This window comes from Paenarthrobacter aurescens, assembly GCF_041549525.1.
In the GTDB taxonomy this organism is placed as follows: Bacteria; Actinomycetota; Actinomycetes; order Actinomycetales; family Micrococcaceae; genus Arthrobacter; species Arthrobacter aurescens.
The window spans coordinates 1,196,776-1,253,635 of the sequence record NZ_CP157456.1; the positions used below are offsets into that span (position 1 = coordinate 1,196,776).

The 56,860-nt window shown below is 62.8% G+C and carries 52 protein-coding genes and 3 pseudogenes (2 of these 55 running past the window's edge); 28 read left to right on the plus strand and 27 right to left on the minus strand.

Annotation, left to right across the window (positions count from 1 at the left end):
* A protein-coding gene (locus tag ABI796_RS05695) for a serine protease (protein WP_373092448.1) crosses the window boundary here: on the minus strand, positions 1 to 1,032 show its 5' portion. The gene continues 78 nt to the left of window position 1, outside the view; the window shows 1,032 of its 1,110 coding nt (coding positions 1-1,032); the start codon lies at positions 1,030 to 1,032; its stop codon lies beyond the left edge, outside the window.
* A gap of 236 nt (positions 1,033 to 1,268) precedes the next feature.
* On the opposite strand from ABI796_RS05695, the gene ABI796_RS05700 reads away from it, so the two are divergent.
* Positions 1,269 to 3,491, plus strand: coding sequence for an NADP-dependent isocitrate dehydrogenase (locus ABI796_RS05700; RefSeq protein ID WP_141283116.1), 2,223 nt, complete (start codon positions 1,269 to 1,271; stop codon positions 3,489 to 3,491).
* Between the two features lie 70 nt (positions 3,492 to 3,561).
* Here ABI796_RS05700 and ABI796_RS05705 read toward each other — a convergent pair whose 3' ends face one another.
* The 5 genes from ABI796_RS05705 to ABI796_RS05725 form a co-directional block, all read right to left on the minus strand.
* Positions 3,562 to 4,671 (minus strand): FAD-dependent oxidoreductase, encoded by a 1,110-nt coding sequence (locus ABI796_RS05705; protein ID WP_141283115.1) that lies wholly within the window; start codon positions 4,669 to 4,671, stop codon positions 3,562 to 3,564.
* A gap of 152 nt (positions 4,672 to 4,823) precedes the next feature.
* On the minus strand, positions 4,824 to 5,678 hold the full coding sequence (gene phnE, locus ABI796_RS05710) for a phosphonate ABC transporter, permease protein PhnE (RefSeq protein ID WP_141283114.1): 855 nt from the start codon (positions 5,676 to 5,678) through the stop codon (positions 4,824 to 4,826).
* Positions 5,675 to 6,481, minus strand: a complete 807-nt coding sequence (locus ABI796_RS05715; RefSeq protein WP_141283113.1) for a phosphonate ABC transporter ATP-binding protein — start codon at positions 6,479 to 6,481, stop codon at positions 5,675 to 5,677. The genes phnE and ABI796_RS05715 overlap by 4 nt, the downstream gene beginning before the upstream one ends.
* Entirely contained in the window at positions 6,481 to 7,395 is a 915-nt protein-coding gene (gene phnD / locus ABI796_RS05720; RefSeq protein WP_141283112.1) for a phosphate/phosphite/phosphonate ABC transporter substrate-binding protein, read from the minus strand. Before phnD ends, ABI796_RS05715 begins: the two co-directional genes overlap by 1 nt.
* 38 nt (positions 7,396 to 7,433) lie before the next feature.
* A complete protein-coding gene (locus ABI796_RS05725) occupies positions 7,434 to 8,645 on the minus strand; it encodes a TIGR03364 family FAD-dependent oxidoreductase (RefSeq protein ID WP_141283111.1) in 1,212 nt (403 codons plus the stop codon).
* 163 nt (positions 8,646 to 8,808) lie between these two features.
* Here ABI796_RS05725 and ABI796_RS05730 point away from each other — a divergent pair, with 163 nt between their 5' ends.
* The 3 genes from ABI796_RS05730 to ABI796_RS05740 are packed head-to-tail and all read left to right on the plus strand — an operon-like array spanning position 8,809 to position 10,746.
* On the plus strand, positions 8,809 to 9,591 hold the full coding sequence (locus tag ABI796_RS05730; protein WP_141283110.1) for a GntR family transcriptional regulator: 783 nt from the start codon (positions 8,809 to 8,811) through the stop codon (positions 9,589 to 9,591).
* Positions 9,588 to 10,259: a phosphonatase-like hydrolase gene (locus ABI796_RS05735; RefSeq protein WP_141283109.1), complete on the plus strand. Its 672-nt coding sequence runs from the start codon at positions 9,588 to 9,590 to the stop codon at positions 10,257 to 10,259. Before ABI796_RS05730 ends, ABI796_RS05735 begins: the two co-directional genes overlap by 4 nt.
* 46 nt (positions 10,260 to 10,305) lie before the next feature.
* A complete protein-coding gene (locus ABI796_RS05740) occupies positions 10,306 to 10,746 on the plus strand; it encodes a DoxX family protein (protein WP_141283108.1) in 441 nt (146 codons plus the stop codon).
* A 48-nt stretch (positions 10,747 to 10,794) separates the two neighbouring features.
* Here the strand turns inward: ABI796_RS05740 and ABI796_RS05745 are convergent, their stop codons facing one another.
* From ABI796_RS05745 to ABI796_RS05775, 7 genes are all read right to left on the minus strand, one after another.
* Positions 10,795 to 11,865 carry a Gfo/Idh/MocA family protein gene (locus tag ABI796_RS05745; RefSeq protein WP_141283107.1) on the minus strand — a complete coding sequence of 357 codons (1,071 nt, stop codon included), beginning with the start codon at positions 11,863 to 11,865 and terminating at the stop codon, positions 10,795 to 10,797.
* Positions 11,866 to 12,030: 165 nt separating this feature from the next.
* The gene (locus ABI796_RS05750) at positions 12,031 to 12,723 is read right to left on the minus strand and encodes an ABC transporter ATP-binding protein (protein WP_141283106.1); all 693 of its coding nucleotides are present in this window, start codon (positions 12,721 to 12,723) and stop codon (positions 12,031 to 12,033) included.
* 2 nt (positions 12,724 to 12,725) lie between these two features.
* On the minus strand, positions 12,726 to 14,189 hold the full coding sequence (locus ABI796_RS05755) for an ABC transporter permease (protein WP_141283105.1): 1,464 nt from the start codon (positions 14,187 to 14,189) through the stop codon (positions 12,726 to 12,728).
* A gap of 208 nt (positions 14,190 to 14,397) precedes the next feature.
* Positions 14,398 to 15,495: a sugar-binding protein gene (locus ABI796_RS05760; RefSeq protein ID WP_141283104.1), complete on the minus strand. Its 1,098-nt coding sequence runs from the start codon at positions 15,493 to 15,495 to the stop codon at positions 14,398 to 14,400.
* 54 nt (positions 15,496 to 15,549) lie between these two features.
* Entirely contained in the window at positions 15,550 to 16,818 is a 1,269-nt protein-coding gene (gene mmsB / locus ABI796_RS05765; protein ID WP_141283103.1) for a multiple monosaccharide ABC transporter permease, read from the minus strand.
* 44 nt (positions 16,819 to 16,862) lie between these two features.
* Complete coding sequence (mmsA, locus tag ABI796_RS05770; RefSeq protein WP_141283102.1) at positions 16,863 to 18,419, minus strand: multiple monosaccharide ABC transporter ATP-binding protein; 1,557 nt, start codon at positions 18,417 to 18,419, stop codon at positions 16,863 to 16,865.
* Between the two features lie 129 nt (positions 18,420 to 18,548).
* Complete coding sequence (locus ABI796_RS05775; RefSeq protein ID WP_141283101.1) at positions 18,549 to 19,739, minus strand: ROK family transcriptional regulator; 1,191 nt, start codon at positions 19,737 to 19,739, stop codon at positions 18,549 to 18,551.
* A 322-nt stretch (positions 19,740 to 20,061) separates the two neighbouring features.
* On the opposite strand from ABI796_RS05775, the gene ABI796_RS05780 reads away from it, so the two are divergent.
* The gene (locus tag ABI796_RS05780) at positions 20,062 to 20,895 is read left to right on the plus strand and encodes a carbon-nitrogen hydrolase family protein (protein WP_141283100.1); all 834 of its coding nucleotides are present in this window, start codon (positions 20,062 to 20,064) and stop codon (positions 20,893 to 20,895) included.
* Here the strand turns inward: ABI796_RS05780 and ABI796_RS05785 are convergent.
* Complete coding sequence (locus tag ABI796_RS05785) at positions 20,892 to 22,562, minus strand: PucR family transcriptional regulator (protein ID WP_141283099.1); 1,671 nt, start codon at positions 22,560 to 22,562, stop codon at positions 20,892 to 20,894. The two genes, ABI796_RS05780 and ABI796_RS05785, sit on opposite strands and share 4 nt — an antisense overlap.
* Positions 22,552 to 23,799 (minus strand): alanine racemase, encoded by a 1,248-nt coding sequence (gene alr / locus ABI796_RS05790; RefSeq protein ID WP_246095745.1) that lies wholly within the window; start codon positions 23,797 to 23,799, stop codon positions 22,552 to 22,554. Before alr ends, ABI796_RS05785 begins: the two co-directional genes overlap by 11 nt.
* A 194-nt stretch (positions 23,800 to 23,993) precedes the next feature.
* Between alr and ABI796_RS05795 the strand changes: the two genes are divergently transcribed.
* On the plus strand, positions 23,994 to 25,424 hold the full coding sequence (locus ABI796_RS05795) for an amino acid permease (protein WP_246095752.1): 1,431 nt from the start codon (positions 23,994 to 23,996) through the stop codon (positions 25,422 to 25,424).
* Positions 25,421 to 27,127: an NAD(P)/FAD-dependent oxidoreductase gene (locus ABI796_RS05800; RefSeq protein WP_174754502.1), complete on the plus strand. Its 1,707-nt coding sequence runs from the start codon at positions 25,421 to 25,423 to the stop codon at positions 27,125 to 27,127. Before ABI796_RS05795 ends, ABI796_RS05800 begins: the two co-directional genes overlap by 4 nt.
* A 114-nt stretch (positions 27,128 to 27,241) precedes the next feature.
* Here ABI796_RS05800 and ABI796_RS05805 read toward each other — a convergent pair whose 3' ends face one another.
* The 3 genes from ABI796_RS05805 to purU are packed head-to-tail and all read right to left on the minus strand — an operon-like array spanning position 27,242 to position 29,309.
* On the minus strand, positions 27,242 to 27,760 hold the full coding sequence (locus tag ABI796_RS05805; protein WP_141283097.1) for a gamma carbonic anhydrase family protein: 519 nt from the start codon (positions 27,758 to 27,760) through the stop codon (positions 27,242 to 27,244).
* Between the two features lie 10 nt (positions 27,761 to 27,770).
* The gene (locus ABI796_RS05810; RefSeq protein WP_141283096.1) at positions 27,771 to 28,436 is read right to left on the minus strand and encodes a class I SAM-dependent methyltransferase; all 666 of its coding nucleotides are present in this window, start codon (positions 28,434 to 28,436) and stop codon (positions 27,771 to 27,773) included.
* 21 nt (positions 28,437 to 28,457) lie between these two features.
* Positions 28,458 to 29,309 (minus strand): formyltetrahydrofolate deformylase, encoded by an 852-nt coding sequence (gene purU, locus ABI796_RS05815; protein ID WP_141283095.1) that lies wholly within the window; start codon positions 29,307 to 29,309, stop codon positions 28,458 to 28,460.
* Between the two features lie 237 nt (positions 29,310 to 29,546).
* Between purU and glyA the strand changes: the two genes are divergently transcribed.
* The 8 genes from glyA to ABI796_RS05855 all read left to right on the plus strand — a co-directional run bounded on the left by glyA (position 29,547) and on the right by ABI796_RS05855 (position 37,122).
* On the plus strand, positions 29,547 to 30,842 hold the full coding sequence (glyA, locus tag ABI796_RS05820; RefSeq protein ID WP_141283094.1) for a serine hydroxymethyltransferase: 1,296 nt from the start codon (positions 29,547 to 29,549) through the stop codon (positions 30,840 to 30,842).
* A gap of 132 nt (positions 30,843 to 30,974) precedes the next feature.
* Complete coding sequence (locus ABI796_RS05825) at positions 30,975 to 31,868, plus strand: bifunctional methylenetetrahydrofolate dehydrogenase/methenyltetrahydrofolate cyclohydrolase (protein WP_141283093.1); 894 nt, start codon at positions 30,975 to 30,977, stop codon at positions 31,866 to 31,868.
* A gap of 172 nt (positions 31,869 to 32,040) precedes the next feature.
* Positions 32,041 to 33,219, plus strand: a complete 1,179-nt coding sequence (locus ABI796_RS05830; RefSeq protein ID WP_141283092.1) for a sensor histidine kinase — start codon at positions 32,041 to 32,043, stop codon at positions 33,217 to 33,219.
* Positions 33,216 to 33,881: a response regulator transcription factor gene (locus ABI796_RS05835; RefSeq protein WP_141283091.1), complete on the plus strand. Its 666-nt coding sequence runs from the start codon at positions 33,216 to 33,218 to the stop codon at positions 33,879 to 33,881. Before ABI796_RS05830 ends, ABI796_RS05835 begins: the two co-directional genes overlap by 4 nt.
* A gap of 140 nt (positions 33,882 to 34,021) precedes the next feature.
* Positions 34,022 to 34,342, plus strand: coding sequence for an SHOCT domain-containing protein (locus ABI796_RS05840; RefSeq protein ID WP_246095744.1), 321 nt, complete (start codon positions 34,022 to 34,024; stop codon positions 34,340 to 34,342).
* A 149-nt stretch (positions 34,343 to 34,491) separates the two neighbouring features.
* The gene (locus ABI796_RS05845) at positions 34,492 to 35,421 is read left to right on the plus strand and encodes an ABC transporter ATP-binding protein (protein ID WP_141283160.1); all 930 of its coding nucleotides are present in this window, start codon (positions 34,492 to 34,494) and stop codon (positions 35,419 to 35,421) included.
* Positions 35,422 to 35,452: 31 nt separating this feature from the next.
* Positions 35,453 to 36,292: an ABC transporter permease gene (locus tag ABI796_RS05850; RefSeq protein ID WP_174754508.1), complete on the plus strand. Its 840-nt coding sequence runs from the start codon at positions 35,453 to 35,455 to the stop codon at positions 36,290 to 36,292.
* The gene (locus ABI796_RS05855) at positions 36,289 to 37,122 is read left to right on the plus strand and encodes an ABC transporter permease (protein ID WP_141283090.1); all 834 of its coding nucleotides are present in this window, start codon (positions 36,289 to 36,291) and stop codon (positions 37,120 to 37,122) included. The genes ABI796_RS05850 and ABI796_RS05855 overlap by 4 nt, the downstream gene beginning before the upstream one ends.
* Before the next feature lie 25 nt (positions 37,123 to 37,147).
* On the opposite strand, the gene ABI796_RS05860 is transcribed toward ABI796_RS05855, so the two are convergent.
* Together ABI796_RS05860 and ABI796_RS05865 are read right to left on the minus strand one after the other, a co-directional pair.
* Positions 37,148 to 37,633, minus strand: coding sequence for a pyridoxamine 5'-phosphate oxidase family protein (locus ABI796_RS05860; protein WP_141283089.1), 486 nt, complete (start codon positions 37,631 to 37,633; stop codon positions 37,148 to 37,150).
* A gap of 74 nt (positions 37,634 to 37,707) precedes the next feature.
* Positions 37,708 to 38,169 (minus strand): pyridoxamine 5'-phosphate oxidase family protein, encoded by a 462-nt coding sequence (locus ABI796_RS05865; RefSeq protein WP_141283088.1) that lies wholly within the window; start codon positions 38,167 to 38,169, stop codon positions 37,708 to 37,710.
* A gap of 144 nt (positions 38,170 to 38,313) precedes the next feature.
* On the opposite strand from ABI796_RS05865, the gene ABI796_RS05870 reads away from it, so the two are divergent.
* Genes ABI796_RS05870 through ABI796_RS05895 form a run of 6 tightly spaced genes read left to right on the plus strand, consistent with a single transcriptional unit; the run spans position 38,314 to position 42,739 of the window.
* Positions 38,314 to 38,880, plus strand: a complete 567-nt coding sequence (locus ABI796_RS05870; RefSeq protein WP_141283087.1) for a hypothetical protein — start codon at positions 38,314 to 38,316, stop codon at positions 38,878 to 38,880.
* Positions 38,881 to 38,890: 10 nt separating this feature from the next.
* Positions 38,891 to 39,724, plus strand: a complete 834-nt coding sequence (locus tag ABI796_RS05875) for an exodeoxyribonuclease III (protein WP_141283086.1) — start codon at positions 38,891 to 38,893, stop codon at positions 39,722 to 39,724.
* Positions 39,725 to 39,745: 21 nt separating this feature from the next.
* Complete coding sequence (gene trpS / locus ABI796_RS05880) at positions 39,746 to 40,870, plus strand: tryptophan--tRNA ligase (RefSeq protein ID WP_141283085.1); 1,125 nt, start codon at positions 39,746 to 39,748, stop codon at positions 40,868 to 40,870.
* Positions 40,871 to 40,874: 4 nt separating this feature from the next.
* Positions 40,875 to 41,552: a 2'-5' RNA ligase family protein gene (locus tag ABI796_RS05885; RefSeq protein WP_141283084.1), complete on the plus strand. Its 678-nt coding sequence runs from the start codon at positions 40,875 to 40,877 to the stop codon at positions 41,550 to 41,552.
* On the plus strand, positions 41,479 to 42,564 hold the full coding sequence (locus ABI796_RS05890; RefSeq protein ID WP_141283083.1) for a YihY/virulence factor BrkB family protein: 1,086 nt from the start codon (positions 41,479 to 41,481) through the stop codon (positions 42,562 to 42,564). The genes ABI796_RS05885 and ABI796_RS05890 overlap by 74 nt, the downstream gene beginning before the upstream one ends.
* Positions 42,565 to 42,586: 22 nt before the next feature.
* Positions 42,587 to 42,739 carry a hypothetical protein gene (locus tag ABI796_RS05895; protein WP_170224891.1) on the plus strand — a complete coding sequence of 51 codons (153 nt, stop codon included), beginning with the start codon at positions 42,587 to 42,589 and terminating at the stop codon, positions 42,737 to 42,739.
* A 16-nt stretch (positions 42,740 to 42,755) separates the two neighbouring features.
* On the opposite strand, the gene ABI796_RS05900 is transcribed toward ABI796_RS05895, so the two are convergent.
* Positions 42,756 to 44,936 carry a hypothetical protein gene (locus ABI796_RS05900; protein ID WP_373092939.1) on the minus strand — a complete coding sequence of 727 codons (2,181 nt, stop codon included), beginning with the start codon at positions 44,934 to 44,936 and terminating at the stop codon, positions 42,756 to 42,758.
* Positions 44,937 to 45,038: 102 nt separating this feature from the next.
* Positions 45,039 to 45,854 (minus strand): annotated as a pseudogene (locus ABI796_RS05905) (glycoside hydrolase family 43 protein); the annotation flags it as partial.
* Positions 45,855 to 45,965: 111 nt separating this feature from the next.
* Here ABI796_RS05905 and ABI796_RS05910 point away from each other — a divergent pair.
* Positions 45,966 to 47,262 (plus strand): annotated as a pseudogene (locus ABI796_RS05910) (ABC transporter substrate-binding protein).
* 24 nt (positions 47,263 to 47,286) lie between these two features.
* Here the strand turns inward: ABI796_RS05910 and ABI796_RS05915 are convergent.
* The 5 genes from ABI796_RS05915 to sdhC form a co-directional block, all read right to left on the minus strand.
* Positions 47,287 to 48,063: a S9 family peptidase gene (locus ABI796_RS05915; RefSeq protein ID WP_141283082.1), complete on the minus strand. Its 777-nt coding sequence runs from the start codon at positions 48,061 to 48,063 to the stop codon at positions 47,287 to 47,289.
* Positions 48,064 to 48,189: 126 nt separating this feature from the next.
* A complete protein-coding gene (locus ABI796_RS05920; RefSeq protein ID WP_011773975.1) occupies positions 48,190 to 48,972 on the minus strand; it encodes a succinate dehydrogenase iron-sulfur subunit in 783 nt (260 codons plus the stop codon).
* Positions 48,972 to 50,771, minus strand: coding sequence for a succinate dehydrogenase flavoprotein subunit (gene sdhA / locus ABI796_RS05925; RefSeq protein WP_017197834.1), 1,800 nt, complete (start codon positions 50,769 to 50,771; stop codon positions 48,972 to 48,974). Before sdhA ends, ABI796_RS05920 begins: the two co-directional genes overlap by 1 nt.
* A 100-nt stretch (positions 50,772 to 50,871) precedes the next feature.
* Positions 50,872 to 51,333, minus strand: a complete 462-nt coding sequence (locus ABI796_RS05930) for a succinate dehydrogenase hydrophobic membrane anchor subunit (RefSeq protein ID WP_017197835.1) — start codon at positions 51,331 to 51,333, stop codon at positions 50,872 to 50,874.
* Between the two features lie 3 nt (positions 51,334 to 51,336).
* Positions 51,337 to 51,717, minus strand: coding sequence for a succinate dehydrogenase, cytochrome b556 subunit (sdhC, locus tag ABI796_RS05935; protein WP_011773978.1), 381 nt, complete (start codon positions 51,715 to 51,717; stop codon positions 51,337 to 51,339).
* Between the two features lie 289 nt (positions 51,718 to 52,006).
* Between sdhC and ABI796_RS05940 the strand changes: the two genes are divergently transcribed.
* The 6 genes and pseudogenes from ABI796_RS05940 to ABI796_RS05965 all read left to right on the plus strand — a co-directional run.
* Positions 52,007 to 53,104 (plus strand): mannose-1-phosphate guanylyltransferase, encoded by a 1,098-nt coding sequence (locus ABI796_RS05940; RefSeq protein ID WP_373092941.1) that lies wholly within the window; start codon positions 52,007 to 52,009, stop codon positions 53,102 to 53,104.
* A gap of 111 nt (positions 53,105 to 53,215) precedes the next feature.
* Positions 53,216 to 54,421, plus strand: a complete 1,206-nt coding sequence (locus ABI796_RS05945) for an amidohydrolase (protein WP_141283080.1) — start codon at positions 53,216 to 53,218, stop codon at positions 54,419 to 54,421.
* A 108-nt stretch (positions 54,422 to 54,529) separates the two neighbouring features.
* Positions 54,530 to 54,964: a MarR family winged helix-turn-helix transcriptional regulator gene (locus ABI796_RS05950; protein ID WP_141283079.1), complete on the plus strand. Its 435-nt coding sequence runs from the start codon at positions 54,530 to 54,532 to the stop codon at positions 54,962 to 54,964.
* A 53-nt stretch (positions 54,965 to 55,017) separates the two neighbouring features.
* Positions 55,018 to 55,449, plus strand: a complete 432-nt coding sequence (locus ABI796_RS05955) for an organic hydroperoxide resistance protein (RefSeq protein ID WP_141283078.1) — start codon at positions 55,018 to 55,020, stop codon at positions 55,447 to 55,449.
* Positions 55,446 to 56,459: an NADP-dependent oxidoreductase gene (locus ABI796_RS05960; RefSeq protein ID WP_141283077.1), complete on the plus strand. Its 1,014-nt coding sequence runs from the start codon at positions 55,446 to 55,448 to the stop codon at positions 56,457 to 56,459. Before ABI796_RS05955 ends, ABI796_RS05960 begins: the two co-directional genes overlap by 4 nt.
* Positions 56,460 to 56,572: 113 nt before the next feature.
* Positions 56,573 to 56,860: pseudogene (locus tag ABI796_RS05965) on the plus strand (BMP family protein) (it continues 952 nt past the right edge of the window).

A 56,860-nucleotide genomic window follows, 5' to 3' on the forward strand; every position in this document is an offset into this window, starting at 1 on the left:
GCTGCCGTATCCGTAGCTGTTCACGGAGTTCTGGTAGCCGGTGGAGCTGGTGCCGATGAACCACGGACCGCCCGAGGAACCACCGGTCATGTTGCAGGGGATGCCCTGGCTGTTGAACTGCGGGTTGTAGGGATCGTTGGTGGCTTTGCCGGAGCAGCTCTTGAGCGATTCACCGTTGAAGGGCGAGCCTGCCGAGTAACCGAAAGCCTTGTAGCTCAGGCCGCGGGCGGCGTTGAACTGGACGCCTGAGGAACCCACAACGTCGGCGAGGCGCTGGCCGTTGAGGGTGTTCATGACGGCGAAGGCGGTGTCGTACTGCATGTTGCCGTTGGAGGCCCACTGGGTGGGGGCGTACAGCGCCTTTGCCGTCCACTTCCCGTAAGGTGCTGCACCGTTGAGGTAGGCGGGAACGAAGACGAAGTTGGTGGCGTAAGCGCCCGGGCCTTCGTTGAGGCAGTGCCCGGCGGTGGACACGGTGCTCTTGTTGGCGGCGGTGACGGAGTTGCCTGAGCAGACGTAGTTGGAGCCGCCCAAGGTGAAGAAGATCTTGCCAATGTGCTTGACCGGCGTCTCGCTCTGGTTCACCTTGCGGTCGATCGTCTTGGCGTCGGTTGCTGCGGGCTGGCCGGCGATGCTGCTGATGGCGCCCGGGGCTTCGGTGACCGGGGCTTTGCCGAAGTTGAGGAGTTTGCCGCGTTCGAGTGCTTTTGCGGCGAGGATTTCGCCGGACTTGGCGTTCTTCATGCGTTCGGGGGTCCAGTAGTCTGCAGCGCCGGCGTCGGACACTACATGGCTGCTGACCGCAGCGCCGCTTGAGTCTGTGGTGTTGACCGGTGCCGCGTTGGCGCTGGTGGTTCCAACCAGCGCCAGGATTGCGGCAGCGGACAGACTCAGCAGGCTTGTGGCCAAGGTCTTGGTTTTTGTCACGTTGTTCCTACCTATCGAGGGAGTGAGGCGGCCAGTGATGGCGACCGCCGACTGACGGAATCGAAGGTATCGCGCGTATGACAACTTTGTAAAGAGATGTTTCATACTTTGTGATAATTTGCTGTCACTTGCTTGTTAACTGGCAGGGTCCCTCTCGGGTGCCGTCATTCTGCCCGGCGCGACGGCGGGTGGCGGCAGCGGCCGTCAGGCCGCCGTCGGGCGTTAATCGCCGGAGAGCGGTAACGAACACGTGATCCCGGACACGAAGAGCCGTCAAAACGGTCTACTCGGGTAAGTTAGGAGATGTTGAAATCTGCAGACTTTCAGGGAGAACCCCGCCAATGGCCAAGATTATCTATACCCACACAGACGAAGCGCCGATGCTGGCAACGTACTCATTCCTGCCGATTGTTGAAGCGTATGCCTCCACCGCAGGAGTAGAGGTGGAGACCCGCGATATTTCGCTGGCCGGCCGCATCATCGCCGTCTTCGGTGATTTCCTGACTGAAGAGCAGCGCACAGGCAACGCCCTTGCTGAACTTGGTGAACTGGCAAAGCAGCCGGAAGCCAACATCATCAAGCTGCCCAACATCAGCGCTTCCGTGCCGCAGCTCAAGGCTGCCATCGCCGAGCTCCAGGCCCAGGGCTACGCCCTCCCGGACTACCCGGACAACCCCTCCTCGGACACCGAGACGGACATCCGCTCGCGCTACGACAAAATCAAGGGCTCCGCTGTGAACCCGGTGCTGCGTGAAGGCAACTCGGACCGCCGCGCACCGTTGTCGGTGAAGAACTACGCCCGCCAGAACCCGCACTCCATGGGTGCCTGGTCCGCTGATTCGAAGACCAACGTTGCCACCATGGGCGAGAACGACTTCCGCTCCAACGAGAAGTCCGTTGTACTGGAATCCGCGGATTCCCTGACCATCCAGCTGGTTCGCGAAGACGGCAGCACCAAGGTCCTCAAGAAGGATTTCCCCGTCCTTGCCGGCGAAGTTGTGGACGCTACCGTGCTCCGCGCCAACGCCCTGGATGAGTTCCTCAAGGCACAGGTTGCCCGCGCCAAGGAAGAGGGCGTCCTCTTCTCCGCACACCTGAAGGCCACCATGATGAAGGTCTCGGACCCCATCATCTTCGGCCACGTGGTCAAGGCTTACTTCTCTGAGCTGTTCGAGACCTACGGCAAGCAGCTCGCAGCCGCAGGCATCAGCCCCAACAACGGCCTCGCAGCTATCCTCAGCGGCCTCGAAGACCTGCCCGAGGACGTCCGCGAAGGCGTCAAGGCAGCCATCTCCAAGGGCCTCGAAGACGGTCCGGCGCTGGCCATGGTTGATTCGGACAAGGGCATCACCAGCCTGCACGTTCCGTCGGACATCATTGTTGACGCCTCCATGCCTGCCATGATCCGTTCCTCCGGCCACATGTGGGGCCCGGACGGCAAGGAAGCAGACACCCTGGCCGTCATCCCGGACAGCTCCTACGCCGGCATCTACCAGGTTGTGTTGGACGACTGCCGTGCCAACGGTGCTTTCGATCCCACCACCATGGGCACCGTTCCCAACGTGGGCCTCATGGCACAGGCTGCCGAAGAATACGGCAGCCACGACAAAACCTTCGAGATCCCGGCAGCCGGCACCGTCCAGCTGGTGGACAGCAAGGGCAACGTCCTCAGCGAGCACCAGGTCTTCCCGGGTGACATCTGGCGCGCATGCCAGACCAAGGACATCCCGGTCCGCGACTGGGTCAAGCTGGCCGTCACCCGTGCCCGCGCATCCCAGACCCCGGCCGTGTTCTGGCTGGATGAGACCCGCGCGCACGACGCCAACCTGATCGCCAAGGTCAACGAGTACCTCAAGGAACACGACACCGAGGGCCTGGAAATCAAGATCCTTTCCCCGGTTGAGGCCACGGCCTTCACCCTGGAGCGCATCCGCAAGGGCGAGGACACCATCTCCGTCACAGGCAACGTCCTCCGCGACTACCTCACGGACCTGTTCCCCATCCTCGAGCTCGGCACCAGCGCCAAGATGCTCTCCATCGTTCCGCTGATCAACGGCGGCGGCCTGTTCGAGACCGGTGCCGGTGGCTCCGCTCCCAAGCACGTCCAGCAGCTGGTCAAGGAAAACCACCTCCGCTGGGACAGCCTGGGCGAGTTCCTTGCCCTGGCCGTCAGCTTCGAGCACCTGGCTACCACCGAGGGCAACGCCCGCGCACAGGTCCTTGCTGACACGCTGGATCGCGCCACGGGTACGTTCCTGTTGGAGAACAAGTCCCCGCGCCGCAGCGTTGGCGAGTTGGACAACCGTGGAAGCCACTACTACCTGGCCACGTACTGGGCGCAGGAACTGGCAAAGCAGACCGAAGACGCCGAGTTGGCCAAGGACTTCGCAGCAATCGCTGAAGCCCTGACCTCCAACGAAGAAGCGATCGTTGGCGAGCTTGCCGCAGTCCAGGGCACCGGCGTCGAACTTGGCGGTTACTACCGTCCGGACGCCGCCAAGGCCGCTGAGATCATGCGGCCGTCGGCCACGTTCAACAAGGTTCTCGCGGACCTGAAGAAGTAGCCCTCCGGAGTTTTCGTACAGATAATGCCCCTAAGACCGCGTCTTGGGGGCATTATCTGTACAAAAACTCCTAGCGCTCCGCGTGGAACCGCTCCGGTGCCATGCCGCCGTCCACGATGTCTTTGAGCACCCGGCCGATAGCGGGCGTGAACTTGAAACCGTGACCCGAGAAGCCTGCGCCCACCACCAGCGGGCCGAAGTGGTCCAGCACAAAGTCCTCGTTGGGCGTGGTGGTGTAGGTGCAGCTGATGGGAACCGCGGTGGAAGGGTCGACGCCGGGAAGCCACTCTTCTGCGTACCTCACCAACGCTTCCATCTGGTGGGGGATGGGCTCGAACGTGCGCTCGTCCGGGTCCATGACCGGGCCGACCCCATGCCAGCCGGCTTTGACGCCTTCGCCGGGGGTGAGCATGCCGTAAACGGGGCTGTACCAGTACTCGTAGGCTTCGTTGTTCGGGTCTGGGTCCGGGCTGTGGTTGAAGCTGGGCCACACCAGCGTGTTGTCCCTGGGCGTGAAGTGGGCCGGTTGTTCCTGGGTGACCACCAAGGCCGGGAGCTTGACGTGCTTGCTGACTAGCTTGTTGGTCCACGCACCTGCTGCGACCACCACGCGGCTGGCCGTGTACTCCACCTCCTCGGTCACCACCACCACCGATTCTGCGCCGTCGATGCGGATGTCCAGGACCGGCGTCGAGTAGTGGAAAACGGCCCCGTGGGCTTCGGCGGATTTCCGCAGCGCCACCAGGGCGTCTGCCGAGCGGATCCGGCCGGAGCCCGGCACAAAGAGGACGTCGGTGGCGAAGTTCATGCCCAGCCACCGGTTGGCTGCCTCGTCCGGGGAGATGAAGTAGCTCTCGATGCCCCGTGCCTCGTGCGCTTCCCGGACCTCCCGAAGGCGGGGGACGTTTCCGTGATTCACGAGGCCCACCATGTCCAGCAGCGGTGCGCCGTGCTCGGCAGCGAGCTCGTCCCACAGGATCTTGGACTCGGCCAGGAGGTCCAAGTAGTCGGCCTCGGCGTAGGCGGTGTTGAAGTTGCGGGTGGCGCCGTGCGAAGCGCCGATGTGGTGGCCGGCCTCAAATTGCTCCAACAGAACCACTGAGCGACCCGCTCGGGCCAGCTGCCAGGCGGCCGCCGATCCCATGGCTCCTCCGCCAACAACTACAACGTCAACCTGCATGCCTGCTCCATCCACAATGGCCCTCTTGAAACGCGACCCCGAAACAGGGCCACTCCCATTCTGCCCCCACTGACCCAAGTAAGGAGCAGATCAGGCCGTTCCCAGCGCTGAAAACGGCGTGATCTGCTGTTTGCTTGGGTGAGCCGGGGAGGTTACGCGGCCAGGCGCCTGCGGATCCACGCGGAGAACTGGTCCACCACAATGATCAGCACCAGCACAATCAGGATGTGCGTGAGCATGGAATCGAACTGGAACGACTTGATGGACTGATTGATCAGCAGCCCGATGCCTCCAGCACCCACCAGGCCAAGCACCAGCGAGGATCGCACATTGACGTCGAAGCGGTACAGCAGCAGGCCCACGAATTGCGGCACCACCATGGGCAGCGTTGCATTGGCTACCTGCTGGATCCGGTTGGCGCCGGCGGTGCGGAGGGCTTCCTGCGGGCCGGCATCGATCTCCTCCATGGATTCCGCCCAGAGCTTCCCCATCACACCGGTGTTATGGCAGATCAGCGCGAGGACGCCCGCGAACGGCCCAAGACCCACAGCGGTGACAAAGATCAGCGCGAACACGATGTCCGGCACTGCACGGAAGAAGGACAACACCGCTCGCGCAGCTTGGTACACCAAACGGTGCGGGCTGGTGTTCTCAGCAGCCAACGCCGCCAGCAACAGGGCGAACGGCACGGAGAGTGTGGTCCCGAGCAGACCAATCCAGAGGGTGACCAGTGTGGCTTCGAGCCCGGGCTTGAGGGTCTTCTCCCAGCTGAGGTCCGGCGGGAACGCGTCACCGACGAAAGCGGCCATGCCCTTCCAACCATCCACCAGCAGTTCCGGTTTGAAGTCCGTCCCCTCGATGGCCACGGCGTGAAGTCCGACGACGGCGGCCGCCACTGCCGCCGTCGTGACCCATCGCAGCGGTTTCTTGGGGCGGACCAGTGCCACGCGGGTTTTGCTTGAGGCGTCCCGGCGGGCGACAGTCGGGGTCAGGGTATGCGGTGTCATGCTGCGGACTTCCTGTCTGAAACGTCGCGGTCTGAAACATCCCGGTCCGGGGCGTACAAGGTCTCGAGGTGATCGGCCGTGATTTCTGTGGAGGGGAGGTCGAACGTCATGGATCCCTGCAACAGCCCGATGGATCTGTCCGCATACCGCAGAGCAAGATCGGGCTGGTGCAGCACCGCGGCCACGGCCAGCCCCTCCGAGTGAGCGAGTTCGCGCAGCAGTGCCATGACCTGCTCGGCGGCATGCGGGTCCAGGGCGGACACGGGCTCGTCGGCAAGTACGACGTCGGCCCGCTGGCACAGTGCGCGGGCTACGGCCACGCGCTGCTGCTGTCCGCCGGAGAGCCGGCCAACGCGGTCGAAAGCACGGTCCGCCAGGCCAACGCGGTCCAGACAGTCGAGGGCTTCCTGTTGGACGTCGGCCGGAAACAGCAGGGGACTGAGTGAGCGGACCGTGGGAATTCGTGAGAGGGCACCGGCGCAGACGTTGTCCAAAGCGGTACGCCGGGGAAAGAGGTGGATTTTCTGGAAGATCATGGCCATGCGCTGGCGGGCCTGCTGAAGTTCACGGCCCTGGAGGGTTTCCAGCGCAACCCCATCGATGCTGATACTGCCTGAATCCGGGGCGGTGATGCCCATGACGCAGCGCAGCGTGGTGGACTTACCGGAACCGTTGGCGCCAAGGAAGGCCACCAGTTCCCCGGCAGCAACGGAGAAGTCCACGCCCTGCAAAACGGTCCGGCCGTTGAACGACTTACGCAAGCCTTGGACGGAAAGGCGTGGGCCCGGCCCGGTGGGGAGCATTACAGGTCCTTCTCGGTGAGACCCATGGTCTGGGCGAGCTCGAACAACGGCGTGTAGTTCTCCTTGGTGACCTCAAGGAGCGGGCCCGGAGGGGTGACGTCCAGGAACTCGCCCACCTTGGCAACGTCAGCGGGTTCCAAGCTCAGGAACGCGTCCTTCACGGCGGCCTTGAATGCGGGGTCGGCGTCGCCGCGGACGGTGATGGGATCGTTGGGGATGGGGTTGGACGTCCATACCTGGCGGAAGTCCTCCGGAGTGAAGGTACCGGCGGCAACGGCTGTGGCGAGCGTCTGCGAGTTGATCTGGGCTGCGTCCACTTTGCCGTTGGTCAGGGCGAGCAGCGCTTCGGGATGACCACCGGTGTAGTCCATTTTGATGTCTGCGTCGGCGATTCCAGCCTCACGGAGACCGAAGCGCGGCAGGACATCGCCGGAGGTGGAGCCCACGCTGCCCAATGCCAGGGACTTGCCCTTGAGGTCGCCAATGGCTTGGATGGGGCTGTCCTTGGGAACCCAGATCCCTGCCGTGTACGTGCTGAGTTCCTTCTCCGCAGTGCCAAAGGACACCAGCGGTTCAGCCCCGGCTTTGGCGTCAGCGAACACATAGCCCAGCGGACCGAACTGTCCAAGGTCCAGTTTGCCGTTGCGCATGGCCAGGACCTCGGCGGCGTAGTCCTCCACTACCTGGACGCTCACAGGGCATTCGAGCTTCTTGGACAGGGCTGCTGCCAGGACGTCGTAGGCCGGCTTCAACTTGGCCGGGTCTTCATACGGCTCTATCCCGAACTTGATCTCACCGTTGGGGCAGGTAGCGCTCGTGGCTTCGGGGGCGGACTGGGCCGAGCCGCCACAGGCAGTGAGCGCAAGAACAGTGGCGAGGGTAAGCGCGGAGCCAGTGAAGAGGGTGGTTTTCATGGGTGATCCTTTGATGCGAAAAGGGTGGGAGGGGAGAACTAGAGCTGCGACACGTTGCGGTGCGCCAGGCCGAAGGACAGCGTCATGCCGACGCCGGAGGTCACCGACACCACGGTGACGCCGGGGTGGATCTCGCGGATCAGGATGGGCGCTACGTCGGAGGAAGCGTAGATGCCCTGCCAGCGCTGGATAATCTCCAGTGGCTGGCCCATCCGGCCGGTGATTTCGGTGTTGAGGGTCTCGGTCACCGATTCGTCCAGGAACGGATCGGCGGTGCTGTGGTAGTGGTGCGAGTCGCCCAGAATGATGGTGCCGTCCGGGCGTTGGGTGAACATGACGTTGGCGCCGATCTCCAGCAGTTCCGGCTGCTTCTCCAACACTTCGGAGTGGAGAGCGGCAGCAGCGGGCATGTCCGTGAAAGCCGGGTAGCGCAGCATGGACGTGGCGGTGAGGACTGCTGGCGCGAATTCCACACCCGACGGTTTGGCCGCTAACGACATCTGCAGTGCGCACCGCTGGATCCGGTGCTCCTCGGCGAGCTCCGGGAAGAGGTAGTCAACGTCATGCCCGACGCACACGAAGACCTGCTTGGCCCGAAGCTTGCCGCGCGAGGTCTGGACGGTCACACCATCAGAGTCCTGGTCGAAGCCAAGCGCCGCCGTGTTCCAGTGAAGTTCCACTCCGGGTTGCCGGCTTAGCCACTGGGCCAACAGTGCCACCGTGGTGCGGGGATCAACGCGGAGGTCGTCCCGGAGGAAGGCACCTCCCACCAGGCCGGGCCAGGCGCCGGGGTGAGTGTCGTCGTTGTGCGCTTCGTCTGCAGCCGAGACAGCGGCACCCAGGCGGGCCCGCGTTTGGGCGGGGGAGAGCAGTTCAACCTGCCCGGGTTCACGGACTGCGGAGAGTTCGCGAAGGACGTTCATCTCTGCCTCGGTGCGGGCAAGGACCACCGCGCCGGCTTCGGACGCCCAAAAGCCGGCGCGCTCGGAGAACTCGAGCCAGTACTTACGGGAGGTCTGCGCCAGTTCGTAGAGTTCGCCCGATTGCGCCGTGATGCAGCAGTGGCCAAAGTTTCGCACCGAAGCGCCTGCGGCGTGGTGGTCGCGCTCAATGATGGTGACGGTCAGGCCGTTGGCAACAGCGTGGGCCGCGTGGGCCAGACCCACAATTCCGGCGCCCACAATCACGACGTCGGTGGGCTGGCTGGGGGCGCTGTTGGCGGCTGGGGATGAGGTACTCGGGTTGTTCACACCTCTGACACTGGCTGCTTCGAAAAGCGGATGCAAGCCAGATCGGCACTTGTATATACAAGTTAATCTGAATTTAATATTCGTTCATGTGAATTCACGCCAAGTTCACCTGCAGGCGCTCAAAAGTAAGCAAATGAAGCGAACAGACTTGTATTATCAACTTGTGAGCACACAGCAGAACGCGCCCCTCCACGTCCGTCTCAGCGAGGAATTCATGCGCAGGATCACGGACGGAGACTGGCCGCCAGGGTTCCAGTTGCCCAGTGAAGCGGAGCTGTGCCGGGAGTTCGGAACCTCACGCGGTCCCATACGCCAAGCGCTCGCATTTCTTCGCTCCGAGGGCGCGGTGACCGGTGGGCGGGGCAGGCCACCCATGGTGCGCTCATCCGTGCCCTCGCAGTCGTTCTCAACGTTCAATTCGTTCACGGAATGGGCCAGTGGGATCGGTAAGAAACCCGGGCAACGAACCCTGGAAGTGGCGCGACGGGAAGCCAGCCCGGAAGCGGCGGAAGCTCTTGGCTTGATGCCCGGAACCACCGTGGTGGAGGTCCTTCGCGTTCGCTACCTGGATGAGGCGCCGGCCATGATCGAGCGCACCACGTTCATCCTGGACGTGGGCCGGAAACTGTTCGACTTCGACACCGACTCCGGGTCCATCTTCGCGTTCCTCAAGGAACAAGGCGTGGACCTGCACAGTGCCCGCCACACTATTGACGCCGTCGCAGCCAGCGACGAGGACGCCGAACTCCTGGAGCAACCCGAAGGCATTCCGCTCCTGCGTGAGCGCCGCATCACCCGATCCGCCGACGGGCAGCCCCTTGAATACTCCGAGGACCGTTACCTGCCGGCACTGACCAACTTCACGATCGACAACACAGTGGATCGCCGGGCCGCGCTGGTCCGCATCCACACAGATCCCCAATCCACACAAGGAGCCACCCCATGATCCAACTCGTAGCCTGCGATATGGCCGGAACCACCATTGACGAACACGGCGACGTTTACGTAGCCCTCGCCCGCTGTGTGGAAGAAACCGGGGTGACCACCACTGCGGAGGCTGTGCAGGAATGGATGGGTGCGGACAAAGTTGAAGCCATCACGGCTCTCATTGAAGCCGGGGGAGGCGCTGCTACTGCAGAAGTTGTCTCTGCTGCGTTTTCACGCTTCAAGGAATTGCTCGTTGAGTTCTACGACGCCAACCCGCCGGTGGCGCTTGAAGGCGTGGAAGAAGCGTTCCGCGAACTCCGCCGCCAAGGGATCAAGGTGGCCCTGACCACCGGCTTCTCACGCGACGTCGCCCAACCGCTCCTTGAGCGGCTGGGCTGGGGCGTGGACGGCGATATCCTGCTGGACGCCGTCGTATGCTCGGACGAAGTAGCCGCGGGACGGCCCGCGCCGCACATGATCCACCGGGCCATGGAGCTCACCGGCGTGCAGGACGTCCGCGCCGTGATCGCTGCCGGCGATACCGTGAACGACCTCGCCGCTGCGAACAATGCCGGCGTCACCGCCGTCGGCGTGCTGACGGGCAAGCTGGACCGGGACGCCTTGGCCGCGCACCCCCACCACCACATTCTGGATGGGGTCAAGGACATCCCGGCGCTGGTGTCCTAGCAGCCCGCGTTTGGTGGGGGACGTCCGGCATGGAAGATTGGAACCCGTGAAATTCCTGCACCCGTCTCCCACATCCTCTGCCCGCGGTGTCACCATCCTGCGGGTGGTGTTCGGTGCGCTGCTGATGGTGCATGGCTTCCAAAAGTTCATGGCCGGGCATGCTGCGTTCGCCGCATCCGTCGCCGCCATGGGTGTGCAGAAGCCGGAGATTGTGGCGTGGTTGGTGATCGCCGGTGAACTGGGTTTGGGCCTGCTCCTGGTCCTCGGCGCACTGACCCGCGTAGCTGGATTCCTCGCGGCCATCATGTTCGCGGGGATCTGGTTCGTCACCGAAGCAGGAAAACCCCTGCTCACGGACAAGTCCGGTGTGACCGCCGAACTCCTGATCATCTATGTGGCCATCTCCATAGCGTTCGTGTTCCTCGGACCCGGCGCACTTTCATTGGACCGCAAGCTGGCGAGGCAGTCGGCTCGCGCTGGCCGTTAACCCGATCGGGTTAAATCACGACGGCGGCACGCGCCGCCCGGGGCTGCGTCAGCGGGCGTCGTTGGGGTAGCGAATCCCCAGCTGCGACCGTACCCCGTCAAAGAGGCGCATGACGTTGACGGAGTCCTCCAACGGCATGACCGGGCTTTCGGTGAGGCCTTGCTGGATGCATCGGGTCACTTCGCGGAGCTCATAGGTGTACCCAATGCCCACAACATCGAAGTGCTCGCGCCGTGGCTCGTCCCATCCAACCCGGATCATCAGCTCGCGGGGGTTGTTCACCGAGCCAACGGTCTGCAGGAAACCGAGCCCGCCAGCCACAGTGGCCGTCCGGGGACCATGGGCCATCAGCGAGGACGTTAGTTGCGCCTGTGCACCGGTGTCATAACCGAGGGTCAGTGCGTTCTGGCTATCAACACCGTCGTCGTTGAGCGTGCCGATCGCTGTGACGGACTGCGGGAAGCCCAGTGTTCCCAAAGCCCAGAGCAGCGGGTAGACGGTGATGTCCAGGAGCGCTCCGCCGCCGTCGTTGAGGGCCCAGATTCGTGCGGCGGGATCGTATGGTGCGGGGAAGCCGAGATCCGCGCTCACCCACTGGATCTGTCCAAGCTCGCCGGATGCGGCAATCTCAAAGGCCCGCTGCATGCTCGGCAGGAAGCGGCTCCACACCGCCTCCATGAAGAACACGTTCTGCTCCCGGGCGAGCTTCACCAGTTCGGTGGCTTCCCGGGCGTTAATGGTGAGCGCTTTCTCGCACAGGACATGCTTGCCGGCACGCAGAGCTGCTGAGGCGATCTGGAAGTGCTGGGCATGGGGAGTTGCTACATAGACCACGTCCACGGCGGGATCCTCGAACAAACGCTGGTAGCCGGGTACACCGCCGTCGTCCCCGTAGCCCTTGGTGAAGCCAAGCGCATGGACGAACGCATCCGCGGCAGCCTGGGTGCGGGAGCTCACGGCATACAACTCCGCGTCTTCCAGCAGTGCCAGGTCCTGGGAAACACTGTTGGCGATGTTGCCCGTGGACACCACACCCCACCGCAGCGTACGCCCGGTTGCTGCCCGGGGATCCTGGTTGGTTTGGGTGGAAAGCCACGGCACGGCAATAGGAAGTGTCATGCCGTTCATCCTCTCATTACCCGGTTGCGAGGTTACCCGGTTGCGAGGACGTGGTGCGCACCCTTTTGCGCCAATCGCTGCCGTAACCTCTGGTGCGCCCGGCGGCAACGGGTGCGCAGCCGGCGAACATGGGGTGCGCCCGGCGGGATCGGGTGCGCGTCAAGGTCATCGACGCGATCCGGTTCTGACCTCCTCGGTGAGCCTGCCCTGCTGAAGCCGGAAGCAACGCTCGGTTTTCTGCGCCAGGCTGCGGTCATGCGTGACCACCAGGATGGTGGTGTTGTGATCGCGGCTCAGGGAGCTCAACAGCTCGATGATGTGCTCGCCGGTTTGCTCATCCAGGTTTCCGGTGGGCTCATCGGCGAGGATCAGCTTGGGTTGGTTGGCCAAAGCACGGGCAATCGCCACACGCTGCTGTTCGCCACCGGACAAGCGGTTGGTGCGGCGCGAGTGCTTCTCCGGATCCAGCTGTACTTGCTCCAAGAGCTCCTTGGCCTGCTGCAGCCTGGCCGCCTTGCGGACACCGGCGAACTCCATGGGCAGCATCACGTTGTCCACTGCGCTGAGGTTGGGGATCAGGTTGAACTGCTGGAACACGAACCCGATGTCCCGGCGGCGGTACTCCGTCAGTTTGCCGTCCGGCAGGCCGGCGAGGCTGACGCCATCCACGACGACGTCTCCGGAGGTAGGTTTGTCCAGCGCCCCTAGGAGGGACAACAGAGTGCTCTTGCCGCTGCCGCTCTTGCCCACGATGGACGCCAGCGTGCCCTTCTCCAGCTCGAAGCTGACGCCGTTGACCGGCTTGATGGTCCGGTCACCGGACTTGAACTGACGGACCAGGTCCTTGACTACAATCACGGCTATTCTCCTCGGAGTACTTCGATGGGACGGATACGGGCGGTCAGCAAAGCCGGGACAAGCGCGCCGATGATGGCTACTGCGAACACGGCCGCGATGCCTGCAGCGAGCACGCCGGGGGAGACACTGGCTGTGACCGAGGTGAGGAGCTGGGACGCGCCGCCGAACGGACCACCCTGGCCGCCTCCCATGCCGCCACCGGGCATCCCGCCACCAGGAACTGCGCCGTTAGGCATGGCCCCGGCAAGTCCTCCGCCGCGCTGGGTGGTGGTGGCCGCCGTCGTGGTGGTGTTCGAACTGATGAGGGCCGAGGCGATGCCGCCGCTGGCCAGTGAAGCAATCACGGCACCCACAACACTGCCAAGGGCAACCAGGACCAACGACTCAAGGACGAACTGCAGCCCGATGGTTCGGTTCCGGGCTCCGATGGCTTTCAGGACGCCGATTTCGCGGCGGCGCTCGCGGACCAACATGACCATGATGAGCAGGATGATGATTCCGGCAGTTGCCAGGGCTGCAATGAAGGCGATGAGTGAGATGTTCTTGACGCTGTCCAGTGAACTGACGGCTGTTTCCAGGTTGCGCTGGCCCTGGGTGACGTCGGCTTTGTCTGTACCGAGTGCGTCCTGAACGGCGGTCTTGGTGCCTTCCACGTTTTCCATGCTGTTGACCGTGACGATCATGCTGGAGAGTTCATCCGGTGTCCCGGCCAGCGTTTGGGCTTCGGGGAGGGTCACGTAAACGGCGTTGTTGCCAAAGGTGGTTCCGGCGTCGAAAACGCCTGCCACGGTGAAGGACTTGTCCTGGATGGTGAACGTGGAGCCCACCGTCAGGCTGTTCTTTTCGGCCAGCGACGTGCCTACAAGCGCTTTGGCATCAGCGGCACTGTAGTCGCCCAGGCCGGTGCCGCTGGTGATGTTCAACGCTTTGCCTGTGTTGTCCACCTCAGCGCCAATGCCGGTGGCGGTGATGGGCAGGGCGCGGGCCGGCTGCGGGGTGGTTGTACCTGTGGTTCCGCTCGCATTGTTGCGGTTGCCCAGAGTACCGGCGTCGACGGCGGCCGTCAGGTTGGTGCTGACGGTCGCCTGCTGCCCGCCCGGGCCAAAGCCGCCACCAGGGCCGGCCTGCTGGGTGGTGGTTGAGTCCGTGGTTGCCGTAGTTGTTGTCTGGAGGCGCAACGCCTTGGTACCAACTACAGAGGTCACATTGGCGACCGATGCCGCAGTCTCAGCTTCCGCCGTCGTGAGTGGTTCGCCGCCGCCTTCAAAGCCTTGACCACCCGCCGGATTCACCGTCAGGGTGGTCCCCACCGAAGCATTCAGCTCCTGGACCTTCGCACCCACGGCCTGGTTGGCCACGAGCATGGCCAACGCCAGTCCGATGGCTACGGCCAGGACGGCAACAACCGCCGCCGTTCTGATTTTGTTGCGGAAGGCATTGCCTACGCTTCGGGCAAGGACGCTCACGTTTCTCCTCTGGACCTGCAAGTCTGGTGAGCCCACTGGACGTGGGCTGCAGATCCAAGACTCGTCAGTGCTGCTGTGCGGGAAGCCTGCCGAAGCTATGCGTGGGCTGTGAAAGCGGCGGTTCCTTCGGATCAGAATGTGGGCAATGCGAAAGCCCCGGCCCGCTGGGAAGCGGACCGGGGCTTGCTTGTGGTGCTGCTAAACGGTGTTACTTGGTGATCGGGCCGAGTACCGGATCGTCAACGTAAGCGGTCTTGACGTTCTCTGCCGTAACGATCTGCGGCGGGAGGAGGTAAGCCGGAACGGTCTTGACGCCGTTGTTGTAGGAGTCCTTGTCGTTGATTTCCAGTTCCTTACCGGCCTGGAGGTCCTTCACCATGGTGATGGCGTGCTCAACGAGCTTGCGGGTGTCCTTGTTGATGGTGGAGTACTGCTCACCGGCGATGATCGACTTCACGGACTCAACTTCGGAGTCCTGGCCGGTCACGACGGGGAGCGGCTTGCCGGCGGCCTTGACGGACGTCAGCACTGCGCGGGCCAGGGTGTCGTTCGGGGAGAGAACGCCGTCCAAGGAAGCGGTACCGTAGCTGCCGGTCAGCAGGGTGTCAGCGCGACGCTGGGCGTTTTCTGCCTTCCAGCCCTGGGTAACAGCCTGCTCGAACGAGGTCTGGCCGGAGACAACCTTGAGGGTGCCGTCGTCGATCTTCGGCTTCAGGACGCTCATGGCGCCGTCGAAGAAGACCTTCGCGTTGGCATCATCGGGGGAACCGGCAAAGAGCTCAACGTTGTACGGTCCGGTGGCCTTCTTGGCCTTCATTCCGTCCAACAGTGCCTGGCCCTGGAGTTCGCCAACCTTGAAGTTGTCGTAGGCCACGTAGTAGTCCACGTTCTCGGTGTTCAGGAGCAGACGGTCATAAGCAATGACGGTTGCGCCGGAGTCCTTGGCCTGCTGGAGCTGCGTACCCAGCTGGGCGCCGTCGATAGCACCGACGATGATGACCTTGGCACCCTTGGTGACCATGGCGCTGATCTGGTTCTGCTGCTCGGACACGCCGCCGTTGGCGAACTGGACGTCCGGCTTGAAGCCGGCGCTGGTGAGGCCGTCGTTGAACAGCTTCTCCGCGAGGACCCAGTTTTCACTGGTCTTCTGCGGAAGTGCGACGCCGATCAGCGAGTCCTTGGGGAACGCTTCCCCGCCTGCCGTGCTGGTGCTTGAGCCGCTGTCAGTGCGGCCGCAGGCTGTCAGCGCCAGTGCCGCGATGGCAGCGACTGCTGCTGCCTTTCCTGCTTTACCAAACATTCGCATATCTTGGTTCACTTTCTGTGTGGGTGGGGTGGAGCGAGTCTGTTAGGAAGCGGATTACGCTTCCTTGGAGATGACCTCTTTGGTGGATGTGGTTTCGTCGGGCTTGATCTCGTTGTTCCGCTGGAAGTTCTTCATCAGCAGGCCAGTAATGGACCGCTTTCCCTGGGACTTGTTGTAAACATCGAAGGCCACTGCTGCCAGGAGCACCAGGCCCTTGATGATCTGGGTGAGGTCGGCGCCCACACCCAGGAGCTGGAGGCCGTTGTTCAGCACTGCCATCACCAGGCCACCAACGATCGAGCCGATCACGGTGCCAACACCGCCGGTTACGGCGGCGCCGCCGATGAAGACTGCGGCAATGGCGTCCAGTTCCCAACCGACGCCGTCAAAGGGACCGGAGGCGGTGGAGCGGCCAACGAAGATCATGCCGGCCAGGCCCGCCAGGACGGACATGTTCATCATGACCAGGAAGTTGACCTTCTTGGACTGCACGCCGGAAAGCTCTGCTGCGTGGCGGTTGCCACCCACTGCGTAGACGTGGCGGCCGAGGACGGTCTTGTCAGCAATGAAGCCGTAGATGAGGACCAGCACCGCGAGGATCAGGCCGGGGATGGGGAAGGACGTTCCGGGGCGGCCCGTGGCGAAGAGGTACGTGGCGTAGAGGATGGCACCGCAGATCAGGACCAGCTTGGTGACCTCAACCCAGAGCTCGGGAACATCTGCGCCGAGCGCCTTGCTGGTGGCACGGGCACGGAGGGACATGATGACCACAAAAGCGACGGCAATCAGGCCGAGCAGGAGCGTGAGGTTGTTGAAGCCGGTGTTGGGGCCAACTTCGGGGAGGTAGCCGGAGCCCAGGAACTGGAATTCCTTGGGTACGGGGATGGTGTTGGACTTACCGACAAACTGGTTGAAACCGCGGAACAGGAGCATGCCGGCCAAGGTCACGATGAAGGCCGGAATGCCCACATACGCCACCCAGAACCCTTGCCAGGCCCCGATCACCGCGCCAAGGACCAGGCCGAACAGCACGCCGGCCCACCAGGGGAAACCCCAGTCCCGCATTGCCAGGGCAACGAACACGCCCACGAATGCGGCCACGGAACCTACGGAAAGGTCGATGTGGCCGGCGATGATGACCAGCACCATACCGATGGCCAGGATCAGGATGTAGGAGTTGCCGTTGAACAGGTTGATCACGTTGCCGGGGGTCAGGGTGCGTCCCTCGGTGAAGATCTGGAAGAAGACGATAAGTGCCACCAGGGCGAAGATCATGCCGAACTGGCGGGTATTGCCACCAAAGAGCTTCTTGAGCGCGTTCATTGTTTAGGTCCTTGTGTCAGGAAGGGGTGAGGCTGTGCCATCGGTCAGGCTGTCTTGCGGGCGGAAGTCATGAGCTTCATGAGGCTTTCCTGGCTTGCTTCGTTTTTGTCCAGGACGCCGGTGATGGCGCCCTCGAAGATGGTGTAAATACGGTCGGACAGGCCCAGGAGCTCAGGAAGCTCCGAGGAAATGACAATCACTCCCTTGCCTTGGTTCGCCAGCTTCTGGATGATGCCGTAGATCTCATACTTGGCGCCGACGTCAATGCCACGCGTAGGTTCGTCCAGGATCAGCAGATCCGGATCAGTGAACATCCACTTGGCCAGGACCACCTTTTGCTGGTTGCCACCGGAAAGCTTGGCAACACCCTCTTCCACGGAAGGGGTCTTGGTGCGCAACGACTTCCGGTACTCCTCGGCAACGGAGAATTCCTTGCGGGTGTCCACTACGGAGTAGTTGCTGATCTTGTTCAACGCTGCAGAGACCGTGGTGGTCTTGATGTCATCCAGCAGGTTCAACCCCAGGGATTTGCGGTCCTCCGTGACGTAACCGAGTCCGGCGTCGATCGCTTGTTTGACCGAGCGGAGCTGGACCGGCTTGCCGTCCTTGTACACCTGACCCTTGATGAAGCGTCCGTAGGAGTGGCCGAACAAGGAACGGGCGAGTTCGGTCCGACCAGCGCCCATGAGGCCGGCGAAACCAACAATTTCACCGCGGCGTACAAAGAAGTTCGAACCCTTGCAGATCAGGCGGTCCTGAATCTGGGGGTGGCCCACTGTCCAGTCCTTGACCTCGAAAAAGACCTCACCGATCTTCGGTTCGTGGTCCGGGAAGCGGGACTCCAGGGTCCTGCCCACCATGCCCTTGATGATGCGGTCCTCATCGACGCCGTCGCGCTTGACGTTGAGCGTTTCGATCGACTTGCCGTCGCGGATGATGGTGATCTCGTCCGCGATCTGTTCGATCTCGTTGAGCTTGTGGGAAATGATGATCGAGGTGATGCCCCGGCCCTTCAACCCAAGGATCAGGTCCAGCAGGTGCTGGGAGTCTGATTCGTTCAGTGCCGCAGTGGGCTCGTCCAGGATCAGGAGCTTCACGGACTTGTTCAGCGCCTTGGCAATCTCCACCAGCTGCTGCTTGCCTACGCCGATTTCCTTGATGGGGGTGTCCGGGTCTTCGCGCAAGCCCACACGGGCCAGCAGTTCCAGGGAACGCTTCCGCGCCTCTGCCCAGTCGATCACACCCCACTTGGTGGGCTCGTTGCCCAGGAAGATGTTCTCCATGATGGACAGTTCCGGGATCAAGGCCAGTTCCTGGTGGATGATCACGATGCCTGCGGCTTCGCTTGCCCGGATGTCCTTGAACTGCTGCGTCTCGGCCTGGTACACGATGTCGCCCGTGTAACTGCCGTAGGGGTAGACGCCGGACAGGACCTTCATCAGGGTTGATTTCCCGGCCCCGTTTTCTCCGCAGATGGCATGGATTTCTCCGGCCATTACGCGCAGGCTCACATTCGACAAGGCCTTCACGCCTGGGAATTCCTTAGTGATCGAGCGCATCTCCAAGAGGATGGGATCACCTTGCGTGTTGAGGGATGTCATCAGCCCTTACGCCTCCAATGCATGACTTCGTTGTCGGCCCCGCAATGGCGAGGCTGTCTGATGAAAAAGTAAACTGGATCACTGGTCTTGTCGTCAAGACTTGAACGCATGATCCAGCTAACGATTTCGTTACCTACCGGTAATACCGGCGTGTTGGAACACCAAAGCGGCCGCTCCAAGCGCTTCTGCGCGCGCCCCGAGGGAGGACATCGCGAGGTGCGTCGTCTCGCCCACCACGGGTACTGCATGGCGCACAAGACCCCTGCGGATGGGATCCAGGAGGAGGTCGCCCAGGCCCGCCAAGGGCCCTCCCACCACAATCACTTCAGGGTTAATCAGGTTGGAAACGTTGCCCAGCGCGCGGCCCACCGCCAGCCCGGCGTCGTCCACTACGCGTTGGGTGGCGGAGTCTCCGGCGAGGCAATTACGGACGATGTCCTGCGGGGTCAGCAGCGTCTCCTGGCCGCGGCCCAGCAGCTCGATCATGGTGGTGGTGGACGCTATGGTCTCCAGGCAGCCCCTGTTTCCGCAGCGGCACACCAGGCCGTGTTCGTGGATGGTCGCGTGGCCGATTTCCCCGGTGATGCCAACGTTGCCGTAGTAGGGAAAACCATTGAGAATCAGGCCCGCGCCAATGCCCGAGCCGATCTTCAGGAACATCAGATTTGAGACTCCGCTCTGCGGTCCCCAGGTCACTTCGGACAGCGCGCCCAAGTTGGCATCGTTATCAACAAACACGGGGCAATTCAGCGCTTCCTCCAGCCTATGAAGGATGTCTATGCCTACCCATTCGGGCAAGATGGCGCCCTGGGCCACGGTGCCTGATCGCCGGTCGATGGGTCCAGGGATGCCCGCCCCGGCACCCACAACTGCCGTGCGGTCGATTCCGTTTTCCTGGAGTAGTTTTTCCAGCAGCAGGACGGCCGCGGCTATGCCTTCTTCCGCCTGGTGCCCCAGCGGCAATTCAATGTAGTCCTCGGCAATGACGTGGTAGCCCAGCGAGGCGAGGACTACCCGCAGATGGCGGCGTCCGAAGTCGATTCCTACCGCCACTGCGCCGTTGCTGTTCAGCCGTACGTTGGTTGCCCTGCGTCCGGAGCTGGTAGTGGGCTCCGTGGAAACAAGGCCGGCGTCCTGCATGATTTTGACGATGTTGGAAACAGTTGCCGTGGAAAGACCTGTTTGCCGCGATAGCTCTGCTTGCGTGGAAGGCCCGCTCAGGAGGCACTCGATGATGCGCTGCTGATTCAGGTGGCGCAGTGCGGACTGCGAGCCGGGTTTTCTTGGATGGCTCTTCGTTGAGCGCTGCGTTGCGGGCATGACAAGAAGATTGCCCCACAAGCGCGCTTGTAGTCAAGAAGTGAACGCATGGAGCCGGGCATTACCGACATACTCCAACGCAATAATCTCCCTCCAATACCCCATACGTACCCCTTGTGGGGCCTGCTATGCGTTCCAAGTTCAGGGTTTGGGGCGCAGAGCGGGCCCCACAACGCAAGGGGTGGGGGCAATGCGTCCCGATTGCATTCCTTGCGGGTCCAATTGCCCCGCACGATTCGTCCCACCCGCGCCTACGCTGGAAGAAGAAACCTCCCGGGCCCTCTCAAAAGCACCGGGAACAGGCGAAAGCAAGGTGGTAAAGATGCTGCTCTCAGTCCTGCAGGCGAACGCGTCCGTGATGGACGTCGAGGCGAACCTGCGCATAATCGACGACGCCGCGCAGCGAGCCGCCCACGCGGGTGCCGGGCTGCTCCTCACCCCTGAGTTGTTCCCTGTGGGCTATGCCCCGCTGCGTCTTCACGCCGAACTTGACCCCGCCACACTCCCCGGGATCCGTGAACGCCTGGCCGGTATCGCCCGCCGGCACAAGATCGGCCTGGTCTACAGCCTTCCGGCGCCAAGCCGGGACGCAGCGCACGACGACGACGCGCAGCCGGCTGCCGCTGGCAACGGCTGGAACATCACAGCTACTTTGCTTGACGCCACAGGTACTGAAGTTCTCAACTACGCCAAGGTGCACCTGTTCGGCCCCGAGGAGCACAAGGCGTTCGTGGCCGCCCAAGAACCTCCCGTCGTGGTGGATTTCAACGGAATCCGGACCTCCATGCTCATCTGCTACGACGTCGAGTTCCCCGAAGCCGTCCGCGCCGCAGCCACCAGGGGCGCCGAGCTCCTCCTGGTTCCAACAGCCCTTTCCGCAGGCTTCGAGAACGTGCCGCAGGTCCTGATCCGTGCCCGTGCCTTGGAAAGCCAGCTCAACGTGGCCTACGCCAACCACAGCGGACATGAAGACATCTACAACTTCCTGGGCGGCAGTGTGGTGGCCGGACCGGACGGTTCCTTGCTTGCTGCGGCGGGGGAGTCCCCAACGTTGCTGTTCGCCGAAGTGGGCACGGAAACAGTGAAAGCCGCCCGCGTTGAAGTGCCGTATCTGCGCGAACGCCGTCCGGAGCTCTATGAACAGTGGGACGCCTAGCCGACCGTCCCTCCTGCGGGGAGTCCAGCCACCAGTTCGTCCACGTACTGCAAGGCGAACCAGAGCTCGGCGCGCACCTGCGCCTGGTTCAGGTCCATGTCCAGCAGTTCGGCCAGTACGCCGATCTGCCGCCGCACACTGTTCCGGTGCAGTCCCAGCAGTTTGGCGGATCCGTCCCAGCTGCCGTTTTCGCTGAGCCAACCCCGCAGGACGGCCAGCAAAGGGTCGCGGCGATCCGGTTCCAAAGCGAGTACGGGGGATAGCAGCCGTTCGGCCAATAGGGTCCCGGCTTCGCGGCCCAAGAGTCCCGCCACGGACCACGTCACCTCATCCACCCGTGCGCTCTTGCCGGTTGCCACCACGCGGCCGCGCAGAGAGCTCACCCTTTGGTAGGCGGCCTGGAGGCCCAGAAGTTCCGTGGGTTCGCCAATGACCAGCCGCCAGCCAAGCTTCTCCACATCGGCGAGCAACGTCTCATCCACCTTGAAGCGTGTAATGGCCGCGAAACCGTAATCGGTGATCTCCACCAGCTTGGTGTCAAAAAGCCTGCGCCATTGCAGAAGCTCGCGGACCGGGCCATCATCCGCGCCATCCACCCTGACGCCCTGGACTACCCGCATCTGCCCAGATCTTGTGGAAGCCAGGCTTTGGGCCAGCAGGTCTTTGAGGCCGTTGACGTGCTTAGTGCCGCCCGAGGTCACCGATTCAGGATGCAGCAGCATCGCCGTGGCCAGCTGGCTTGGTGCCAAGGATCCGCTGGTCCGCTGCCGAACCAGCAATTCCAGCAAGCCCACAGCGGACTGCACCACATTGTTCTGCGCAGGCGTCAGGGGAGTATCCGAACCGAGAATCAGGGCACCCAGGTTGGCGTCCTTGGTGCTGCGCAGCGGATGCCCAAACACCAACGCTGAGCCGGGTTCTTCAAAACCATCCATCTCCACGCGCGGACCGCTGCCGGAAAGCAACCGCTCCAGCATGGGCGCAAGCAAGGAAAGCTCGACGCCGCTGCTGCCGCCGGCACCCTGCCCGCCTGCACCCTTCCCGGCTGCGGCCTGGCGCCCGGCGCCCTTCCCGGCGGTGCTGTGCCCGCGCGCCCGAACCCGCCCGTCGGCGCCCACCAGAACAGCCCACACGGGCACCCGTTGCACGAGGGCCGCCAGCAGTTCGTGCTCCGGCCTGGGGGAGAGGACCGCCCGCATGAGTTGCCGGTTGGTCTCGGCCAGCTGACGGAAAACCCGCGCATTGTCAGACTCCAGGAGCTGGGAAAACTCCAGCCCGATCGCTGCGAACGGCACGGACTCCGGTACCTCGAACAGGGTGAGGTTGTACTTCCGGCAGGCGTGGAGCAGAACATCAGGGACGGCGTCGAAATAGGGCCTGATGCCGAAGCCGAGCGCCGCCACCTTGGCCTCTACGAGCCGCTGAACATAGGCGTCCACCTTGGCCGCCGAGCCGCCCTCCCCGAGGAAAGGCAGCCCGGCGGTCAGGAGGAACTCGCCCTCCGGCAGGTACGGTGTGGGGTCTTCAAGCTCACTGGGTTCAACCCACCGCAGCAGCGAGGTGCCGCTGCCGCCGTCGTGAAGCATTTTCAACTCCGGCGGCAGCTGCTCCAGGAACTGGTCCAGCGTGACAAAACTCAGGCGGGCGGTGGCGGGCTCAGGCAACATGGCCCTGCCCTGCTGTGCCCGGCTCCTGGTAGTCGGGGCACTCGTAGGCGCTGTCCTGGTGGGCGCCGTTGGCGTAGGCGCGGGGGAGGCGGGGCGCGATCCTGTTGATGATCTCGTCCCCGTGGCTGCCGATTGCGGCACCCCAGTGGTCGGCGCTCGCCGCCCCGCACGCGGGGTCCCCGAACAGGACGGCAGTGTCCCCAACGGCAATCCCGGAAGCATCCGGCCCCAGGTCCACCATGAATTGATCCATGCAGACCTTGCCGATTACGGGCACGCTGCGGCCGGCAATGTTCACCACGGAACGGCCGCTGATGCCTTTGGGTATGCCGTCCGCGTAGCCGAGAGGAATGAGCCCGAGGTATCTGGGTTCGTAGGTGATGGCCTGGTGCTCGTAACTGACGCCGGTGCCTGCCGGGACCTTCTTGACCATCACCAAGGGGGCCGTGACACTGAGCGCGGGCCGCAGTCCGAAGTCCGCCGGATTCAGGTGATCGGCCGGGGCAAGTCCGTAAATGGCCAGGCCCGCGCGGACCATGTCGAAGTGGAATTCCGGCCTGTCCAGGATGTTCGCAGAGCTGGACACGTGCCGGAGCCCGGGGTTCAACCCGGCTTTCCGTGCCTCGGTGACGGCATCCTCGAACTCCGCCACGGCGGTGGCGTTGCCGGGGTGCGCCGGGACATCGGCCCAGGCCAGGTGGGTCCAGAGGCCTCGAACACGGAGAGTGCCATCGAGCTCGGCTTGCCGTGCTTGTGCCACGAGTTCCGCCCAATCCTCCTTGCGCGCGCCGCCGCGGCTGAGGCCGCTGTCCAGCTCCAAATGCACGACGGCGGGACGGCCAAGGCGTTTGGCGATCCCTGCCAGGACCTCCAGTTGGCTGACGCTTCCGAGGGAAACATCGATGTCATTTTCCAGTGCCTCAAGGATGGTGGCACTGGTCTGGGATGCCAGATACAGCCAGGAGAGGATGGGCACGGTGATGCCCGCCTGGCGAAGTGAGATTGCCTCGCTGAGCTGCGCAGTTCCCAGCCAGTCGGCCCCTGCTTCCACAGCTGTCCGGGCCACCTCCACCAGGCCGTGGCCGTAGGCGTTTCCCTTGACCACTGCCATGAAGAACGGCGCTTCGGTGCGCTTTTTCAGGGCTTTGACGTTCTCTGAAATGGCGGACAGATCCACGGTGACCTGACCGGAAAGGGCTGCCGGAGCTGCCTCTTGATAGTGTGCATTACGTCTCATGGTTGAACACTATAGGTCATTTTGCACCATTGTGAGAGGTGGCTCACATGCCAGTCTTGTGGAGGGGAAATCGAAACTACTTTGAAGGGACGTCAAGGGTGACTGTGCCTGTGAACACCAAAAACCCGGCAGTGGCCACTGCCGCCAGGCCGAGCCTGGGTGCGCAATTGCTGCGCCGCAAGCCCATCGGCCAGATGGTCAGCGAGGCCGGAAGCGGCGAGGGCGGCACTCCGCTGGTCCGAAGCTTCGGGGTCCTCCAACTGACCATGATCAGCGTTGGCGCCACGCTGGGAACCGGCATCCTGGTGATCTTGGGCGAGTCCGTGCCGCTGGCAGGGCCGGCCATTTGGATCTCGTTCGTTATTGCCGGCCTGGCCGCGCTGCTCTCCGCAGTCTCCTACGCCGAAATGGCCGGGCTCGTACCGGTGGCAGGCTCCAGCTACTCCTACTCCTACGCCACCATGGGCGAAGGAATGGCCTGGATCTGCGGCTGGTGCCTGGTACTGGAATACGCGGTCTCCGTTGCAGCCGTTGCTGTAGGCGCAGGCCAGTACGTCAACGAGACCCTCGCAGCCTTCGGCCAGGTTCTGCCTGACGCCATGAGCCAGCCTCCAGGAGACGGTGGGCTGGTGAACGTTCCGGCCATGGTGATCGTGGTCCTGGCCATGATTCTGCTGGTTCGGGGAGCGCGCGAGAGTGCATGGATCAACACTGCAATCGTCATCATCAAGGTGGGTATCCTGGTCTTCTTCTGCGCCGTGGCCTTCACCGCCTTCAACGCAGGGAACTTCGAGCCGTTGCTGCCCATGGGCGCGGCCGGCGTTTCAGCCGCAGCATCCAGCGTCTTCTTCTCCTACATCGGATTCGACGCCGCCTCCACAGCCGGTGAGGAAGCCAGGAACCCCAAGCGCGATCTTCCCCGGGCCATCATGCTTTCCATGGTGATCGTTACCACCATCTACGTTCTGGTTGCCGTAGCAGCAATCGGTGCCCGCCCCTGGAACTGGTTCGACGGTACCGAAGCTGCCTTGGTGCAGATCCTCCACGAGATCACCGGACAACCCTGGATTGCCTTGGTCTTCTCCATTGGTGCTGTCCTGGCCATCGCCAGCATCGTCCTCACCGTGCTCTACGGCCAAACCCGCATCATGCTCTCCATGTCCCGCGACGGCATGGTTCCCAAGGTCTTCGGCCGCGTATCCCGCCGTACCGGCACTCCGGTGGCAGGCACGCTGATCATCGGCACCGCCGTCGCCCTCACCGCAGGCTTGGTCCCGCTGGGTGCGTTGGCGGACGCCACCAGCATCGGCACGCTCTTTGCCTTCGCCCTGGTCAACGTCGCCGTCATCTACCTGCGGCGCAACCGCCCGGACCTTCAGCGGAGCTTCCGGGTCCCGCTGTACCCCATCACGCCGATCCTGGGCACCCTGATGTGTGCCTACCTGATGCTCAACCTGGGCGCCGATACCTGGATCACCTTTGGCATCTGGATGCTGGTAGGGATCGCCATCTACTTCGGCTACGGACGCCGGAACTCCAAGGTAGCCGCGCTCAGCGAGCAGGACTACCGTGAATTAACCACCAGGGCCGTGAGCCCGGAACCTGTGAAAGCAGAAAACTCATGACCATTGCCACAGAACTCCCCGTCGTCGGGAAACCCGGAGCGCCCGGGGCCGACGCCGGAGCCCCCATCACCATGCTGAACCCGGACTTCCCGTTCAGCTACGATCACTACCTGGCCCACCCGGACGGGCTCGGTTCTGTTCCCGAGGAGCTCTACGGCACGGAAGTGGCCATCATCGGCGCAGGGCTGTCCGGTCTGGTGACCGCCTACGAACTGATGAAGCTCGGCCTCAAACCAGTGATCTACGAGGCCGACCAGATCGGCGGCCGTCTTCGCACTGCCAGTTTCCCGTCCGCCCCGGGCATCGTGGCTGACCTTGGTGGAATGCGGTTCCCCGTCTCCGGCAAGGCGTTCTACCACTACGTGGACCTGCTGGGCCTGGATACCAACGAGTTTCCCAACCCCATGGCACCGGCCACGTCCTCCACGGTGATTGAACTCGCCGGCAAAAAGCACTACGCCACCACCGCGGACGAGCTCCCCGAATTCTTCCGCGAGGTGGCCGACGCCTGGAAAGCGGCAGTCAACGATGGTGCTGCCTTCGCTCAGATGCAGGAAGCCATCAAGGCCCGCGATACCAAGAGGATCAAGGAACTCTGGAACGCGCTCCTCCCGGAGTTGGACGAGCAAACCTTCTACGGTTTCATCGCCGCCAGCAAGTCCTTCAAAGAGGCAGGCTTCGCGCACCGCGAAGCGTTCGGCCAGGTGGGCTTCGGCACGGGCGGCTGGGACACCGACTTCCCCAACTCCATCCTCGAAATCCTCCGCGTTGTCTACACCGACGCCGACGACCAGCACCGCTCCATCGCCGGGGGAGCGCAAAGGCTCCCTGAGGCACTCTGGAACCACGCGCCGTCGGGCCTTAAATACTGGCCGGAAGGCACGTCGCTGGCGTCCCTGCACAGTGGCTCTCCCCGCGGAGCGGTGGATAACATCCGCCGCGCGCAGGACGGCGACCTCGTGGTCCGCGAAAACTGGGGACGGGAAGCCAGCTACCAGGCCGTGGTGACCACGTGCCAGTCCTGGCTGCTGTCCACCCGCATCCACACTCAGGAAGCGTTGTTCCCCGCTGAGATGTGGACCGCCATTGAACGTTCGCACTACATGCAGTCGTCCAAGACGTTCGTGATGGTGGACCGCCCGTTCTGGAAGGACATCGATCCTGAGACCGGACGCGAAGTCCTGTCCATGACGCTCACGGACCGCCTCAACCGAGCCACGTACCTACTGGACGACGGTCCGGACAAGCCCGCCGTGATGCTCCTGTCCTACACCTGGAATGACGACGCCCTGAAGTGGCTTGCCCTCAGCGCGGAGGAGCGCGTCAAGCTCATGCTGCACTCGCTGGAGCAGATCTACCCGGGCGTGGACATTGCCAGCCACATTGTGGGACAGCCCATCACCGTGTCCTGGGAAGCGGACCCCAACTTCATGGGTGCGTTCAAAGCCAACCTGCCCGGTCACTACCGCTACCAGCAGCGCCTCTTCACCCACTTCAAGCAGGACCAGCTGCCGGAGCACCAGCGGGGAATCTTCCTGGCCGGGGACGACGTATCCTTCACCGCCGGTTGGGCTGAGGGTGCCGTGACCACGGGCCTGAACGCGGTGTGGGGAGTGGTGAACCACTTGGGTGGCGCATCCGCTGCCGGCAACCCGGGTCCGGGCGACCTCTTGGACGAGCTCGGCCCGATCTCGCTGGACTAATCTCCCCTTATACGTTGCAAGGCCCGCTACGTTGCGAGGCCCGCTACGTTGCAAGGCCCGCTCTACGCCCCAAACCAATCGCGGGGGACGCAGAGCGGGCCTCGCATTCGTCCTTTAAGCGTGCATTTCCCTGTGCGCCGCGGCGAGTTCCTTGTAATGGGCTGCGTTGTGCTTCACGCCCTCAAACTCGTCGTCGGTAAGTTCACGCCGGACCTTCGCAGGCACACCGGCAACCAGGGAGCGCGGGGGAATGACGGTGCCTTCCAATACCACCGCGCCGGCCGCGATGAGTGAGCCCGTACCGATCACGGCGCCGTTAAGGATGGTGGCGCTCATACCGATCAGGCAGTCGTCCTCCACAGTGCATCCGTGGACCACTGCGCTGTGCCCCACGGAGACCCGTTCGCCCACAGTGCAAGGGAATCCGGGGTCGGCATGGAGGACCACGTTGTCCTGGAGGTTGGACCCCGCGCCCACGCTGATGGCGGCCGTATCTGCCCGGACGGAGACGCCGTAGAAAGCGCTCGAATCCTCGGCCAGGGTGGCCTTGCCAATGATCGAGGCCGTGGGTGCCACGAAGGCAGTTTCATGGATAACCGGGGTATCTCCGGCAAAAGTGTAAGAGGGAGCCATGGAGCCCAGCTTAGTTGGGTGCCGGGGTGCGGAGGACCAGGAACTGGTAGTGCTGGGACCAGTTTCCAGCACCCGGCCCGGACTCCACGCCCACACCCTCCGGCCATGTTTGGAAATGCTCCACAGAACCGTGCCCGCCAAAAATCCGCATCACGGTTTCGTCGCTTCGACGGCTGAAGAACCGCCGCGGCTCTTGGAGGTCTTCCGGGTTCAGGACCTCGCAGTCCTCACCTGACCAAAGTCCGACGGCGATCGGCGCACCAGGTGCGGTGACCCGCACAAGTTCGCGGACGACGTCGTGAATTCCGCTGTTGGGCACGTGCAGAAGGGTGCTCATGGTCCAGGCGGCATCAAACACTGAATCCGGAAACGGCAGGCTGCGCCCACTCGCCACCGTTGCGTCGAGTCCGGCAGCACGGGCCACGTGAATGCACTCCGGTGATAGGTCCACGCCGGTGTAGTGCAATCCGGCGCGGACAAACTCCAAGCCCTCAACGCCGGTGCCGCAACCCAGCTCGAACAACGAGTGGCGGTGTTCGGACTTGACCAAGCGGATGAACCATTCGCGGCAGTGGACCCGGTGCGGCGTCAGCGCGCGGGTGTTCCTGACCGGTGCCTGGCGGTCGTAGAAAACTGCCAGGTCAGCCTCATGGTGGGCCTCAGGGATGCCACGCATACCCTCAGCATAGGAGTGGTGTCAGTTGAAAACCACGGTGCGCGTGCCGTCCAAAAGAACACGGTGCTCGGCGTGCCATTGAACAGCCTGAGCCAGCGTCCGGCCTTCTACATCGCGGCCCATCTGGACGAACTGGGCAGCCGTGCGAGCGTGGTCCACGCGGATGACTTCCTGCTCGATGATGGGGCCCTCGTCCAGGTCCGCAGTCACGTAATGGGCTGTTGCGCCAATGATCTTCACACCGCGTGCATGCGCCTGGTGGTAGGGCTTGGCGCCCTTGAAGGAGGGCAGGAAGGAGTGGTGGATGTTGATGGCCTTGCCGTTCAACTCCGTGCACAGATCGTTGGAGAGCACCTGCATGTAGCGTGCCAGGACGGTAAGTTCAGCATCGTGCTCGGCAATCAGCTTCAGCAGCTGGGCCTCGGCCTGTGGCTTGGTTTCGGGGGTCACCGGAATGTGGTGGAACGGGATTCCGTAGAACTCTGCCAACGGCTCAAGATCGCGGTGATTGGACACGATGGCCGGAACGTCAATGGGCAAGGTGCCGGAGCGCTGCTGGAACAACAGATCGTTGAGGCAGTGGGCGTCCTTGGAACACAGGATGATGGTGCGGACCTTCTCGCCAACAGGGTTGATCTGCCAGGTCATGCCGAAGGATTCAGCTACCGGACGCAGGGTGGCTGCCAGTTCCTCCTGGGAGCTGGACGTCGTTGCCTCCACGCGCATGAAGAAGTTGCCTGTGCTGGGGCTTCCGTACTGCTGGGAGTCGGCGATGTTGCAGCCGGACTCGAGGAGGGCTCCGGCTACCGCGTGGACAATGCCGGGGCGGTCGGGGCAGGAGAGTGTTACAACGAAAGCGGTGGAGTCAGTCACACGATCAAGCCTACCTGTGCTGCCTTGTTGTACTGTTAACGGGTCGCAACTGGCGTTGGGTGGACTACCACCAGGGAGCGGCAATCATGAAGACCACGGATCGTACGCCTGGGCCGAGGGTCATGTCTTACCGTTGCACGCACGTGACCGATCTCCTCCTTCATCAAGAGGACGCAGGAATGCTGCTGCCGGTAGCCTGACCTGTAGCACCACCCGTTGCCTAGCCAGGAGATCTCCATGACTTCCACAACCACTTCAGCGTCTGTCAGCAACCAGTCGCTCGCCGATCTCGATCCCGAGATCGCAGCAGTCCTCAACCAGGAACTTGGCCGCCAGCGCGGCACCCTGGAAATGATTGCGTCCGAGAACTTCGCACCCCGCGCCGTGATGGAAGCCCAGGGCTCCGTCCTGACCAATAAGTACGCCGAGGGCTACCCGGGCCGCCGCTACTACGGCGGTTGTGAATACGTGGACGTCGCCGAGCAGCTTGCGATCGATCGCGTCAAGGAACTCTTCGGTGCGGAGTTCGCCAACGTCCAGCCGCACTCCGGTGCGCAGGCCAACGCTGCAGCCCTCTCCGCCATGATCACTCCGGGCGATAAGATCCTCGGCCTGTCCCTGGCACACGGTGGCCACCTGACCCACGGCATGAAGCTGAACTTCTCCGGCAAGCTCTACAACGTAGCTGCTTACCAGGTTGAAGAAGACAACTTCCGCATTGACATGGACAAGCTGCGCGAGCAGGCCATTGCTGAGAAGCCGCAGGTCATTATTGCCGGTTGGTCCGCCTACCCGCGTCACCTCGACTTTGCTGCCTTCCGCTCCATCGCGGACGAGGTTGGCGCACTCCTCTGGACGGACATGGCGCACTTCGCCGGCCTGGTTGCAGCTGGCCTGCACCCCAGCCCGGTGCCGTACTCCGACGTCGTCACCTCCACGGTTCACAAGACCCTCGCAGGTCCGCGTTCCGGTGTGATCCTGGGCAAGCAGGAGTGGGCCAAGAAGCTCAACTCCAGCGTCTTCCCGGGCCAGCAGGGCGGGCCGCTCATGCACGTCATCGCCGCCAAGGCCGTTGCCTTCAAGATCGCCGGCAGCGAAGAGTTCAAGGAGCGCCAGGAGCGCGTCCTCGAGGGCGCCAAGATCATCGCTGACCGCCTCAACCAGTCCGACGTCGCCGAAGCCGGCGTCTCGGTCCTCACCGGCGGCACCGACGTTCACCTGGTCCTGGTTGACCTCCGCAACTCGCAGCTGGACGGCCAGCAGGCCGAAGACCTCCTGCACTCCGTGGGCATCACCGTGAACCGCAACTCTGTTCCGTTCGACCCCCGCCCGCCGATGGTCACCTCCGGCCTCCGCATCGGTACCCCTGCATTGGCTACCCGCGGATTCGGTGCCAACGAGTTCACCGAGGTTGCCGAGATCATCGCCACCGCGCTCAAAGCCGGTTCCTCGGCAGACGTCGAGTCCCTGCAGGCCCGCGTGGATAAGCTCGCCGCTGACTTCCCGCTGTACCCGCAGCACGAGCAGTGGTAGTCCGCGCTTCCGCGGATAAGTAACGCATCACCCGGGCATTGAACCGGAGCCAACGGGATCCGCCGCCACACCTTCGGCGGCGGGTCCCGTTGGCATGAGCCAACAGGTCACCCACCAGAAAGAGCAGATGGAATGACACAGTCCACCGCACAGATCCTCGATGGCAAGGCCACCGCCGCCGCCATCAAGGCAGAACTGACCACTCGCGTTTCCGTCCTCGCCGCTAGGGGCATCGTCCCCGGCCTGGGCACCATCCTGGTGGGCTCGGACCCCGGCAGCACCTGGTATGTGGGCGGAAAGCACAAGGACTGCGCCGAGGTGGGCATCCAGTCCATCCGCCGCGACCTCCCCGAGGACATCAGCCAGGAAGACCTCCTGAAGGTTGTCCGCGAGCTGAACGAGAACCCGGAATGCACCGGCTACATCGTTCAGCTTCCGCTGCCCAAGCACATTGACCAGGACGTCATCCTCGAAGCCATGGATCCTGAAAAGGACGCCGATGGCCTCCACCCCATGAACCTTGGCCGCCTGGTGGCCAACGTCAACGGCGAGATGAAGTCCCCTCTGCCCTGCACGCCCAAGGGTTGTGTGGAGCTGCTCCGCCGCCACAACATCGAACTCAAGGGCAAGCGCGTCCTGGTGGTTGGCCGCGGCGTGACCATCGGCCGGCCCATTGGCCTGCTGCTGACCCGCAAGGAAGTCAACGCCACCGTCATCCTCGCCCACACCGGAACGGTGGACCTGCCGGCGGAACTCAAGCAGGCCGACGTCGTGATTGCCGCTGCCGGTGTGCCGCACATGATCAAGGCTGAAGACCTCAAGCCGGGCGCCATAGTGCTCGACGTCGGCGTCAGCCGTGTGGACGACGGCAACGGTAAGGCTGTTGTCACCGGAGATGTGGACCCGGCAGCTGCCGACGTCGCCGCGTGGCTGTCCCCGAACCCGGGCGGCGTGGGTCCGATGACCCGTGCCATGCTGCTGGCCAACGTTGTGGAGAGCGCTGAGCGCCAGGCGGGCATCGCCTAGGTTCCCCGAACCTCCCAGCGCCCCCATTTCGGGGGTTCCCTGCCAAAGATGCCGTGCCCACGGCACGTCCAGCAGGGAACCCCCGAAATGGGCAGGGCGTACTCCTCCGGGAGTAGGCGCCCTGCTCCAATAACCCGACGACACACCCGGGGACCACAGCTAGGCTCTGTGTATGCAGCCCCGTTCCCCTGAGCCCACGCGGTATCCGGGGCCACCGCACATCGGAGGCGCCCGGCGTTTTGCCGGCCCGCCCACCAGTTTCATCGTCATTACGGTGGCTCTGATCCAGATGGTGGGGACGCTGTTCTCGGCAAGCCACCAAAATGCGCCACGGCCCTTGGATGCGCTCGCCATCCTCCTGCTCCTGGCCGGGCCGGTGGGGCTGGCGTTCCGGAAGCGCTCACCGCAAATGATGCTGCCTGTGGCTCTCGCTGCCACCGGGAGCTACCTCGCTCTGGGCTACGCCTGGGGGCCGATCGTATTGTCCTTGGCGCTGGCCATCGTAATGACCGCCGCTGCGGGGCTGCGCTGGCAGGCGTGGGCGGGGGCGGGGCTGGCAGCGGCCGCCGTGATCACAGGTGCCGCGCTGACCTGGGATGAAGACTGGCCCCTGCGGGCGTCCGCCGGCGTCGCGTGGGCCGCGATCCTGGTGCTGATAGGGCAGGGATTCCGACGCCGGAGCGAACGTCTGGCAGAATACCGACGCCGCCGCGAGGAAGCACAGAAGGCGGAGCGAGACGAGTACAGGCTCACCCTTGCCCGCGACATCCACGATGTTGTGGCCCATTCCCTGTCCATGATCAACGTCCAGGCATCTGTTGCCCTGCACGTGGGAGCGGACGATCCGGAAAAGCTACGGCCAGCGCTGGAAGCGATCAAAGCCGCCAGCAAGGAGTCGCTCACCGAGGTCCGCCAGCTTCTGGGCGTGCTGCGTGAGGATGTCCCCCTGGCCCCGGCCGCGCGTCCTTCGCTGGCCAGAATTCCCGAGCTGGCGAAGAACACGGAGCTGAGCGGGCTGCGGGTGACACTTGAGGACTACTCGACACACCAGGCGGTGGGGCCGGCCCAGCAGGAGGCCGCCTACCGGATCATCCAGGAAGCGCTGACCAACGTCGGGAGGCACTCAGGTGCCCGGTCCGCCGTCGTGCGCGTTGTCCAAACCGCCGGGGCACTGACCGTGACCATAGACGACGACGGCGCGGGCATGGCTGGCGCGCTCCCCGGCAACGGGCTGACGGGGATGCGGGAGAGGGCGGTGGCCTTAGGCGGGACGCTCACCTTGCACGAACTGGAGCCGGGACTGCGCGTCGAAGCGACCCTGCCAATACAGCACGAAGGAACCCGCCCATGATCCGCATCCTGTTGGCCGACGACCAAACCCTCATCAGGGCAGGATTCCGTGCGCTCCTGGACACTGAACCGGACATGGAGGTGGTGGCAGAGGCCGGCACTGGTCGCGACGCCGTTCGCCTGGCAACAAGAGACAAGCCGGATGTCATCCTCATGGACATCCGTATGCCGGATGGCGACGGGCTCGCGGCCACCCGGGCAATCCTTAGTGACGCCAACCTGGCCGGAACCCGCATCATCATCCTCACCACCTTTGAACTCGACGAGTACATTGCCGAAGCCGTCCGCGCCGGAGCCGCAGGGTTCCTGGTCAAGGACACCGAGCCCGCCGAACTGATCCGGGCCGTCCGGGTGGTCCATGATGGCGATGCCTTGCTCTCACCGTCAGTGACCAGGCGCATCATGGCCCAGCTGGCGTCGCAGAGCCGGGCGGCAGCCAAGGCAGTGCCGCTGGAGCAGGTGACGGACAGGGAACGGGAAGTGCTGGCGCTGGTAGGCGAGGGCTTGAACAATGCCGAGATCGCAGAACGGCTCTTCATCACACCCCTCACAGCGAAGACCCACGTCTCGCGCATCATGACCAAATTGATGATCCGCGACCGTTCACAACTGGTGGTGTTGGCCTACGAATCCGGACTGGTGAAGCCCGGATGGAGCAGTTGAGCCACTCCTGAGGGAGTAGGCCGCCGCGGCAAGTTCACTCCCGATGGCGGATGCCTCGCCGGCAGCATCAGAGAAGACTCGAACCAGAGCCGAAAGACGGTTCACGCCGGGCATCGGCGCAGAGAGTTTGGATCACTGACATGTTCACCGCATTCACTTCAATTGTTGGGAAGACCACAACACTCGGGGGAGTCCTGGCGCAGGTGCCGGCCACCGTTGCCATGCATGGTCCGTGGGGAGACGGCGTCGCCTGGCCGTTCTTCCTGCTGTTCCCGTTGTTCTGGATCCTCGTGATCGGTTTGTTCATCTTCATTGCACGCAGGACGTGGCGCCGCAATCATCACTGGGCCGCAACACAAGGCGCAGAGGGCGTACTTCGTGAGCGCTATGCACGGGGAGAGATTGATGAGACCGAGTTCCGTCAGAGGCTGGAAGTACTGCGCTCGCAGCCCAGCAGCTGACAGATGTCCACACTGAAACGGGAGGGCTCTTGAAAGAATATCTGCAAGAGCCCTTTCACATGTCAGTGGGCGCTACTAGTCTGCTGAGGGTGCACAATGAAGCAATCCGCTCCGCAAACCCTTCAGAAGCGTCGCGATCCGGCGTTGACATGAACCGGCCCACCGTCATCAGCGCCCGTAACCTCACCAAGAGCTACGGCGATCTCACGGCCGTGGACAACATCTCCTTCGACGTCCCGGCGGGGGAGTCCTTCGGCCTGCTGGGACCCAACGGCGCGGGCAAATCCACCACCATGAAAATGATCGGTGGCGTCTCCCAGCGAACTTCGGGCACGCTCACCATCATGGGCTTGGACCCCGAATCCCACGGCCCTGAGGTCAGGGCGCATCTGGGGGTGGTTCCGCAGCAGGACAATCTGGATGAAGAGCTCAAAGTTCGCGAGAACTTGATCGTCTACGGCCGCTACTTCGGCCTGCCACTGAGCTATCTCCGCCCGAAGGCAGATGAGCTCCTGGAGTTCGCGCAGCTCACGGACAAAGCCAATTCCAAGGTTGACGCCCTCTCCGGCGGCATGAAGCGGCGGCTCACCATTGCGCGGTCGCTCATCAACGAGCCACGGATTCTTCTTCTGGACGAGCCCACCACCGGTCTTGACCCGCAGGCCCGCCACATCCTCTGGGACCGGCTGTTCCGGCTCAAGGAAAGCGGCGTCACCCTCATCCTCACCACGCATTACATGGACGAGGCGGAGCAACTCTGCGACCGGCTGGTTGTGGTGGACAAGGGCAAGATCATGGCTGAGGGCTCGCCGGCGAACCTCATCCGCGAGCACTCGTCGCGCGAAGTACTCGAGCTCAGGTTCGGGTCCGAGCGCAACGCAACCATCGGCGTCGAACTTCAAGGAATCGGCGAGCGGCTGGAGACGCTTCCTGACCGCGTGCTCATTTACGCCCACGATGGCGAAGCCGCACTTGAGCAGGTCCATGGCCGGGGCCTGCGCCCCATGACCTCGCTGGTGCGCCGCTCGTCGCTGGAGGACGTGTTCCTGCGGCTGACCGGCAGGAGCCTCGTTGATTAGGCGACCGTTGACTGACCCGGCCAACAAACCACTGACGACGGCGGCGCCACCGTTGCGGGCCCACTCACCTGAGGTTTCGGCTGCCCGCGCGCGCCGTTGGGGTGCCTTCTTCTACGCGGAGCAAGCGCTTCGTGTCATGCGGAACTACGGATGGTCCGTGATCCTGTACAGCGTGGGGCAGCCGGTGGCGTACCTCTTCGCAATGGGTGTGGGACTCGCCAGCCTGGTGGATGCCAACAGTGAGGCCGCGTTTGGGGGTGTCAGTTATCTGGAGTTCGTGGCACCGGCTTTGTTGGTCTCCGCTGCGGTGATGACGGCGTCCGGAGAATTCTCTTACCCCATCATGGATGGCTTCAAATGGCGCCGGGTGTTCTATGGGCCGCATGCCTCTCCATTGATTCCGCAGCAGATCGCCAGTGGCCACATCATGGCAAGTTCCCTGCGCTTCCTGCTGCAATCGGTGGTCTATTTTGCGGTGGTGGCAATGTTCGGCGCTTCACCGAATCCGTGGGGTTGGGTGTCGGCCGTGGTGGCCACTGTTGCCGCGCTGAGCTTTGGGCTGCCGCTCATGGCGTACGCGGCCAGCATCAAGCAGGACAAGGGGCAGTTTGCTTTGGTGCAGCGCTTCATTGTCATGCCACTGTTTCTCTTCTCCGGGACCTTCTTCCCACTGGATTCCCTGCCCATGGCAGTGCGCTGGATCGGCTGGATTTCACCGGTATGGCACGGAACCGAACTGGGCCGGGTGTTCACCTACGGCATGGACCAGAACCCGTTGCTGACCGTTACCCATGTGCTGTTCCTCCTGGTGACAGCCACTGGTGGTTGGATACTGGTCCGCCGTCAATTCGTGAAAAGGATGGGCTCATGAGTGTCCTCACAGGTGGCCACAGCGCCACGGATCTTGCCCGTGAGCGCAAGTTTGGCCCGCTGTACTCCCGTAATGCCAAAGCCGTGGTGGGCCGCGGACTCATGGCGGCCAAATCCAGCACCTGGCTGGTCATGGTGTCCGGTTTCTTCGAGCCCGTGCTGTTCCTGCTGGCCATGGGTGTGGGGATGGGCTCGATTGTGGGCACCGTCCAGGGCCCGGGCGGCGAAGAAATCAGCTATGCCGCCTACATCGCGCCTGCACTCCTGGCGGTCTCGGCAATGAACGGGGCCATTTACGACTCCACGTGGAACGTCTTCTTCAAGATGAACTTCGCCAAGCTATACCAAGGGATGCTCTACACCTCCCTGGGGCCGCTGGACGTGGCAATCGGCGAGATCTTCCTGGCACTGCTGCGGGGCTTGCTGTATGCCACCGGCTTCACCGCTGTCATGGGCGTGATGGGTCTGCTCACCAGTTGGTGGGCCATTCTGGTCATTCCCGCCTCGGTGCTGATCGCGTTCGGTTTCGCGAGCTTTGGCATGGGCATCACCAGCTTCATGAAGACGTTCCAGCAAATGGACTGGATCAACTTCTTCCTGCTGCCCATGTTCCTGTTCAGTGCCACGTTCTACCCGCTCAGCGTCTACCCGCAGGTCATCCAATGGTTCATCCAGGCCATGCCGCTGTGGCATGGTGTGGAGCTGCTGCGGCAGATCAGTGTGGGCTCCTTCAGCCCGGCAACTGCCATTCACGTGGGCTACTACGTGGTGATGATCGCGCTGGGGATCATGCTCACCACCGGAAGGCTTCGCCAACTATTCCTGAAGTAATGATCCTGTCCGGAACAACGGGGGCCTACTCGAAGGAAGCCCTACGGGAATCATTGATCCTTGTCCGCCACACATCCGGCGGATTGACCTTGAAGCGGCGCCCGGTCAGCGCACGCGGTGAGAGCCTGATGTAGTTTTCCTTCGGCCCCGGTTGCCAGGGCTCAAGGCCCAAAGCATCCACCTGTGCGGTTTCCTCCGGATCGGTGATCAGCTCGGTATCCCCACGGGCCACCACGCTCCAGGCCTCGCTGGAGCCGGGATCGTATCCGTCAATCTCCAACACTGCCGGGCGCGACGCCTGGGCGCCCCACAACTTCCTTCCCGGGCTGCTGCGGAACACCAGGGTGCGGTGAAACAGGACGTAATTCACGGGAAAAATCTCAGGATGGTCATCCACTATCAAACCGATCCGTCCAATGGTTTCGCCGGCCAGTAAATCCCAGCAAGCGTCGAAGGAGAGGGCCGGGACTTCCTGGTGAGCGGGTGAGCTGCTGATTTCCGGGTCATTCATGTTTACCTCTCGTTACCGACTCGCTTGTTAGGGAGTTTTTGTGGCACTCACGGCGCCACCCTGCGGGGCAGGGCTTACGGTGCCTCCAGTGGCTCCCTCGCCGGCCACCACCGCTTCGAATCACTGATCACAAACCGCCGTCCAGTGAGTTCAGTGGGCGTGATGCGAAACAGGAAATCCTTGGTCCCCGGTTCCCATGGCGAGAGACCATGAGCAGCGCTTTCCTGGCTGGGGTCATCAGCAGGGATGGCTTCCGGCAGGCCCTTTGCCACCACGCTCCAGGCAATGGTTCCGTAGGAATTGAAGCCGTCCGCTTCCAAAGCAACAGGCTCTTGGCCCATCAGCGCGTCCATTTTGGTTCCCGGGGCAGTCCTCAGGATCAAGGTTCCATCCTCCGGGAAATAGTTGACAGGAAAAATCTCCGGACCCGAGCCGCCGGACACCGCCAGCCGCCCCACGGAGTTCGAACGCAGCAGTCTCCAACACTCGTGAACTTTCAGGATCTGTACCTCTGATGGTTCTTCAACCGTGCTCATGTGCCGAGCATACATAGCCGAACAGCTGAGGCCTAGGGTACCCAGGCCCCACACCCGTCAACACTCCCATGCTTGCCCGTGAGGGTGTGTTCGCCGTCCGTGGAAGCGCGCAAGGCACCTTTGCTCATTTGAGAGAATAGGTTCATGCAATCTCTCGGTGACCCGCACCCGTCCACGTCCCCCGCCGGCAAAGGCATGTTCAAGGGCTTCCGCATCGGCGGCCTGGGGATGACCGTTGTCATCATTGCCTTCCTGGTAGCCGTCATTTTTGCGGCCAACCAAAACGATGTTGTTGGCTGGGTTGTTGCTGTGGTTGCTTTTGGGTGGCTCGCCCTTGCAACATTCGTGGTGCTGAGCATCCGCAAGGCCGCGCAGCGGGCCGGTGCCAAGCTGACCGAGGCGCAAAATGCGTTCAACGCCGCAGCCGGCCGCGCGCCGTCGTCGTCCGCTGCTGACAGCGGTGGCACGCGCGTGGTAGCGGAGCGGAGCAAAGCCGACGAGGTCCGGGACCTCAAACTGGACCATTCCTTCAAGATTGTCCAGGTGCAGGTCCGCGTGGTGGATGAGGAACGCGCCAAGGGGCCTACGGCAGACCAGGACACCATCAACCGTGCGCTGGAAACAATCGCCATTACGGCAACGAATGCCCGGGACATGATCAAGTCTTCAGGCGGCTCCGACGAGCCCGTGGCCGGCACCATCATCGACTAGAGTGGACCGGGTGAGTACGGCATTGAAGAAGGACTTCCTTCGCATCGCATCAGTTAACGTCAACGGCCTCCGGGCTGCCTACAAGAACGGCATGGCGGAATGGCTGGAACCGCGCGAGGTTGACATTCTCTGCCTGCAGGAAGTCCGCGCCCCTGACGAGATCGTCCGGAAGCTGATCGGTGAGGGCTGGCACATCCTCCACACCGAAGCAGAGGCCAAGGGGCGTGCCGGTGTGGCCATCGCTTCCCGCGAAGAACCCACTGCCACCCGCGTAGGTATTGGCGATGCCTACTTCGACACCTCCGGGCGCTGGGTGGAAGCTGACTACACTGTCAAGAACACAGCCGGCGAGCCCACCACCCTCACCGTTGTAAGTGCCTACGTGCACTCCGGTGAAGTAGGAACCCCCAAGCAGGACGACAAATTCCGTTTCCTGGACGCCATGACCGTCCGCCTTCCTGAGCTCTCAAAGCACAGCGACCACGCTTTGGTTGTTGGTGACCTGAACGTAGGACACACAGAACTGGACATCAAGAACTGGAAGGGCAACGTCAAGCGTGCCGGCTTCCTCCCGGAGGAGCGTGCCTACTTTGACCGTTTCCTCGGTGAAGAAATCGGATGGAGGGATGTCCACAGGGGCCTGGCAGGTAATGTCGCCGGCCCCTACACCTGGTGGTCCCAGCGCGGTAAGGCCTTTGATACTGACACGGGCTGGCGCATCGACTACCACCTGGCAACTCCGGACCTCGCAGCAGCCGCCATCTCGGCTGTGGTGGACCGGGCGCCATCGTGGGACACCCGCTTCTCTGACCACGCACCGCTGGTAGTCGACTACCGGCTCTAAGCTTCCTAAGGTATTTCCTCCATGACTAGTTCCACCACGACCCAAACCGGCGCATCGGCAGAGGCTGCTGCCCAGCCGCTGCCCGTCACGTCCACCAAGCTTGCTGTTGGCGCCAAGCACCGGGTCCTGTCCGGCATGCAGCCCTCAGCCGACTCGCTGCACCTTGGCAACTACCTGGGCGCCCTGGTCAACTGGGTCCGGATGCAGGAAGAGTACGACGCCGTCTACTTCATTCCTGACCTGCACGCCATCACTGTGCCGCAGGATCCCGCCGAACTTGCCCGGCGTACCAGGGTCACAGCGGCCCAGTACATTGCCGGCGGTGTGGACGTAGATAAGTGCACACTCTTCGTCCAGTCCCAGGTTCCCGAGCATGCGCAGCTGGCATGGGTCCTGAACTGCATCACCGGCATGGGCGAAGCCGCCCGTATGACGCAGTTCAAGGACAAGGCCCAGAAGCAGGGTTCGGACCACGCCAGCGTTGGCTTGTTCACCTACCCCATCCTGCAGGCCGCAGATATTCTCCTTTACCAGCCGCACGGTGTACCCGTTGGCGAGGACCAGCGCCAGCACGTGGAACTCAGCCGGGACCTTGCCAACCGCTTCAACAGCCGCTTCGGCGAGACGTTCCAAGTGCCTGAGGCCTTCATTCAGAAGGAATCGGCCAAGATTTACGATCTCCAGAACCCCAGTGCCAAGATGTCCAAGTCCGCGGAATCACCGGCTGGCCTGATCAACCTCCTGGATGATCCCAAAACTGTAGCCAAGCGCATCAAGTCCGCCGTCACGGATGCCGAAACGGAAATCCGCTATGACCGCGAGAACAAGCCGGGCGTGTCCAACCTGCTGACCATTTACTCGGCCATCAGCGGCTCACCTGTTGAGAAGATCGTGGCCGACTACCAGGGCAAGATGTACGGCCACCTGAAAGTAGACCTGGCTGAACTCGTCTCCGGGCATCTGGCGCCCATCCGGGAACGGGCCAACGAACTTCTGGCCGATCCCGCCGAACTTGACCGCCTCCTGGCCCTCGGTGCTGACAAGGCCCGCGAAATTGCCTCGGCAACCCTCGCGGACGTCTACTCCAAGGTTGGATTCCTGCCCTACCGCGGCGAGGCCTCCCACGGAATCCAGGGAGTCCGCTAACTTCATGTGCTCCGCTGGCCAGCTTAACGTCAAGACCGGCACCCGACAGGGTGCCGGTCCGGACGACTCCCGCCAGCCCGCTGTTTCCGGCACTGATTGCGGCGAAGGTGACACCATGTGCGTGGGTGTCATCCTCGGTTTCCCACCGGAGATCGCCCGCGAACTTCAGGAATGGAGGGCCTCTTTCGGTGATCCCATGGCTGAGGTCATTCCTGCCCACATCACCTTGATTACCACCACACCCACGCAAGACTGGGCTGCAACCCGGGAGCACGTCCGGGAAGTTGCACGGACCCAGGAACCCTTCCACATCACCATTTCCGGCACGGGTTCGTTCCGCCCTGTCTCGCCGGTGGTGTTCGTCAACGTGGAAGAGGGCTTTGAAGAGTGCGTGCAATTGCACGAGAAACTTCAAACCGGCCCACTGGAACGGATGCTGCCTTTTCCGTACCACCCGCACGTCACCGTGGCCCACGATGTCGCCTCGGAAAACCTCGACGAAGCCGAAACGGTCCTCAGGGATTACCGGGCAACGTTCCCTGTGGTTAGCATGGGACTTTACGAGCACGACACCAACGGAATTTGGCAGCTACGGGAAGAGCTCGACTTTGGCGGCGATACTGACGAAGCACAGCAAGCGGATCCAGGCCACAGAGGCGGACGCTCCTCCGCTGCCAACTGAGCTGGCTAAACTCAAACTGCAACTTCTTCGCAAGAGGCAAGAGTGGGGCCATGCCAAGCGTGCCGGTGGGGGCCTGCCCAAAAAAGCCGGCGCATTTTTTGCGCTCTTCCTCGCCCGGCTCAACACCAACCGTGCACTGCGCTCTTTCCAGCACTACACCCGGCAACACGGGCCGTTGCTGAGCGCGGGCATCGGCTTCAACATGTTCTTCTCCGTGACCGGTTTGCTCACCACCGGCTTCGCCATTGCGGGCATTGTGCTGGGTGGAAATCCAGCCCTTCAGAACGCCGTGATCGAGAGCGTGGCGGCGGCTGCCCCCGGGCTGCTGCAGGTCAATGGCGGCGAAGGCCTGGTGGATCCGCAATCCCTGCTCAACCCGTCCGGACTTGGGTGGACAGCCCTCATCGCGGCCGTGGTCACAGTCTTCGTTTCCCTGGGATGGATCGCCAGCATCCGGGAAGGTCTCCGGGGGGTCATGAACGCAGACCCCTTGGTCCGGAACCCGGTTGTCCAAAAACTCATCGACGCCGGCACCTTGCTGCTCTTGGGCATCATCCTGGTGGTCAGCGCAGGCGTCTCTCTGATCTTCAGCATCGCAACGGACTGGATCATCGATTGGCTCAAGCTGGACGAGGGCATTACCGAGCCCATAGCGGCCACCGTCAAGATTGTGGTCCCGCTCCTACTGAACTGCGCGACGGCGGCGGTACTGTTCCGCATTGCAAGTGGCCTGAAGTTGGGGCGCCGCGCCTTCCTGGAGGGTGTGGTTCTGGCTGGCGTTGGAACCACAGTGTTGCAGTTCTTCAGCACAGAACTGCTGGCACGTTCGGGCAATAATCCGGTCCTGGCCTCGTTTGCCATCATCATCGGCCTGCTGATCTGGTTCAACCTTGTGAGCCAGGTGTATCTGGTCTCGGCGTCGTGGTCAGCCATTCGTGAGGCTGACACCGAAGCGGGGGAGTCCCCGCGAAAGAAAGTCCTGGGCTCGCGTCGCGTAGCGCCCCGCACCTAAGAGTCACAACCTGGAGGCCGCCATGAACAACCAACTGTGGATTGCATGTCTGCTCGGGGCTGCGGCCGGACTCATTGTTGGCCAGTTGGTCTTCAATTCACCCTTTTTGGGCATCCTCCTCGGCGTGGGACTGGGGGCCCTGGTTGGCGCTGCCTTGGGCCCTCGTCGCGGTTAGCCCCTGCGTTGCTTGGCTAAGGTGCCTTGACCAGCCCCTCCCAAACAACCGTCCAGTTCTCAGGGAACCCAGGCGCGTGACGTTCTGGTCCGTTGTCCCAGCCGGCCGCCATGAGTGCAACGGCAGCGAGCAGTCCACCGTTTCCCGGTAGATAGAGCGGCAGGGAGTCGGTTTGGCGATTGTGGCCATTGGCAAGAAATGTGTTCTTACCGACGCCCACCAGGAGCGCATCGACTGCGGCCTCAGGGTCGTCAAGCCGCGCGGCGGTCATGGCCATTACGGGATAGTCCCAACCCCATGTGCTTTCCCACGCCCAGTCCGCCAGAACGCTGGAGAGGGTCTTTCGCATGATGGCCGGATCAATGAGATCGGTCTGCGGGAGGACTCCGAGGGCGCACAGCATGGAAGGGTGGTCGGTGCGCAGGGTGAAGGGCTCCACATCGATCGCAGCATAAACCCCGTCAATGACCCGGGGCGGAACCATCCCATCGGCCACGTCCAACCATTCCTGCACGGGTTCGAGCCCCAGCCGGTCGCGCCAGGTGGCAGCAGTCCGGAGGCCCCACTGCCAGTACGCCAGTTCAAACGTGGGATTGATGACCTTGGCCCGGATGGAGCCGTAGCTTTCCTGCGCCGGAATCAGGGGTGGGCCCAGCTCAAACCCGCGTGAGGTGGGATGCGCAAAGCTGGCCATGAAGGCAGCCGATTCGAACACGATCTCTGCGAACTCCTCCAATACTTCCCGGCTCGGATCTGCACGGTACACCAGCTCTGCCAAGTAGATGGGGTGGGGCTGCTGCCAAATCAAGAAGGTGCCGATAGGGCTGGGGCTTTCCCGCCCATCCGGACCAACCTGCTTGGGCCAGCGGACGCCGTCGAATCCCTGAGTCTTGGCCGTTTGCCGTGAAGTCTCCAGAACTGTGGAGTACCACCTGAGGGAGGGGAGCAGCAGTTCCGCACGATTCCACTGCGCAAAGTGGGCGGCATGCCACCAGTGCATTTCCAGGTGGAAGCGGCCACGCCAGGAATTGCAGACCAGCCCGGTCTCTTGGGGCGGCAACGAGCCTGAACAATTGATGGCCGTCAGGTACTGGGACAACACGATCCTGCGCTCCAGTTCCTTCGCCCGGGGATCATCTGTGGCATCAAGCTCGATTGCCCCGCCCGAGGACCAGAACTCCGGCCAGAAGGCTGCAGATGCGTTCTCCACGCGACGCGCGGGAGAAAGCCCGACGCCGTTGCCCGCCTCCGTGGAGCGGGTTGGCTGGTGTGCTCGGCTGGGGTGCCTGTTGTTGCCTCTGGGGATGCAGTCACCATCCCCGGCGGAGACGAAAGCAACGGTGAAGTCCAGGACGCCATCGGAATCGCTGGGGGAGACCCGTAGCCTGTGTTGTTCGGCCTGTTCCACCGCCAGGTCCTCACCGGTGATCAACACTTGGTAGCGGGAATCGTCCAGTTCGCGGTGGGCTGTCCACACTCCGATGGCGTGGTGGTCTTGCACGGGCAATGGTTCGCTCAGCGTTGTGGTGTGCGCGTCCGGGCTGTTCCAGTCCGCGGCATCATGCCAGGCTTCGGAACCGTACGGGAATCCCATGCCCACAACCAAGCCGGCACCAAGCGCCGGCGACTCCACGCGGAAGGCGAGCTCATCGCGGTCCGGGTGGCACGCCGTCGTGACCTTCACCGGGTGCCCAGCTACGGTGAACCGGCTTGTCACCACTCCTGTCCAGAGATCCAGCGTTTGTTCAGTGCCGGTGATGTCTGCTGGGATGAGCGGACGTTCGGTTCCGTCCTCCATCCAGCGGAAGCCAATGCGACCCAGATCCAGCCGATGGGAGTTAGCGCGGAGCCATGTTTCTGCCCGGGAGGTGTCCGTCTCGCGGTCGTTGACGATGTCGCCCACCATATCCACGTAAGGCACAGGGCCTCGCGGCGAATCGTAGAGGACGGTGGAACCAGCCAAGTGGTAGGCCTCCGGTGGCGGAACCGAGTGCCAACCCCACTGCGCTTGAGTGCCGAGCAATGTTCCCGGTGGCAGCTCGTCGCGCGCGCCCACGGGGTATTCGTCCGGGAATGACTGCAGCCCGGTGAGATCCATGGTGAACGCAAACTCGCCGTTGCCCACTGACACAGGGCTTCGAGGGTCGAGGCGTTCCTGGTGGACGTTGTGGTGCTGAACCAATGCCTTGCGATCAATGCTGGAACCCCCGGAAGGGACGCTCGACTCCAGGACCACCGTGTCCTCCAGTTCTCTGAGCGGGAAGAACGCCGCCCGCTCGTGCGGACTTTTGTTGGGCTGATGAAGAGTGAGGAACAGGCCGCCGTCCAACGTCCGGCCGATCATCCCGTGCCCGCCATCGCTGCCCCACAGCGGCTCTTCCTCTTGCTTCCACGGGCCCAGCACTGTTCCGGATTCGCTCCGGGCAATTCCCATGGCGTAGCCCTGATCGCCGAAGCTGGACCAGAGCATGATGAGCTTCCCGCTGGAAAGCCGAAAGAGGAACGGGCCGTCGGTGACGTAGACCGGGAGCTCCCTGTCACCGACCGCAGGTATATCCAGTGCTCGGGCCCATGGAGCCTCCGAAGCACTGAAGAGGAAGACCGGTTCACCCTCAGCGGTCCGCAGGTCAGGGCCAAGCCGCTGCGCCATCATGGTGCCGTCGTGGACCTGCTTCCACTCGTGGCAGAACACCAGCCACGGGTTCCCTTCATAGTCCACATGGAGCGTTCCGTCCAGGCACTCCCAGTCGCCGGGAGTGACCGGACCATCGCTCCATGGCTCATAGGGGCCCTCTGGCTTGTTCGCTGCAAGTACCTGCGTTCCCCGGACATGCCCAGGAGCGGTGAACGTTGCAAACATAAAATACCGCCCGTGGTACTCATGGACCTCGGGCGCCCAATACTGCTCGTGGCTCCAGAAATCGGGGGATGGGCGGAAGGCTTCGAAGGGCCCCTCCCACGTCTCCAGATCGGTGCTTCGGTAGCAGTCGAAGCCCGTGGCCGGTCCTGACCAAATGTTCTTGTCAGTGCTTCCGAAGAGTAGATATTCCCCGGATTCCTGCAAGGTAACTACGAAGGGGTCCCGGATCTGAATCTGTTCCAAGTGGTAGGTCAAAGCGTGCTCCTTTGCAGGCCTAAATAGTTCACGGTGGAAACTATTGACGAATATACACCGTCTTGATACGTTTCAGGAACCGTTTTCTCAAGATCGAAAGAAGCTTACTCAATGGCGCGTAAATCTCTCCGCAGCATCCGGAAATCCATGGCATTCATCACCGCAGTGAGCCTGCTTGGGCTCACCACAGCGTGTTCCGGCTCTTCGTCCAACCAGCCGGAAGACGGCCCGGTTGAGATTCGGTTTTCCTGGTGGGGCAATGCCACCCGTGCCGACCAACAAGGCCATCAAGGAATTCGAGGCAGCCAATCCCAACATTAAGGTCAAGCCGGAATACGGCGACATCGGAGGGTACTTCGACAAATTGGCCACCCAGGTGGCTGCAAACGATGCCCCGGATGTGATCACCATGGGTGGCGCCTACCCGGCGGAATACGCCAACCGTGGCGCGCTGCTGGACCTCGCCAAGGTTGAAGGGCCGTTGGACCTCTCCAAAATGGATCAGGGAGCCCTTGAAAACGGTCAGGTGCAAGGTAAGCAGTACGGTGTCTCCACAGGCGCCAATGCCCTGGCCATCGTGGTCAACCCAGCCGTCTTCCAAGCTGCCGGCGTAGCCATTCCGGATGACAGCAAATGGTCCTGGGATGACTTCGCCAAGACCGCTGCGGACATCACTGCCAAGAGCCCCAAAGGGACCTACGGCACGGCTACCGTCCTCACCCATGATTCACTTGATGCCTTCGCCCGCCAACGCGGCGAATCCCTGTACACGCAGGATGGCCAGCTGGGTCTGAGCAAGGAGACCGTTCAGGATTACTTCGATTTCTCCGTCAAGCTCAGTGAGTCCGGGGCAGCCCCCAGTGCTTCAGAAACTGTGGAGAAGCTCAACGTCAGCACAGAGCAGACACTCATGGGGATGGGGCAGGCCGGCATGATGCTCACCTGGACCAACTCCTTGACCGCCCTCAGCAAAGCCTCCGGCGCTGAACTCAAGCTGCTCAAACTGCCCGGCGAGACCCCAACCCCCGGCATCTGGCTTCAGTCATCGCAGTTCTACACCATCTCCGCCCGCAGCAAGCACACGGACGCTGCAGCCAAGCTGGTCAGCTTCCTCGTCAACAATGAGGCTGCTGCCAAGATCATCCAGAGCGACCGCGGCGTGCCCAGCAACTCCGGCATGCGCACGGCCATCCAAGACCTTCTGACACCTCAGGGCAAGGTGGAAGCAGCCTACATCGACCAGATCGGCAAGATGGAGTTCGCGCCAACATTCATCGGTCCCACCGGCTCAACGGCCGTCAGCGAGATCACGGCACGCATCAACACCGAGGTCCTGTTCAAGAGGCTGAACCCGGAGAAGGCCGCCGAGCAGTGGTTGAGCGAAAGCAAAGCGGCCATCGGCAAGTAGGCGCCCAGTTGGACAGGCGGTGCCTTAGCCGGCGTCTCGGACCTCAAGGTACGGATCTGCCCACGCACTAATAATCCGTGCCACACGGGCGGCTTGGCCTTTCCCGGTGAGGAGATGTTCGCTGCCTTCCAAGGAGATGAAACTCCGGGGGTGCCGGGCGGTGCGGAAAATCTCGCTGGCGTTGTCAATCCCCACGGTGTTGTCCGTGGGGGAGTGCATCACCATCAGCGGTTTGTGAAGGGTTCGGATGCAGTCCCGCAGATCCGCGCGTTCCACGTCCTCCACAAAGTGGCGCCGAACTTCCATGGGCCTGCCGCCCAGGTCCACCACGGCACTGCCATCGCGGAGGATGGAGTCGATCTCGGTGTCGAACATGTGCTCGACATGCTTGGGCTCGTAAGGTGCGGCAACGGTGACCACGGCGTTCAGGCCGGGAATATCGCGGGCTGCGGCCAGCACTGCGGCGCCGCCGAAGGAATGACCAACCAGCAGGGAGATTCCCCGGCCTTGTTCCTGCATGAAGTTCGCTGCCAGGATCGTGTCGGCTACCTTGACACTGAAGGAGCCCGCAGACCATTCACCGGCCGAGCCACCCAACCCCAGGTTGTCGAAGCGCAGCATGCCAACGCCCTGCTCCGCGAGCCCCTTGCAGATCCGGGATGCCGCGGGGCTGTCCTTGCCCAGTGTCAGGCCGTGGGAGTACAAGCCCCACCCGCGCACAGGACCCTCGGGCACGTCCACGACTCCGGCCAAGGTATCGCCGGTGCTTCCCGTGAAGCTGATCTTCTCAGAACGTGACACGTTGGTCTCCTTGAGTTGGGGGGATTTGCGGTGAAGGTTTGGGCAAGTGATTAACGACGACGACGCCACTCACCATCAGTGGTGAGCGGCGTCGTCGTCGTGCTTGTTCTTTGAAAGAAAGGTGAACTAGATCTTGCGGGCCAGAATGGCCTGCTTGACCTCGGCGATTGCCTGGGTCACCTGGATGCCACGGGGGCATGCTTCCGAGCAGTTGAAGGTGGTGCGGCAACGCCACACGCCTTCTTTGTCGTTCAGGATCTCCAAGCGCATGTCGCCGGCATCATCGCGGGAATCGAAGATGAAGCGGTGGGCGTTCACGATCGCTGCCGGACCAAAGTACTGGCCATCGGTCCAGAAGACCGGGCAGGACGAGGTGCAGGCTGCGCACAGGATGCACTTGGTGGTGTCATCAAAGCGCTCACGGTCTTCAACGGACTGCAGGCGTTCCTTGGTGGGCTCGTGGCCCTTGTTGATCAGGAACGGCATGACTTCGCGGAAGGACTGGAAGAAGGGTTCCATGTCCACAATCAGGTCCTTCTCCACGGGGAGGCCCTTGATTGGCTCGACGGTGATGGGCTTGGTGGTGTCCAGGTCCTTCAGCAGCGTCTTGCAGGCGAGGCGGTTACGGCCGTTGATGCGCATGGCGTCGGAGCCACAAACACCGTGTGCGCAGGAGCGGCGGAAGGAAACACTGCCGTCGATTTCCCACTTGACCTTGTGGAGGGCATCCAACACGCGGTCCGTGCCGTACATGGTCAGCTTGTAGTCATCCCAGCGTGCTTCGTCCGAGATTTCGGGATCGTAGCGGCGTACGCGCAGCGTGATGTGGAAGGTGGGAATTTCACCGTCGCCTGCAACGCTTGCCGGGAGCTCGATCTTGGAAGCGGGCTCTGCCATTTCGGTCGTCATTAGTACTTACGCTCCATCGGCTCGTAACGGGTGAAGATCACGGGCTTCGTCTCAAGACGGATGCCCGCAACGGATTCCGCCGAGGAGTCGACGGTGACGGAAGTGTCCAGGTAGGCCATGGAGTGCTTCATGAACTTTTCGTCATTGCGGTCCGGGAAGTCTTCGCGGTAGTGGCCACCACGGGACTCTTCACGGTGCAGCGCACCAACGGTCATGACCTTGGCCATGTCCAGGAGGAAGCCCAGTTCCACGGCTTCCAGGAGATCCAGGTTGAAGCGCTTGCCCTTGTCCTGAACCGTGACGTGCTTGTAACGCTCTTCGAAGGAAGCGATGTCGCGGAGGACCTGCTCCAGGGATTCCTTGGTGCGGAACACCTGCATGTTGGCATCCATGGTGTCCTGCAGTTCCTTGCGGATCTGCGCAACGCGCTCGGTGCCGTTGCCGCTGAGCAGGCCATCCAGGATGCCGCGGGTCATTGCCTCGGGATCCTCGGGCAGCTCAACGAAGTCAGCGGTCTTGGAGTACTCGGCCGCGGCGATGCCGGCGCGCTTACCAAAAACGTTGATGTCAAGGAGCGAGTTGGTGCCGAGGCGGTTTGAGCCGTGCACGGAAACGCAGGCAACTTCACCGGCTGCGTAGAGACCCGGGACAATGGTGTCGTTGTCCTGGAGCACTTCAGTGGTGATGTTGGTGGGGATGCCGCCCATGGCGTAGTGCGCCGTGGGGAACACGGGAACGGGATCCGTGAACGGTTCAACACCCAGGTAGGTGCGGGCGAACTCCGTGATGTCCGGAAGTTTGGCCTCGATGTGTGCAGGCTCAAGGTGGGTCAGGTCCAGGAGGACGTAGTCCTTGTTCGGACCGCAACCGCGGCCTTCACGCACTTCGTTTGCCATGGCGCGGGCCACGATGTCACGGGGTGCGAGGTCCTTGATGGTGGGGGCGTAGCGCTCCATGAAGCGTTCACCCTCGGAGTTACGCAGGATGGCACCTTCACCGCGTGCACCCTCGGTAAGGAGGATGCCCAGGCCGGCCAGGCCGGTCGGGTGGAACTGGAAGAACTCCATATCTTCCAGGGGGATACCACGGCGGAATGCGATGCCCATGCCGTCACCGGTGAGGGTGTGGGCGTTGGAGGTGGTCTTGAAGACCTTGCCGGCGCCGCCGGATGCGAACACCACGGACTTGGCCTGGAAGACGTGCAGTTCACCGGAAGCGAGGTCATAGGAGACCACGCCGGCAACACGCTTCTGCTTGTACGGGGTTCCGTCTTCGCGTACTGCGTCTTCTTCGACGATCAGCAGGTCAAGGACGTAGTACTCGTTGTAGAACTCAACGTTGTGCTTGACGCAGTTTTGGTACAGCGTCTGAAGGATCATGTGGCCGGTACGGTCTGCGGCGTAGCAGGCGCGGCGGACCGGAGCCTTGCCGTGGTCACGGGTGTGGCCGCCGAAGCGACGCTGGTCAATCCGGCCCTCGGGGGTGCGGTTGAACGGCAGACCCATCTTTTCCAGGTCCAGCACGGCGTCAATGGCTTCCTTCGCCATGACCTCGGCTGCGTCCTGGTCAACCAGGTAGTCGCCACCCTTGATGGTGTCAAAGGTGTGCCACTCCCAGTTGTCTTCTTCGACGTTGGCCAGTGCTGCGCACATTCCACCCTGGGCCGCACCGGTGTGCGATCGGGTGGGGTAGAGCTTGGTCAGTACCGCGGTGCGTGCTCGCTGACCGGATTCGATCGCGGCGCGCATGCCGGCGCCACCTGCACCGACAATGACGACGTCGTACTTATGGACCTGCATACCAGATGCTCTCTCTTTCAAAAATTCAGATGGTCGGCGGAGGCTGCTCCGCTACGTGAGGCGAACCGGGTTGCTCGGGGGAGCAGCCCGGAAGGCGCCGCTACGGGGCCGGGCAGAAACCGCCAGGCAACTGGACGCCGTCGACGACGGGGCACGGGTTGAAGGTGAAGATCACCAGCGTGCCGAGGATGATGATGACCAGGGTGGCCGCGTAGAGGACCATCTTGAGCCAGAAGCGCGTGGAGTCCTTCTCGGCGTAGTCGTTGATGATGGTGCGGACGCCGTTGGTGCCGTGCAGCATGGCAAGCCACAGCATGGCGAGGTCCCAGAACTGCCAGAACGGATCGGCCCACTTGCCGGCAACAAAACCGAAGTCGATTGCGTGGATGCCCTCGCCCACCAGCAGGTTCACGAACAGGTGGCCGAAGATCAGCACCACCAGGACGATGCCGGACAGGCGCATGAACAGCCAGGCGATCATCTCAAAGTTGCCACGGCTGGAGCCGGTGCGGTTGTACTTCGGCGCGATCTTCCCGCTGCGCGGAGATTCAATGGTTGTCATGGCTTAGTGGCCTCCCAGCGCGAGGGAAAGGTGGCGGATGGCGAAGCCTGCGAACGTGACAAGCCACAGTGCAAGCACAACCCACAGCAACTGGCGCTGGTACTTCGCGCCCTTCTTCCAGAAATCGATGGCGATCACACGCAGGCCGTTGAAGGCGTGGAAAATGATCGCGGCGACCAGGCCCGTTTCACCCAGGGCCATAAGGGGGTTCTTGTAGGCGCCAATGACGGCGGTGTAGGCCTCAGGGGACACGCGCACCAATGAGGTGTCCAGCACATGGACCAACAAGAAGAAAAAGATCACTACACCTGTAATGCGGTGTCCAACCCAGGACCACATGCCTTCACGGCCGCGGTACAAGGTGCCAGCTGGTTTTGTCGGCACTGATTAAACCTTCCTGCAACACAGCGGCGCTGGCATGGGATCCACGCGGGGGGAACGCCTGCTGCGAGAGCACTCGTAGCTCACGCCTAAATCTAGGCTTCGCTAACAGCATATTCAATTTAGGACGGGCTTCTTTGCTTGTTAATTCCATGTTTCCCGCCCATATTCAGGCGATTTTGCTCAATGCCTGAGACGAACGCCACACGTGTGTCCTGCTGCGGGGCTTCCCGTCGGCACAGGATAAAGTGTTGCGGTGAGTACAGAAGACGCGAAATACCCGGAATCGCCAATGAACCGCTTCCATGCGGTTATTCCGGCGGGCGGTGTGGGGACCCGGTTGTGGCCACTCTCGCGTGCCGCTGCGCCCAAGTTCCTCCACGATCTGACCGGTTCCGGCAGCACGTTGTTGAGGGCTACCTATGACCGCCTGGAACCTCTGGCCGGTGAACGGGTCCTTGTTGTTACCGGCGAGGCACACCGCGCCGCCGTGTGCCGCCAGCTCCCCGAGATCGGGGATGACGAGCTGGTACTCGAGAGCGAGCCCAAGGACTCCGGTGCCGCAATCGGCCTGGCCGCCGCCATTCTCTACCGCCGCGATCCGGACACCATCATGGGTTCCTTCGCTGCGGACCAGGTCATCAGCCCGGACAACCTCTTCCAAGAGACCGTGCGCGAGGCCATCTTTACTGCCGCCACCGGCAAGATCGTCACCATTGGTATCAAGCCGACCCACCCCTCCACCGGATTCGGATACATCCGCTCCGGCGCGGCACTGAATGTGGACGGCGCCCCGAATGCTCTTGCTGTTGCGGAGTTTGTGGAGAAGCCCAGCCAGGAAGTGGCCAACAAGTACGTGGAGGCCGGGGACTACGTCTGGAATGCCGGCATGTTCGTGGCTCCCGTGGCGCTCATGCTCAGGCACCTGGAGGCCAACCAGCCGGAACTGTTCAAGGGGCTAGAGGAAATCGCCGAGGCCTGGGATACTCCGCAGCGCGCCGAGGTCACTGCCCGCGTGTGGCCCACGTTGCCGAAAATTGCCATTGACTACGCCGTGGCCGAGCCCGCAGCGGAAGCCGGGGACGTCGCCGTCGTGCCTGGCACCTTCCGCTGGGACGATGTTGGCGACTTCGCCGCGATCGGCCGCCTCAACAACGCAGGTGACGTTGATGAAGTCACAGTGCTTGGCGAAGGCGCACGGGTGTTCGCTGAGAACGCCAGCGGCGTGGTGGTTTCCGATACCAAGCGCGTGATCGCGCTGATCGGCATCAAGGACGTGGTCATTGTGGACACGCCGGACGCCCTCCTGGTCACCACCAAGGAGCACGCCCAACTGGTCAAGGGCACCGTTGATGCCCTCAAGGCCAGCGGCGACACGGACGTGCTGTAGAACATTTGCCTTATACCGTGAGCCACCTCTTTGGTTGTCCTGCGTCTGAACGCGGCGTAACCAAGAGGTGGCTTTCGTTCTTAGCGAGCCGTGCATGGCTAGAGTTGTGACGTGCGCAATTACACCACTGAAACCGAGCCCGCTCCCGTTGTGAGTCCTTGGGTTGATGAACTGCTCCCAGGACTCATCGAATTCCGTCGTGACCTCCATGCGCACCCGGAGTTGTCCTTCAAGGAATTCCGCACCACTGACATGCTGGTGGAGCGTCTGGAAGCAGCCGGACTGAAGCCGCGGCGGTTGGAGGAGACCGGGCTGACCGTAGACGTGGGCGAGGGGCCCATTGCCACAGCCCTTCGCGGGGACATTGACGCCTTGCCCATCATTGAGGAAACGGGCCTGCCGTTCGCCTCGAAGAACCACGGCGTCACCCATGCTTGCGGGCACGATGTCCACACCACGGCCATGCTCGGCATTGCTTTGACGCTGCAGCGGATGCACAAGAATAATCCGTTGGGCGGCACGGTGCGGATTATTTTCCAGCCTGCTGAGGAAACGATGCCCGGCGGTGCGTTGTCCTGCATTGAGCAGGGGGTGCTTGAGGGTGTGCCGCGTATCCTGGCGCTGCACTGTGACCCCCGGATTAATGTGGGCCAGATCGGTACCCGCATCGGTGCCATCACCTCGGCCTCGGACACCATCAAGATTGAACTCTCCGGCCGTGGGGGACACACGTCCCGGCCGCACCTGACCGAGGACCTGGTGTTCGCGCTGGCTCAAATCGCGGTCAATGTTCCGGCTGTCCTGTCCCGGCGGGTGGATGTCCGCAGCGGCGTCTCGGTGGTCTGGGGCCAGATTTCCGCAGGTTCTGCACCGAACGCCATCCCGGGCACCGGCTACATGGCCGGCACCATGCGTTGCCTGGATCGCGATGCCTGGCACAGTGCGGGGGAGCTGCTGGACGATGTGGTGCGGCAGGTTGCCGCGCCGTACGGCGTGGACGTCCACCTGGAACACACCCGCGGCGTGCCGCCTGTAGTGAACTCCGAGCATGAGACGGCCCTGATCGAGGCCTCTGCCCGTGCGGAGTTGGGTGAGAATGCAGTGGTCCTCACCCCGCAGTCCATGGGTGGGGAGGATTTCGCCTGGTTCCTTGCCGATCTCCCCGGAGCCATGATGCGCTTGGGAACGCACACGCCGGGGGGCGAAGAGTACGACCTCCACCGCGGCGATTTCATTGTTGACGAGCGTGCCCTTGGCTACGCCATCCGCGTCCTGACCGCAGCTGCCCTGCGTACCATCCGCGACCTCGAGCAGTAACTGACTGAGTCGCATTCAGGGCTCCAGGGAGCGCCTGAATGCGGCTCAGTGCGCGCTTTCCCCGGTAATGAGTTGTGCACAATTGAATTGTGCACTATCGTTTTAGTCATGAGTGATGCACCCCGCCTCCGCCACCAGGTTTGCTTTGCGCTGTACTCGGCGTCCAAAGCAGCGACGGCGGTCTACCGCCCCGTTCTGGAGGACCTCGGACTGACGTACCCCCAGTACCTGGTGATGCTGGTGCTCTGGGAGCAGGAACCGCGCAGCGTCCGTGAACTCGGTGCCGAACTCGGCCTGGACTCCGGCACGCTGTCACCCCTGCTGAAGCGACTGGAAGCGATGGGGCTGGTGGAACGCCGCCGCTCGGCCGAGGACGAGCGCCGGGTGGACGTTGTCCTGACCGACGCCGGTACTGCCTTGAGCGACCGCGCCCAGGCTGTGCCACAGCGCCTCGCGGACGCCGCCGGGCTCACACCCGAGGAAATCGGGCAGCTACACGCCACCCTCGGCAAGCTCACCTCAGCCCTGAACAGCTCACTCTGATAGACCTCCCGGAAAATCCCGGGATATCCCTTCCCGAAGAGAACGGAAACACCATGAAGACTCTTTACACTGCCGAGGCCTTGGCATCCGGCGAAGGCCGCGACGGCAACGCCCGCACCAACGACGGCAAGCTGGATGTCGCACTCGCCAGCCCCAAAGAGTTGGGTGGCAACGGCGAAGGCACCAACCCGGAGCAGTTGTTCGCTGCCGGTTACGCCGCGTGCTTCCACTCTGCTTTGCGTCTGGTTGGCCGGAAGGAACGCGCTGACCTGACGGACTCGGCCGTCGCAGCCAGGATCCACATCGGCCCGCTGACAGACAGCGAAGGCTTCGGCCTCGCTGCTGAACTGGAAATCGCCCTGCCCGCGCTGGACCGTGAAACGGCCGAGCAGCTGATGCACAAAGCGCACCAGGTTTGCCCCTACTCCAACGCAACCCGCGGCAACATGGCCGTTGACTTGAAGCTCGTGGAGTTCGCAGCATGAGCGCCGTGGCAAGCGAGACCCGCGAAATCCAGTTGGCTTCACGCCCCGTTGGCCGCCCTGCTCCGGAGAACTTCCGACTGGCAACGGCGCAGCTTCCCGAGCTCGCCGAAGGCCAGCTCCTGGTGAAGAACCAGTTCATGTCCGTGGACCCCTACATGCGCGGCCGCATGAATGACGTCAAGTCCTACTCGGCGCCGTTCCGCCTGGATGCAGCGCTCGACGGCGGTGCGGTAGGTGAGGTGATTGCGTCCCGTTCGGACGCGCACAAGGTGGGTGACGTCGTCGTGCATCAACTGGGGTGGCGTGAGCACTCCGTAGTGGACGCAGCAGCAACCACGCCGGTTCCCTCAGGGCTGGCCCCCACCTCCGCGTTCCTTGGCGCGCTGGGCATGACCGGCCTGACCGCCTACGCCGGCCTGCTGAAAGTGGCTGAGTTCAAGGAAGGCGACGTGGTGTTCGTCTCCGGTGCCGCAGGTGCCGTGGGCTCCATGGTGGGCCAGATCGCCAAGGCCATGGGTGCCTCGAAGGTCATTGGCAGTGCGGGATCGCCGGAGAAGGTGGCCAGGCTTTTGGAACTCGGCTTTGACGCAGCTTTCAACTACAACGACGCCCCGGTGCTGGACCAGTTGCGGGAAGCGGCGGGGGAGCGCGGGATTGACGTGTACTTCGATAACGTCGGTGGCGAGCACCTCGAGGCAGCCCTGGCTACGCTGACCGTCGGTGGCCGCGTAGCCATGTGCGGTGCCATTGCCCAGTACAACTCCACCGAACCTGCAGTGGCGCCCCGGAACCTGGCCGTGGCAATCGGGAAGCAGCTGACCCTCCGCGGATTCCTGGTGGGCGGTCAGCGTCAGCACGCCGCTGAATTCGCGCAGAAGATGGCCGGTTGGCTGGCCGATGGCTCCGTCAGCTACGACGAAACAATCGTGGATGGCCTGGAGAACGCGCCGCAGGCTTTCATCGATCTGTTGGACGGCGCCAACACCGGAAAGATGCTGGTACGCCTCTAATCCACAGGTGACTCACGTGTGACTTGCACACCCGGCTACTGCTTGGTAACAAAAGGTCAACAATCTGACCCGGAGTGATCCTTTGTGGTAGCTGGGTGTGTTTTAGGCCACTAGTGTTGGTTTCATCAATGCGCTTCGGCGCAGCTGCGAGCATCAGTGAAAACAGAATTTCTGCCTCAGGTATAGGAAACGGACACTCATTGACCATCCGTCGTAGCGCCAATCACTTTCTTCCTGGAGGAAAATTGAAGAAACCACTGCGTGCCACCCTGAAGCGCGGTTCCATGGCCGGTGTTGCCACCCTCGGCGCAGCAGCGCTCCTGCTGAGCGGATGTGGCCAGGCCCCCCGACGCTGGTTCCGGCACCGCCACCAAGAGTGACTTCCTTGGCTGCATCGTTTC

Coding starts and splice junctions, on each gene's coding strand:
- ABI796_RS05800 (WP_174754502.1), top strand. CDS start 25,421: ATGACCATTGCCACAGAACTCCCCGTCGTCGGGAAACCCGGAGCGCCC.
- ABI796_RS05700 (WP_141283116.1), top strand. CDS start 1,269: ATGGCCAAGATTATCTATACCCACACAGACGAAGCGCCGATGCTGGCA.
- ABI796_RS05785 (WP_141283099.1), bottom strand. CDS start 22,562: ATGTTGCCTGAGCCCGCCACCGCCCGCCTGAGTTTTGTCACGCTGGAC.
- ABI796_RS05960 (WP_141283077.1), top strand. CDS start 55,446: ATGAGCGCCGTGGCAAGCGAGACCCGCGAAATCCAGTTGGCTTCACGC.
- ABI796_RS05760 (WP_141283104.1), bottom strand. CDS start 15,495: ATGCGAATGTTTGGTAAAGCAGGAAAGGCAGCAGCAGTCGCTGCCATC.
- mmsB (WP_141283103.1), bottom strand. CDS start 16,818: ATGAACGCGCTCAAGAAGCTCTTTGGTGGCAATACCCGCCAGTTCGGC.
- ABI796_RS05775 (WP_141283101.1), bottom strand. CDS start 19,739: ATGCCCGCAACGCAGCGCTCAACGAAGAGCCATCCAAGAAAACCCGGC.
- ABI796_RS05805 (WP_141283097.1), bottom strand. CDS start 27,760: ATGGCTCCCTCTTACACTTTTGCCGGAGATACCCCGGTTATCCATGAA.
- ABI796_RS05745 (WP_141283107.1), bottom strand. CDS start 11,865: ATGACACTTCCTATTGCCGTGCCGTGGCTTTCCACCCAAACCAACCAG.
- ABI796_RS05895 (WP_170224891.1), top strand. CDS start 42,587: ATGAACAACCAACTGTGGATTGCATGTCTGCTCGGGGCTGCGGCCGGA.
- ABI796_RS05835 (WP_141283091.1), top strand. CDS start 33,216: ATGATCCGCATCCTGTTGGCCGACGACCAAACCCTCATCAGGGCAGGA.
- ABI796_RS05830 (WP_141283092.1), top strand. CDS start 32,041: ATGCAGCCCCGTTCCCCTGAGCCCACGCGGTATCCGGGGCCACCGCAC.
- ABI796_RS05930 (WP_017197835.1), bottom strand. CDS start 51,333: ATGACAACCATTGAATCTCCGCGCAGCGGGAAGATCGCGCCGAAGTAC.
- alr (WP_246095745.1), bottom strand. CDS start 23,799: ATGAGACGTAATGCACACTATCAAGAGGCAGCTCCGGCAGCCCTTTCC.
- sdhA (WP_017197834.1), bottom strand. CDS start 50,771: ATGCAGGTCCATAAGTACGACGTCGTCATTGTCGGTGCAGGTGGCGCC.
- ABI796_RS05705 (WP_141283115.1), bottom strand. CDS start 4,671: ATGCAGGTTGACGTTGTAGTTGTTGGCGGAGGAGCCATGGGATCGGCG.
- mmsA (WP_141283102.1), bottom strand. CDS start 18,419: ATGACATCCCTCAACACGCAAGGTGATCCCATCCTCTTGGAGATGCGC.
- ABI796_RS05885 (WP_141283084.1), top strand. CDS start 40,875: ATGTGCTCCGCTGGCCAGCTTAACGTCAAGACCGGCACCCGACAGGGT.
- ABI796_RS05845 (WP_141283160.1), top strand. CDS start 34,492: ATGAACCGGCCCACCGTCATCAGCGCCCGTAACCTCACCAAGAGCTAC.
- ABI796_RS05860 (WP_141283089.1), bottom strand. CDS start 37,633: ATGAATGACCCGGAAATCAGCAGCTCACCCGCTCACCAGGAAGTCCCG.
- ABI796_RS05735 (WP_141283109.1), top strand. CDS start 9,588: ATGATCCAACTCGTAGCCTGCGATATGGCCGGAACCACCATTGACGAA.
- ABI796_RS05940 (WP_373092941.1), top strand. CDS start 52,007: ATGAACCGCTTCCATGCGGTTATTCCGGCGGGCGGTGTGGGGACCCGG.
- glyA (WP_141283094.1), top strand. CDS start 29,547: ATGACTTCCACAACCACTTCAGCGTCTGTCAGCAACCAGTCGCTCGCC.
- ABI796_RS05855 (WP_141283090.1), top strand. CDS start 36,289: ATGAGTGTCCTCACAGGTGGCCACAGCGCCACGGATCTTGCCCGTGAG.
- ABI796_RS05840 (WP_246095744.1), top strand. CDS start 34,022: ATGTTCACCGCATTCACTTCAATTGTTGGGAAGACCACAACACTCGGG.
- ABI796_RS05955 (WP_141283078.1), top strand. CDS start 55,018: ATGAAGACTCTTTACACTGCCGAGGCCTTGGCATCCGGCGAAGGCCGC.
- ABI796_RS05870 (WP_141283087.1), top strand. CDS start 38,314: ATGCAATCTCTCGGTGACCCGCACCCGTCCACGTCCCCCGCCGGCAAA.
- ABI796_RS05865 (WP_141283088.1), bottom strand. CDS start 38,169: ATGAGCACGGTTGAAGAACCATCAGAGGTACAGATCCTGAAAGTTCAC.
- trpS (WP_141283085.1), top strand. CDS start 39,746: ATGACTAGTTCCACCACGACCCAAACCGGCGCATCGGCAGAGGCTGCT.
- ABI796_RS05780 (WP_141283100.1), top strand. CDS start 20,062: ATGCTGCTCTCAGTCCTGCAGGCGAACGCGTCCGTGATGGACGTCGAG.
- ABI796_RS05950 (WP_141283079.1), top strand. CDS start 54,530: ATGAGTGATGCACCCCGCCTCCGCCACCAGGTTTGCTTTGCGCTGTAC.
- phnD (WP_141283112.1), bottom strand. CDS start 7,395: ATGAAAACCACCCTCTTCACTGGCTCCGCGCTTACCCTCGCCACTGTT.
- ABI796_RS05810 (WP_141283096.1), bottom strand. CDS start 28,436: ATGCGTGGCATCCCTGAGGCCCACCATGAGGCTGACCTGGCAGTTTTC.
- ABI796_RS05715 (WP_141283113.1), bottom strand. CDS start 6,481: ATGCTCCCCACCGGGCCGGGCCCACGCCTTTCCGTCCAAGGCTTGCGT.
- phnE (WP_141283114.1), bottom strand. CDS start 5,678: ATGACACCGCATACCCTGACCCCGACTGTCGCCCGCCGGGACGCCTCA.
- ABI796_RS05920 (WP_011773975.1), bottom strand. CDS start 48,972: ATGACGACCGAAATGGCAGAGCCCGCTTCCAAGATCGAGCTCCCGGCA.
- ABI796_RS05825 (WP_141283093.1), top strand. CDS start 30,975: ATGACACAGTCCACCGCACAGATCCTCGATGGCAAGGCCACCGCCGCC.
- ABI796_RS05795 (WP_246095752.1), top strand. CDS start 23,994: ATGGTCAGCGAGGCCGGAAGCGGCGAGGGCGGCACTCCGCTGGTCCGA.